The sequence below is a fragment of the Bradyrhizobium sp. JYMT SZCCT0180 genome, assembly GCF_018130165.1.
Lineage (GTDB): Bacteria > Pseudomonadota > Alphaproteobacteria > Rhizobiales > Xanthobacteraceae > Bradyrhizobium.
Genome location: NZ_JAFCLZ010000032.1, coordinates 1 through 57671 on the forward strand (window position 1 = coordinate 1; position 57671 = coordinate 57671).

The window sequence follows — 57671 nt, forward strand, 5'->3', positions numbered from 1 at the left end:
CAAGCCCAATGACCTGACACCATCGACCTTGAAAGCAGCCTCCGATCGCCAGCGCCCTACCGCGCCAAATACCGCGCCCGCAAATCATAGGGTCACAAGCTCTCAGGGTGACGGATCACGCTATGAGCCAACACATTCCATGGGGATTTCTCCAATGTATCACTTCACCGCGCTCGTCACCTGCCTTGCCATCCTGTTCTACTTCTTCACCTCGATCCAGGTCTCGAAAGCGCGCAGCGCGTTCGGCATCAAGGTGCCGGCGACGTCAGGCCATCCGGATTTCGAGCGCGTCTTCCGCGTCCAGATGAACACGCTGGAATGGATGCCGATCTTCCTGCCGTCGCTGTGGCTGTTTGCCATTTACATCAGCGACCCCTTTGCCGCAGGGCTCGGCCTGGTCTGGATCGCCGGCCGCCTCCTCTACATGTTCGGCTATTCGCAAGCCGCCGCCAAGCGCGGCCGCGGCTTCGGCATCCAGGCGTCGGCTGCGATCGTGCTCTGGGTGGGCGCAACAGGTGCAATCGTGTGGCGGATCGTGCAGGGGTGAGTTTCGCACAACTCCCTCCCCACGTCGTCCCGGCGAACGCCGGGACCCATACGCCGTGCAGAAGTTTTAAGGCAAGCTGGCAGACACCTTCTGCAAACAACAGCCGCCGGTGGTTATGGGTCCCGGCGTTCGCCGGGACGACAAATCACTTCGTCAGCGGGCAGCCCGAATCCTTGGCGCTCGGAAACGCCTTGTCGCCGGGGACCACGGCGAGCTGCTTGTAATAGTCCCACGGCTTCTTCGACTCCGACGGCTTCTTGACCTCGAACAGATAGAGGTCGTGCACCATGCGGCCGTTTTCGAGCACCTTGCCTTGCGCGAAGAGATCGTCGACCGGAAGCTCCTTCAGCTTCTTGGCGACGGCCTCGGTGTCCTTGGTGCCGGCCGCCTTGACCGCCTTGAGATATTGCAGCGTCGCGGAGTACGTGCCGGCCTGGATCATGTTTGGCATCCGGCCGGTGCGCTTGAAAAAGCGGTTGGCAAGGTCGCGGCTCCTGTCGTCGCGATCCCAGTAATAGCCTTCGGTCAGCACCAGGCCTTGCGCCGCTTCCAGCCCGAGGCCGTGGACTTCGGCGAGCGTCAGCAGCAGGCCGGCGAGCTTCTGGCCGCTCCTGACGATGCCGAATTCGGCGGCCTGCTTGATCGAGTTGGTGGTGTCGAGACCGGCATTGGCGAGCCCGATGATTTTCGCCTTCGAACTTTGCGCCTGCAGCAGGAACGACGAAAAATCCGACGAGTTCAGGGGAATGCGGACCGCGCCCAGCACCTTGCCGCCCTTTTCCTTGACGAGATCGCCGGTGTCTTTTTCCAGCGCATGGCCGAACGCGTAGTCCGCGGTCAGGAAGAACCAGCTGTCGCCGCCGGATTGCACCAGCGCCCCGCCGGTGCCGACCGCCAGCGCGTGGGTGTCGTAGGCCCAATGGAACCCGTAGGGCTGGCAGGCGTCGCCGGTGAGGCGAGACGTGGCCGCACCGACGACGATGTCGATCTTCTTCATCTGCCTCGACAGATCATGAATCGCGAGCGCGACCGAGGAAGTCGTCAGCTCCGTGATCATGTCGACGTTCTCGACCTCATACCAGCGCCGCGCGATCGCGGTGCCGAGATCGGGCTTGTTCTGGTGGTCGGCGGAGACGATCTCGATCTTGTGGCCGAGCACCTCGCCGCCGAAATCCTCGATCGCCATCTTGGCGGCCTCGAACGACCATTTGCCGCCGTAATCGGCATAGACCCCGGACTGATCGTTCAGAATGCCGATCTTGACGCCCTGCGCCGAGGCCGATCCGGCGAACAAAAGACCGCTCAATGCTGCGGCCGCCAACAAACCCGATTTCATATCTGTCTCCCGGCAGTGTCTGTTTGGAAATTTCAGGTCAATGATATTTTATAACCCTGCGGCGGCCCATCTATTCAAGTCAGCCCCGTCATTCCGGGGCATCGCGAAGCGATGAGCCCGGAATCCATAACCACCATCGTGAGTATGGATTCCGGGCTCGCGCTACGCGCGCCCCGGAATGACGACGGTGGCGATAGTTCTGCCCGCCATCACACCGCGGCGGCATCCTTCGGCTTCTTCGGGTCGGCCAGCCCACGAACGATCATGTAGAAAATCGGCGTGAAGATCAGGCCGAACAGCGTGACGCCGATCATGCCGAAGAACACCGCGACGCCGACCGCCTGGCGCATTTCCGATCCCGAGCCGGACGAGATCACCAGCGGCAGCACGCCGAGAATGAAGGCGAACGACGTCATCAGGATCGGCCGCAGCCGCAAGCGGCAGGCTTCGATCACCGCCTCCAGCCGCGGCTTGCCTTCAAGCTCGATGTCGCGCGCGAATTCGACGATCAGGATCGCATTTTTCGCCGCCAGCCCCACCAGCACCACGAAACCGATCTGGGTCAGGATGTTGACGTCCTGCCCCATGATCCGCACGCCGATGGTGGCGGCGAGCAGGCACATCGGCACGATCAGGATCACCGCGAACGGCAGGCTCCAGCTGCCATATTGCGCCGCCAGCACCAGGAACACGAACAGCACGCAGATCGGGAACACGTAGAGACCCGCATTGCCGCCGGTAACCTGCTGGTACGAAAGGTCGGTCCATTCGAAGGAGAACCCGCTCGGTAGCGTGTCCTCCGCGAGTTTCTTCATGGTGTTGATCGCCGTCGCCGAACTCGTGCCCGGCGTCCCTTCGCCCTGCAGTTCCGCCGCCGGATAGAGATTGTAACGCGCCACCCGGTCGGGGCCGGATACGTCGCGGAAATCCACCACGCTGCCGAGCATCACCATGTCGCCTGCGGCGTTGCGGGTGCGCAGCCGCGCCAGATCCGACGCTTCCTTGCGGAACGGCAGGTCGGCCTGGGCCGTCACGTGATAGGTGCGGCCGAACAGGTTGAAGTCGTTGACGTAGGTCGAGCCGAAATAGGTCTGGATCGTTTCGTTGACGCCGGAGATCGGCACGCCGAGCTTCTGCGCCTTGACCCGATCGATGTCGACGAAGAGCTGCGGCGTATTGGCGGTGAAAGGCGAAAACACCTGCGTCAACTCGGGCGCCTTGCGCGCCGCGGCGACAAGCTCGTCGTTGGCGGCTGCCAGGAGTTCAGGGCCGCGGCCCTGGCGATCCTGGACCCGCATGGTGAAACCTCCACCTGTTCCGATGCCCGGCACCGGCGGCGGCGGAATGACGATGATGAAGGCCCCCTGTATCGCGGCCAGGCGCTGTCGCAGATCCGCGGTGATCGCCTGCGCGGTCAGGCCTTTCTTCAGACGCACCTCCGGTTCTTCGAACACCGGGAAGAGGGCCGCGGCATTGCCCGACTGCGTCCGGGTCGCGCCCGAGAAGCCGGCGAATGCCGCGACGCGAATGATGCCCGGGGTGTCCAGCGCCGTTTTCTCGATCTGGCGGACGATATCGGTGGTGCGCGCCAGCGATGCGGCTCCCGGTAACTGCGCCGATATGATGACGTAGCCGCGGTCCTGGGCGGGGATGAAGCCTTGGGGGGTGATGGCAAGCAGCCATCCGGCACTGCCGATCAACGCCAGGTACAAGAGCAGCATGACCGTCGAATGCCGGATCACGAAATTGGCCGCATTGGCATAACCGTGGGACAGCCGGTCGAAAGTCCGGTTGAAGACGCCCGCAAATGCGTCCCAGCCGCGGGCGATGAAATTCCAGCTCGCCGGCGGCTTCTTTTCCGCGTGCGGCACTAGGATCAGCGAGGCCAGCGCCGGCGACAATGTCAGCGAGCAGAAGCAGGAGATCGCGGTCGCCACCGCGATCGTAACGGCGAATTGCTGGAAAAACTGTCCTGAAATGCCGCCGAGGAACGCGGTCGGCACGAACACCGCGCACAGCACCAGCGCGATCGACACCAGGGCTGCGCCCACCTCCTCCATGGTCTTAAGCGCCGCGTCGCGCCGGCTCATGCCGCGCTCGAGATGCCGTTCGACATTTTCCACAACCACGATCGCATCGTCGACCACGATGCCGACCGCGAGCACGAGCCCGAACAGCGTGAGATTGTTGATCGAGAATCCGAGCGCCGCCATCACGGCGAAGGTGCCGACCAGCGACACCGGAATTGCGATGATAGGAATGATCGCCGGACGCCAGCCCTGCAGGAACACCAGCACCACAATGACGACGAGGATCATCGCCTCGTAGATCGTCTTGATCAGTTCGTGGACGGACTGCGCGATGAATTCGGTGGGGTTGTAGCCGATATTGTAGTCGAGGCCCTTTGGAAAACGCGCCTTCAGCTTCTCCATGGTATCGGAGATTCTTTTCGCAGTCGCCAGCGCGTTCGAGCCAGGCCGCTGCGTTACCAGCAGCGCGACCGCCGATTTCCGCAGCAGGAAACTGTTGGTCGAATAGGACAACGCACCGAGCTCGACCCGCGCCACGTCGCGCAGCCGCACCGTGCGGCCGTCCGCGCCGGCCCTGACCACGATGTCCTCGAACTGCTTCTGATCTTTCAGCCGTCCGGTGAAGGTGAGATTGGGCTGGAATGCGCGGTCGGCGATCGGCGGCTCGCCGATCTGCCCGCCCGTGATCTGCAGGTTTTGCGCGCGGATCGCAGCTATCACCTCGGCCGAGGTCAGGCCGAGCGCCGCGATGCGGTCCGGGTCCAGCCACAGCCGCATCGAGTAGTCGCGGGCGCCGAACATCTGGATGTCCCCGATGCCATCGAGGCGAAGCAGCTCGTCGCGCACCTGCAGCAGCGCATAGTTGGAGATGTAGAGCTGGTCAAAACTGTCGTCCGGCGACAGCATGAACACGACCATCAGGATGTCGGGGCTGTTCTTGCGGGTGACGACGCCGTTGCGCTGCACCTCTTCCGGCAATCGCGGCTGCGCGATGGCGACGCGGTTCTGCACCAGCACTTGCGCCTTGTCGAGATCGGTTCCGAGCTTGAAGGTGACCGTGATGGTGAGATTGCCGTTCGAGGTCGCCTGGCTATAGAGATACAGCATATCCTCGACGCCGTTGATCTCCTGCTCGATCGGAGCTGCAACGGTGTCGGAGACGGTCTGCGCGGTAGCGCCGGGATACTGCGTGGTGACGACGACGGTCGGCGGCACCACTTGCGGATATTCCGAGACCGGCAGCGTGGTGTAGGCGATCGCGCCGACGATCAGCAGCACGATCGACAGCACCATCGCCAGGATGGGCTGGTTGATGGAGAGCCGGCCGAGGTTCATGACTTGCCACCGGCCGGCGCGGTCTGCGGCGTCACCTTCGCACCGACCCGGGCGCGCTGGATGCCATCGACGATGACGCGATCTTCCGCCTTCAACCCCTCGCGAACCACGCGCAGGCCTTCGTCGAGCGGTCCGAGCTTCACAGCCCTTGCTTCGACGGTGTTGTCATCCTTGACGACAAAGACGATCTTGCGCGACTGGTCGGTGGCGATGGCCGTGTCCGGCAGCAGCAATGCCTCGTAGGGCGAAGAGCCGATCAGCCGCACGCGGCCGAATTGCCCCGGCAGAATCGAGAAGTCCTTGTTGGGAATGATGGCGCGGCTGCGCAGCGTGCCGGTCGAGACATCGAGACGGTTGTCGAGAAAATCCATCTTGCCTTCTTTCGACGGCTTGTCCTCGCCGGTCAGAGCGACCTCCACCGGGTTCGGCGTGTCGCGCGAACTCGGCCGCTTTCCCTCGAACCACAGCCTGTTGTTCTTGAGATAGGTCGCCTCGTCGACGTCGAAATAGATGTAGATCGGATCGAGCGTGACGATCGAGGTGAGCAGCGTGGCATTGCCTTCGCTGCCCTGCACGAGATTGCCGGGACTGACGAGATGGCGGCCGACACGGCCGGTCATCGGGGCCAGGACGTGGGTGAATTCGATATTGAGTTTAGCCGCCTTCAGCGCGCCATCGGCCTGCATCTCCGCGGCATGCGCGGCCTGCAACGCCTGGCGGCGCTGGTCGACGGTTTGTTCGGAGACCGCACTGGTCTGGACCAGATTCAGCGCGCGATCGAGTTCGCGCTTGGCAAGCTCCACTTTGGCACGCGAATCCGCGAGCTGGCCCTCGGCCTGCGCGGCGACGGCCTCGAAGGGGCGGGAATCGATTGTGTAAAGCAGATCGCCGGCACGCACGATGGCGCCATCGCGGAATTCGACGGTGTTGACGAAGCCGCCGACCCGGGCGCGCACCTGCACCTCTTCCAGCGCCTCGAACCGCCCGGTGAATTCATCCCAATCCGTGACGGTGCGCTTCACCGGCTGCGCGACCGTAACCGGCGGCGCCGCGGCCGCGGCCGGCTGCGGCGGCTTGTCGTTACATCCGGACAGCGCCAGCGCGGAGACCAGGATCAGCGGCGAGAGACTGCGAAGCGAGGGGAAGTAGACTTGACGGCCTGCCGGTTGAACCGGACGATTCCGTTTTTCAGTCGCGCTCAATTCCATCTGCTCGATCTCCCCTGGCACTTCCCGACATCTCGATCGATGGAGGCGGCTCCGCTCCCCGGCGGAGGTCACAGATGTGACTGGTTCCCAGTCTGTTCAAGAAGCCGATCGGATCAAGCACAATCGTTATGCATGGAGGGCGATCACGCCTTGCGCCGGTTGCGGGTAATGGCTCGCACGTATGGGTCAGAAGCGCTGGCCTGAAGGAAAATCGCCGATGGCGCGATGATTACCCCAACGCTCGAGGCCGTGCTCGAGATGACGAAAACGTGACATCACACAATTGTCGTCGGTCGAGTCGCCCAAAGTTCCACTTGGGGGAAGAGGACGACCGGCAGCACCTCCGCATCAACGTTACTGCCCACGCCCTCATGGTTAATAATCCGAGGACATTGACTCAAGGTTGTACGCTCGGCTACGATCATGGTTGCTAAAGCGTAAATTTTTATACAGCCGCATTTCTTGAACATTTGATTACCCCTTTTTCGTTGCGGCGTGAGTGAGAGGCGTTTCGGAGTGACGAGCGAAATTTCTGTCGCTGGTAACAGGTCTCCCCGAAGAGCGTTTGCAGTCCTCCGTTCATCGGGCGGACCGGGCTGCTGCAACACCGCGCGCACCATCCATCAAAACATTCGACGTGTTCACGCATCGCGCTAGCCGCGCGACTGGCTGTGTGACGCGGACAAGAAACTTGCGTTGGGAGTACGAATAATGGCGAACGAATTGCCCCCCGGTTCGATGCCGCCGCCCGCGACCGGCGGCACACCTCCCGGCGTGAATCCGCCGCCGCCGGGCCCCGGCACGCCTCCCGGTGGCCCTGGCACGGTCATCGTTGGGCCCGGACCACCGCCGCCGACAGCCAACACGCCGCCAGCGACCGCGACAGACGTCAACGCCGCGGCCAACAATGTCGTCGAAGGCGCCGCCGTCAACACGCTGGTCGGCGTCACCGTCCGCTCGACGGACGCCGAAGGCCAGACCATTACCTACACGCTGGCGTCGGACAGTTCCGGCGGCGGCTTCAAGATCGACGCGGCCACCGGCGTGGTGACGGTCGCCGATCCCGCCAAGATCAACTTCGAGACCGCGGCGGGCCACGCCTACACCATCACGGTGAATTCGTTCGACGGCTTCTCCACCTCGTCGCAGAGCTTCTCCATCAACGTGTCAGACATTGCGCCCTCGACCCCGGTCGACGGCAATGCCGGCGCCAACACCGTGGCGGAAGGCGCCGCCGCCAACACGCTGGTCGGCATCACCGCCTCCTCCACCGACATCAACGGACCGGGCGTCACCTACAGCCTGAGCAACAGCGCCAACGGCGCCTTCAAAATCGATGCGGCCACAGGCGTGGTGTCGGTCGCCGACCCCACCAAGATCGATTTCGAAAGCACCGCGACTCTCAACATCACGGCGGTCGCCAGCGACGGCACGTTGTCGAGCTCGCAGAACTTCACCATCAACGTCACCGACGTTGCGCTGGCGACGCCGGTCGACGGCAACGCCGCCGCCAACAGCGTCGCCGAAGGCGCCGCCAACGGTTCGACCGTCGGCCTCACCGCGTTCGCTGTTGACCCGAACGGCCCGGCGACGACCTATTCGCTGATCGGCGACACCTCCGGCGGCGGCTTCACCATCGACGCCACGACCGGAATCGTCACCGTCGCCGACGGCGCCAAGATCGATTTCGAGACTGCGGCCGGTCACGCCTATTTCGTCGTCGTGCAGGCGTCTAACGGCGCACTGAATATGGCGCAAACCTTCATGATCGGCGTGACGGATGTCGCGCCCGCGTCCCCGACCGACAGCGATGCCGCGGCCAACTCGGTGCTGGAGGGTGTCGCGAACGGCACCGTCGTCGGCATCACCGCCGCCTCGAGCGACATCAATGGCGGAGCCGTGACCTATTCGCTGACCGGCGATACGTCCGGCGGCGGCTTCACCATCGACGCCGCGACCGGCATCGTCACCGTCGCCGATTCGAGCAGGATCGACTTCGAGACCGCGCCCGGTAACGTCTATACCGTCACCGCGCAAGCCAGCGACGGCACCCTCGCCAGTTCGCAAACCTTCACCATCGGCGTGACCAATATCGCACCATCGATCCCGGTCGACACCAATGCCGGCGCCAACTCGGTGATCGAAGGCGCTGCCAATGGTTCAACCGTCGGCATCACCGCCTCCTCGACAGATATCAATGGACCCGGCGTAGTTTATAGCCTCGCCGACAGCGCCAGCGGCCGCTTCACCATCGATGCCGCCACCGGCGTCGTTACCGTCGCCAACTCCAGCGCCATCGACTTTGAGAGCGCGCCGGGCAACAGCTATACGATCGTGGCGCGGGCCACCGACAGCGGCGGATTATTCAGCCAGCAGTCCTACACCATCGCCGTCACCGACGCGGCGCCTTCGACGCCCGTCGACGGCAACGCAGCCGCCAACACCGTCGCGGAAGGCGCCGCCAACGGCTCGACAGTCGGCGTCACCGCGTCCTCGACCGACATCAACGGCCCGGGCGTGACTTACTCGCTGGTCGGCGACACCTCGGGCGGCGGCTTCGCCGTCAACGCCGCTACTGGCGTCGTCACCGTCGCCGACGCCACCAGGATCGATTTCGAAACCTCGGGCGCCAGCTATACCGTCGTTGTGCAGGCCAGCGACGGCACGCTGGCCTCTTCGCAGGCCTTCGTCATCTCCGTATCGGATATCGCGCCGTCGACGCCTGTCGACAGCAATGCCGCAGCCAACCAGGTCGCCGTCGGCGCTGCGGCCGGCGCCACGGTCGGCGTCACCGCGTCTTCCACCGACGTCAACGGTCCGGCCGTCACCTATTCGCTGGTCAACGACACCTCAAACGGCGGCTTCACGGTCAATGCCGCGACCGGAATCGTCACTGTCGCCGATCCGAGCAAGATCCTCCTCGCCGATCCCAGCTATGACATCACCGTCGATTCCAGCGACGGCACGCTGCACAGCCAGCAGACATTCACGGTCAATGTCGTCGTGGATATCGCGCCGACCGTCGCCGCCGGCGATACGCTCAATTACACCGAGAACGCGACCAGCGTCGTCGACCCGACCATCACCATCACCGATCCCGACAACGCCACCATGACGGGCGCCAGGGTCGCGATATCTGGCGGCTTCGACAACACCCAGGACGTGCTGAACTTTACGCCCGTCGGCGCCATCACCGGCACCTATGACCCCGTCACCGGCGTGCTGACATTGACGGGCACCGATACGCAAGCCAATTACGAACTGGCGCTGGAATCGGTCACCTACCAAAACACCAGCGACAATCCCACCACCGTGCAGCGCACGTTGAGCTACATCGTCAATGACGGCACGCTCGACAGCGCCGCGGCGACCGCGACCATCAACGTCGCCTCGGTCAACGACGCGCCGGTGGTCACGCCGACCGGCGGCTCCACCGCCTATACCGAGAACGCGGCCGCCGCCGTCATCGACGGGGCGCTCACCGTCACCGACCCCGACAGTTCGATCGCATCCGCCCAGGTCCGCGTCTCGGTCGGCTTCCAGAGCGGCGACCAGCTCAACTTCACCGACCAGAACGGCATTACCGGCATCTACAATTCCGGTACCGGCGTGCTTGCGCTGAGCGGTACCGCCACGGTCGCCGAATATCAGGCGGCGCTGCGCTCCATCACCTTCAACAGCACCAGCGACGATCCCGGTGTCAGCAAGACCATCGAATTCAAGGTCAATGACGCCCTGGTCGACAGCAACCTCGCCACCAAGACGCTGGCGATCACCTCGGTCAACGACGAGCCGACCCTGACCGCGACCGCGAACGGCGGCGGCGCCGTGACCTTCACCGAAACGTCGTTGCCGAATTTCCCGGGCAGCGGCCCGGTCGATCTGTTCTCCGCGCCGAGCACCTCGACCGTCGAGGCCGGCCAGACCCTCACGCAAGTGGTGCTGACCGTCAGCAACGTCGCCGACACCACCGAATATCTCACGATCGGCGGCACGCTCGTCGATCTCGTGAACGGCAATTCGGAAGCCGTCACCGTCGGCGGCGCCGCCGGCACCGCGACCGTGTCGGTCGCAGGCGGCCTTGCTACCATCACCGTGACGCCGACCGCGACCTTCACCGCGGCCAACGTCAATGCGATGGTCGACAGCCTCGCCTACAGCAACGACGACAACACGCCGACCGCGACCACGCATACCATCAGCGTGAGCTCGATCACCGACAGCGGCTCGAACGTCAACCCCAACGACAACACCTCTTCGCCCGCCGTTACCACCGTCGTCACCGTCGTCGCCACCAATGACGGCCCGGTGGCCGTCAACGATACCTTCACGGGCGTGAACGCGGCGATCACCAACACCGCCCTGGTGGTGGACGGCCCGAGCGCCGGCACCGCCGATCCCTTTGGCGTGCAGAAGGTCATCACCGGCAACATCCTTGCCAACGACAGCGACGCCGATGGCGGCCCGCTGACCGTGGTGGCGGGAACGATCACCACCGCCCAGGGCGGCACCGTCACCCTCGATGCCGACGGCGGCTTCGTCTACGTGCCGCTGCCGAACACCGACGGCACGGTCGACGCATCGGACAGCTTCACCTACACGGTGACCGACGGCAATGCGGCCGGCCAGAACGGCACTGCCACCGCCACCGTCACCATCAATTTCGTCCCCAACTCCACCATCTGGTATGTCGACGCGTCGTATGCCGGCGCCAACGGCCCCAGCGACGGCAGCTCGCTGCGGCCGTTCACCGACTTCAGCCAGCTCAACGGCGCCGGCGGCGCCGGCGACGTCGATTCCGCGGGCGACACCATCTTCGTCTATGACGGCACCTACACCGGCAACCTCGAGCTCGAGGCCAGCCAGAAGCTCTATGGCGAGCGTCACGGACTGGACGCGCCGGACGGCGGCGGCGGCGCCGGCACCACCACGCTGCTCGCGTCCAATGCGGGCGCCGGTCTCACCCAGATCAACGGCACCATCACCGCCAGCAGCGACAACAGCATCCAGGCCATCAGCTGGGGCAGCAGCGCGGGCGTTTCACTGACCGGCACCAATGTCGGAAACCTGCACGTCAACGACGCCAACGCCGCCTCGGCCGGTTCGATCAACAACACCACCGCCAGCGCCGTGAACATCAACGGCAGCACCGCCGGGATGAACATGCAGTTCACCAGCGTTTCGTCGGGCGCCGGCGCCATCGGCATCACGCTGGCCAATGCCAACGGCACGTTCAACGCGGCGGGCGGCACGCTGTCCGGCCACAGCGCCTCCGAAATCAGCATCAGCGGCGGTGCCGCCAATATCAGGTACGGCGGCACCATCGGCGACGGCACCGGCCTCTCGGCCTCGATCGTCGGCAAGACCGGTGGCACCGTCACGGTTTCGGGCAACATCACCGACGGCGCCGACACCGGCGGCGGCATCGGCATTTCCGGCAACGCCAACACCACAGTCAATTTCACCGGCGCCACCAAGACGCTGAACACCGGCGCCGGCGACGGCGTCTCGATGACCGGCAATACCGGCACGTCGAACGTCAACTTTACCGGTGGCGGGCTTGATATCGACACCACCAACGGCTCCGCCTTCCAGGCCACCGTCGCGGGCACCTACAGCGTCACCGGGGCAGGCAATACCATCAACACCACAGGCAACGGCGCGGCGCTCAACCTGTCGAACGTGACGGTCGGTGCCGGCGGCATCACCTTCGACTCCACCAGTTCGACCAACAGCGTAGGTACCGCCGTCGCCATCGCCGGCGTGACCGGCGGCGCGATCGCGCTCGGCACCGGCAGCATTTCGGGCTCCGACGGCGATGCGTTCCGGGTCGGCGACGGCGTCGGAACCGCCAACGCCGGCGGCACGTCCGCGATCACTTATGCGGGCTCGATCTCCAAGACCGACGGCACCGGCCAGGCCGTTGACATCCAGGACCGCGCCGCGGGCGCCGGCAACATCACGCTGTCCGGCAACATCACCCACAATCTCGCCGCCAATACCGGCATCCTGCTCGACGACAACGCTGCGGGCACGATCACGTTCTCGGGCTCAAGCAAGGCGATCACCAGCACAACAGCGACGGCCGTCAACCTGACGGACAACGCGGGTGCGACGATCGCGTTCACGAACGGCGGGCTGGTCATCAATACGACCGCCGGCAACGGCTTCAACGCGACCGGCCCCGGCGCCGCTGCCACCTCAGGCGGGACGGTCACGGTCGAGGGCAGCGGCAACACGATTACGTCGACGACCGGCATCGCGCTGAATGTCGTCCACACCACGATCGGCGCGAACGACCTGACGTTCCAGAGCGTCGCCGCCAACGGCGCGGCCAGCGGCATCGTGCTCAACAACACCGGCACCAGCGGCAATCTGAACGTCACCGGCACCGGCACGACGGACGGCACCGGCGGCACCATCCAGAACACTACCGGCCACGCCATCAGCCTGACCAATACGCAGGACGTCACCCTGCGCAACATGAACATCACCGGCGCCGACGGCAACGGCATCAACGGCAACACAATCAACGGCCTGGTGTTGAGCAACCTCAACATTTCAGGCAGCGGCGACTCCACCGCGGGCAATGGCGAGGGCAATATCTATCTGTTCGAACTGACCGGTAACGCCAGCCACGCCACCACCTTCGACGACCTCAACGTCACCAATTCCTATGTCCACAACGTCTTCATCGAGAACACCGGCGGCACGCTGACCGAACTGGTGGTGACCGACAGCACGTTCTCCAACAACGGCGCCTCGACGGTGGCCGGCAGCGAGTTCGTGATCAACCTCGCCACCGGCGGTGTCGCGGGAACGCCGACCGCGACGGTGCATGCCACCCACAATACGTTCAGCGGCAATCTCTCCTCGCCGGCGACCTTCACCGCGACGGGCTTCCAGGGCTCGTCCAACGACGGCACGCTCAACGTCCACCTCGGCGACGGCACCGCCGGCGGCCTGAACACCTTCGACACCAACAATTCCGGCATCACCCTCAGCAGCGCGCTCGCCGGCAATCTCAATTTCGACGTCAACAACAACCTCGTCACGCACAATCGCGCGGTCGGCATTGCCGTCAACCATTTCGGTACCGGCACCGTCACCGGCTTCCTGCGCAACAACACGGTCGGCACCCAGGGCGAAGCGGGTTCCGGCGCGCAGATCGGCAACGGCCTCGACCTCCACGATGAGGCCGCCAGCGGCACCATGACGCTGAGCGTCACCAACAACATCATTCAGAGCGTCGGCGGCGGCGGCCTGGGGTTCGAGGGCATCACTGCCCAGGTCGGCGTCGGTGCCCAGAACTCGGCGAGCACCTTCAATCTCACCCTGACCGGCAACACCATCCGCGACATCATCGATGATCGTGGACTCTTCGTGAATAATTTCAACACCGCCGGCCTCAGCGTGATCAACGCGAATATCAGCGGCAACACGTTCTCCAACGCCAACGCCAGCGGCGCCAACACCACCGCGCGCGTCGGCGGCGCGCCCGGAGGGTCCGATCACGTCAACGTCACCCAGGCCAACGCTGCGGCGCTGGCTGCGGCCAACGGCCTGACCGCAAGCGGCGCACCCGGCAACACGATGCGGGTCGACACCAACGTGTTCTTCAGCCAGCCCGCCCCGCCGTCGCCGCCGCCGACACCGCAAATGGCGTTGAACGGCCAGGGCCCCGGCAGTTCGGACGTCCTCACGATGGACGCGCTGGCGCCGCTGCTCGCGGTTGCGATTGCGCATTGGGCCGCTGCCGGCGCGTCAGCCGCGCAGATCGAGCAAATGCAGAATGCCCAGATCCGCATCGCGGACCTGCCCAATTCCGGCTTCCTAGCCAACAGCGACGAGCATGGAATCACGATCGACAGCAACGGCGCAGGCTGGGGCTGGTTCGTCGATCCGACGCCGGCCAATAACAGCGAATTCGATACCGCGACTGCGCCGAACCAGCTGACGGCAACCAGCGGGAGCGCCGCCGGTCGCATCGATCTGCTGACGGTGATCGAGCACGAACTCGGTCACGTGATCGGCCTGGAGCATTCGGACATCGCCGGCCTCATGAATGTCGTTCTCGATACCGGCGAACGCAGGTTGCCCGACACGATCGACGTCGCGCTGGCCCCGACCACGACCTTGACGCCGACGATCTCGCTCGGACCGGTGACACCCACCGCGTCAACGGGAGCTGTCGCAAATCCCGGCAACGACACCATCGACGCCGGCACGGGCGGCGGCTTCCTGTTCGGCGGCGCCGGCGCGGACAATTTCGTATTCGCACATGTCGACGTCCATGCGGCGACGGCGCCGCCGGTCACGCATGTCGGGGATTACAGCTACGCCGAGGGCGACCGGTTCGACTTCTCCGCGCTGACCTCGCAATTCCACGCGACCGGTTTCAGCGACGGGATGATCGTGCGTGCGGTCGAGGATGGCAGCGGCCAGTTCGCAACGCTGCAGGTGAACGCGACGGACCCCTTCGGCCCGCCGGCCGCGCCGCACTGGGTGAGCGTCGCGCAAATCGATGGCGCGCATTCCGGCGATGCCCTGAACGTGTTGATCGACAGTCATTCGGGCGTTCACCTCGCTCAAATCCACGTCAGTTTGCTGGTCTAGAACCAACAAACTGCGTTTGCCCGTTGACGCCGCAATGGCTTGCTCCGGATCGCGCTGATGCGGCGCCATCCATTACAGATGAATGGGCGCGCCCCTCCTGCGCGCGTCGCCGCAGATTCATCTCGACGGCGAAGATATGATAGGTTAATACCTTAGGTAGATTGACTGGAAGCAAGGGGAGAGAGCGTGGGTCAACCTTACCTGGGTGAAATCAAGCTTATTTCCTGGAATTTTGCGCCGAAGAACTGGGCGTTCTGTAACGGGCAGCTTCTGCCGATCAATCAGAATCAGGCGCTGTTTTCGATACTCCAGACATTCTATGGCGGCGACGGACGGACCACCTTCGCGCTCCCCGATCTGCGCGGGCGAACCGGGCTTCATCAGGCCCCGGGCTTCGCCATGGGCCAGAAAGGCGGCGAGGAGTTTCACACGCTGATTACCGGTGAAATGGCCGCACATAATCATGGACTGGTCGCATCCGACACGCAGGGCAACGTGAACACGGTGCAGGGCAACATCCTCGCACGCGAGGTTGGCATCCCCTATGGGGCTCTCACCTCTCCAACGACATTGCATCCCGAGACCGTATCGAACGTCGGCGGTGGCCAGGCTCACGAGAACCGGCAGCCATTTCTCGTGGTCAATTTCATCATTTCCCTGACGGGCATCTACCCGTCGCGAAACTAGAGATTTTCCATGAGCAATCCCTATATCGGCGAAATTCGAATGTTCGGCGGCAACTTTGCACCAGCCGGCTGGGCGTTCTGCGACGGATCCCTGATTGCGATCTCGGAGAACGACGCGCTCTTCACCCTGATCGGCACCACCTATGGCGGAGACGGCCAGTCTACTTTCGCCCTGCCCGATTTGCGGGGCCGCCTCCCGATCCATCAGGGACAGGGACCCGGTATCGTGCAATCCTACGCCATCGGCGAAACTGGCGGCGTCGAAACGGTGACGCTGACTACCCAGCAGATTCCGATCCACAATCATGCGTTCATGGCCTCGACCGCGATCGCGACGAACCCGAGCCCAAGCGGCAATGTGCTGGCGACCTCGCCAACCATCAGCCCCTTCGTGATCGATGTGGCGGGCCCTCAATTGGTCTCCACCGCCGTCCAAGGCATCGGCTCCAACCATCCGCACGACAACATGATGCCTTTCCTGACCGTCAGCTACATCATTTCGCTGTACGGCATTTTCCCGACGCAAAGTTAGAGGCCATCCATGTCAGACCCGTTCGTTGCGGAGATCAGGATATTCGGCGGCGACTTTGCGCCGACAGGATGGGCGTTGTGCAACGGCCAGCTCATGCCGATCTCGCAGAACACGGCCTTGTTTTCGATACTCGGGACCTATTACGGCGGCGACGGCAAATCGACCTTTGCGCTCCCCAACCTGATGGGCTCAGGCGCCATCAGCCAGGGGCAAGGGACGGGACTGAGCGACCGCTATCTCGGCGAACCCGGCGGCGGCCAGACGGTGACCCTGTTGCAGGGGAACTTGCCGCTCCACAACCATTTTATCCAAGGCTCGACCGAGAACGCCACGCTCAAGGAGCCCACACCTACCGAATTCCTCTCGCGATCCAAGGCGGGCACCATCTATCAGTCCAACATCGCCAATCTCGTCCAGATGAATGCGCAGACACTGGCTCTCACCGGCAGCTCGCATCCTCATAACAACATGCAGCCGTATCTGACGCTGACCTACATCATCGCCTTGCAGGGCGTTTTCCCGCCGCGCGGATGAACCTGCGGCCCGCCGACATCTCGCCAGTTTCGTTCGGCTGGTTGCGCGCAGCCGGCGCAGGTCTCGGCTTTCGCCGCATCGCCGACACCGACCTGGCGTTCCTCGCCCGGCTGTATGCCTCGACCCGCACCAGCGAGCTCGCCGCCTTTCCGTGGAGCGAGGCCGAGAAGGCGGCGTTCCTCGACATGCAGTTCCGCGCGCAGCACACGCATTACCAAAATCAACATCCCGCAGCCGACCGGCTGGTGGTGATACGAGCCGGAGCAGACATCGGCCGGCTCTACATCGAACGCTGGCCGAGCCAGCATTGCATCATCGACATTGCGTTCCTCCCCGAACATCGCGGCAAAGGGCTTGGCGAAGCCCTGCTGCGCGACCTGCTGGACGAGGCCGCCGCCGCCGGCAAGGACGTCTCGATCCATGTCGAGAAGTTCAATCCGGCGATGCGGCTTTACCGGCGTCTCGGTTTTGTGGCCGAGGAGGACAAGGGCGTCTACGATTTGATGCGGTGGAGGGCGGGGACGGCGTGACGATGCGTAGGGTGGGCAAAGGCGCACTTGCGCCGTGCCCACCATCTATCCGGATCGGCAATGGTGGGCACGCTGACGCTTTGCCCACCCTACGATCCCTCGCCTCACGAAAATATCGCCTGATAGCCGCGGCCGTCGGCGAGCGGTCCGATCGGCACCAGAAATATTTCCATCACCCCAAGCACAGGATGCGTCACCGGATAGATCGCTTGCGGCAGCGATGTGCCGGCGGGTGCTGCGAACAGCAGCGAGAACGCCGCGCCCTCCCTTCCGCCCGCGCCAGCCGGCTCGGCCTTCACCAGCTTCAGCGGCAACCCGCCGCCGGTCGTCTGCATCTCGAAGTCAGCTTCGAGATGGGATGCGAAATCGTCGAGCTTGAGCGTCGCAAGGTCCGGCGATGAAGCCATCGAATATCCCCCTTGGTTGTGGCAAGCGTCTAACATATCGCGGAATGACACGCCCTGATTTTCTGTGCGGTCCAAAATAATGCCCCCTCCGTCATTCCGACTGCGACAAAACAACACGACGGGCAAATCACTTCCGATTTACGGAAACCGTGTCAAGCTCAAAATTTCCGGAAATCAAAAATATTTTGCTTTTACAGAAAGCAAATCAGTGACACAACTATCGCCATCCCGTCCCACTCAGAGGGCGTTGGCCATCGTCACGACGAGGGATGGGGATGCGGTGGACGTTGATGTTGCGATTGACGGTCGCGGCTGAGGCGTACGGTGAAAGCGTGTGGTCCTGGCGCCCGTAACGGCGTCAAGCTCTGAAGAAGCTAACGCTTCCGAGGGGTGACGGTGGCAATAGAGGCCGTCTCACCGGGGAGAGCGCGCTATAAGCCGTAAAGCCACTGCGCAGGGAATGTCGGATGTTCTCCGCTGCCCTGTATGCTCGTGTGCAGCTTTCTTGCGCTATTCGCACACGAGACCGCGGGTGCAGCGCGCATCCGGCATTCCCTGCGCCCTCTGGATTCGGGGGGGCGAAGATTACCTGCAAACCTCGGGCGCAATGCGTCGCGAGATCGCGGACGCACATTCAGCTGTCATCGCCCGGCATAGCCGTTCGAAGAACGGCGTCGCTTCCGCTCCGCCTATGACCGGGCGACCCAGTATCCCAGAGACGCCGGTGATAGAGAACCGAGAAGCCGCGGCGTACTGGATCACCCGCCTTCGCGGGTGACGACAGCGGGGGGTGGAGCGACACCATCGCAAACGCGCCGCACAAACTGCGACGCATGGCCGCCACCCGGCCATCCGCCCACCCTCCGCATCATCTTCGGGCATGACGTCCGGAATTTCCTCCGCTAACCTCCCTGCCAACAAGACCAAAATGTCCGGGGAGGACAAGCGTGCATAGAGGGCGTGTGGTATTCGGCGCCATGGATGAGGTCGTGTTCGGGCGGCCGGCATCCGAGGTGATCGTCGAGCAGATGGACCGGCTCGGCGCGGTCAGAGCGTTCCTGATGGTCAGCGGTACGCTCAACCGCGAGACCGACGTGATCAGGAACATTCGCGAGATGCTGGGGCCGCGCTGCGTCGCGACCTTCGACGCGATGCCCGCCCATACGCCGCGCGCGGCCGTGATCGCGGCCACCGAACAGGCCCGCGTCGCCAAGGCGGACCTCATCGTCACCATCGGCGGCGGTTCGATCACCGACGGCGCCAAGGCGGTGCAGCTCTGCCTCGCCAATGACATCACGACCGTCGAAGGCATCGACAAAATAAGGGCCGTTGCCGGCGCGCCGCCACCGATGAACCCGCCGACGGTGCGCCAGATCAGCGTGCCGACGACGATCGCCGGCGGCGAATTCACCGCCAACGCCGGCGTTACCAATGAGCGGACCAAGGTCAAGGAAGCGCTGCGCCACCGGCTGGTGATGCCGCGCGCCGTGATCCTCGATCCCGCGATCGGCCTGCACACGCCGGAATGGCTATGGCTCTCGACCGGGATCCGCGCCGTCGACCATTGCGTCGAGGGCATCTGCGCGCGCGAGGCGCATCCCTATGCCGACGCCCAGGCGCTGAAGGGACTGTCACTGCTGGCGCAGGCGTTGCCGCGGGTGAAGGCCGATGGCCGCGATCTCGACGCGCGGATGGATTGCCAGATCGGGACCTGGCTCTCGACCGGCCCCTTGGCCGCGGGCGTGCCGATGGGCGCCAGCCACGGCATCGGCTATGTGCTCGGCGCCGAGTTCGGCGTGCCGCACGGCCATACGTCGTGCGTGATGCTCCCCTCCGTGATGCGCTGGAACATATCCGTCAATGCCGAGCGCCAGGCGCTGGTATCAGCCGCGATGGGGCATCCGGGCAAGGACGCCAGCGAAGTGCTCGATAAATTCATTGGCGGCCTCGGCATGCCGCGCAGCCTGCGCGAAGTCAAAGTCGGGCCTGAGCATTTCGACCGCATCGCGCAGCAGGCGATGGCGACACCGTGGGTGCCGCGCAATCCGCGCAAGATTGAAGGGCCGGCACAGGTCCGCGAAATTCTCGAACTGGCTGCCTAGGGAGAACAGAGCAACAAATGTACACCGGCAAGCATGCAAAACTTCGCCCGCTGCAGCCCGCCTTCATCATGGCCGGCACCGGCGAGACCGTCACCTATCGCGAACTCGACGCGCGCTCCAACCGGCTGGCGCATCTGTTCCGTCAACGCGGCCTGAAGCGGCTCGACCACTATTCGATCTTCATGGAGAACAACAGCCGCTATCTCGAAGCCTGCGGCGCCGGCGAACGCTCGGGCCTCTATTACACCTGCGTGAACTCGTACCTCACCGCGAGCGAGCTCGCCTACATCCTGACCAACAGCCAGTCGCGCATCCTGATCACATCAAGGGAAAAACTCGATGTCGCGCGCGAGGCGTTGCAGGAATGTCCGCAGGTCGAGCTTTGCATCGTCGCCGATGGTGAGGGCGAAAGCGACCGCATCGTCGGCCTGCTGGACGTAACGGCGGGATTGCCGCACACGCCGATATCGGATGAATGCGTCGGCACCGCGATGCTCTATTCGTCAGGCACGACCGGCCGGCCGAAGGGGATTCTGCGCCCGCTGCCGGAACTGCCGGCCGATCAGAATTTGCCGCTGTTCGATTTCCTGGTGAAGATCTGGCAATACCGCGAGGGCATGATCTACCTGTCGCCCGCGCCGCTCTACCACTCGGCGCCGCAGGCCGCCGTCAACCTGACGATCAAGATGGGCGGCACCGCCATCATCATGGAAAAGTTCGATCCCGAACATTACCTTTCGCTGGTCCCCAAATGGGGCATCACGCACACCCAGCTGGTGCCGACGATGTTCTCGCGGATGCTGAAGCTGCCGGAGGAGGTGCGCACGCGATACGATCTCTCCTCGCTCGATATCGCGATCCATGCCGCCGCCCCCTGCCCCGCGGCGGTCAAGGACGACATCATCAAATGGTGGGGACCGATCATCCACGAATATTACGGCGCCACCGAAGGGCTCGGCTTCACCTCCTGCAACAGCCAGGAATGGCTGGCCCATCGCGGCACCGTCGGCAGGGTGCTGCTCGGCGATCTGCATATTCTCGACGAGAACATGCAGGCCGTTCCCGTCGGCACGCCGGGCACGGTGTGGTTCAAGACCGCGACCCCGTTCGAGTATTTCGGCGATCCGGCCAAGACCAAGGAGGCGCGCTCGGCGGACGGCAGCATGAGCACGGTGGGCGATGTCGGCTATGTCGACAATGACGGCTTCCTCTATCTCACCGACCGCGCGACGTTCATGATCATCTCCGGCGGCGTCAACATCTACCCGCAGGAATGCGAGAATCTGCTGATCACCCATCCCAAGATCGCCGACGCCGCGGTGTTCGGCGTCCCCAATCCGGATCTCGGCGAGGAAGTGAAGGCGGTGGTGCAGCCGATGCCCGGCGTTGCGCCGGGACCGGACCTCGCGGAGGAACTGATCGCGTTCTGCAGCCAGTCGCTGTCGCGCCAGAAAGTGCCGCGCTCGATCGACTTCGAGAAGGAATTGCCACGGCTGCCCACCGGCAAGCTCTACAAGCGCCTGCTGCGCGACCGCTATTGGGGCAACAAGACCTCGCGGATCGTGTGAGCACGGATTGCGTGAACGCTCGGGTGAGGCAATATGGCGCGATCATCTTGTGTGCGTCGCAACGACGCCGGCAATTGCTCAGCCATTTCCGCGCAAATCGCCGCAAAAGTCGGGCCAGTTCCGCCATGCGGAGTTTCAGTAGTTCGAATTGCCAACCTCCACACGGCCTTGGCCGGTTGCCCGGCAGGATGGTCATGCTATCGTCGGCGGCAATCGGCCATTGAGACCGAACATTCTCGGGAGGGGACACCATGCGGAGCGTGCGAACGCTTGCCGTCGCGGCGTTGTTATTGCTGCCGGCCTACCATGTTGCATCGGCGGGCGAGCCCAAGCAGGGCGGCATCCTCAAGGTCTACCACCGCGACAGCCCGGCCAGCGCCTCGATCCACGAGGAGGCGACCTATTCGGTCAACATTCCCTTCATGCCGGTTTTCAACAACCTCGTGATCTACAAGCAGGACGTCCCGCAGAACTCCATGGAGTCGATCGTCCCTGACCTCGCGGAGAGCTGGGCCTGGAGCGGCGACAAGAAGAAACTCACCTTCAAGCTGCGGCAGGGCGTCAAATGGCACGACGGCAAGCCGTTCACCTCCGCCGACGTCAAATGCACCTTCGACATGCTGATGGGCAAGTCGCAGCAGAAGTTCCGCAAGAACCCGCGCAAATCCTGGTACGACGAGGTCGTCGACGTCACCACGTCAGGCGATTTCGAGGCGTCGTTCAACCTGAAACGGCCGCAGCCGGCGCTGCTGGCGCTGCTCGCCTCCGGCTATACACCGGTCTATCCCTGCCACGTCTCGCCCGGCGACATGCGCACCAAGCCGACCGGCACCGGCCCGTTCAAATTCGTCGAGTTCAAGGCCAATGAATCGATCAAGCTGACGCGCAACCCGGATTACTGGAAGAAGGGCCTGCCGCATCTCGACGGCATGGAATTCACCATCATCACCAACCGGTCGACCGCCATCCTCGGCTTTATCTCCGGCCAGTTCGACATGACCTTCCCCACCGAAGTGTCGATACCGCTGCTCAAGGACGTCAAGAAGCAGTCTCCGAACGCCGTGTGCGTCGTCGAACCGATCAACGTCTCGACCAACATCATCGTCAATTCGTCCTCACCGCCGTTTGACAGCCTGGATATCCGCCGCGCGATGGCGCTGGCGATCGACCGCAAGGCGTTCATCTCGATCCTGTTCGAGGGACAGGCGGATATCGGCGGCACCATGCTTCCCGCCCCGGGCGGGCTGTGGGCGATGCCGAAAGAGATGCTGGAGACGATCCCGGGCTACGGCCCCGACATCAACGCCAACCGGGAAGAAGCCCGCAAGCTGATGCAGAAGGCGGGCTTCGGGCCGGACAAGCGGCTCGCGGTCAAAGTCGCCACGCGCAACATTCCGATCTATCGCGACCCCGCCATCATCCTGATCGATCAGCTCAAGAGCATCTATATCGACGGCGAGCTTGACGTGGTCGAGACGGCGAACTGGTTCTCGAAAGTCGCGCGCAAGGATTACGCGCTCGGCCTCAATTTGACCGGCAATGCCGTCGACGATCCCGACCAGTCGTTCTACGAGAACTATTCCTGCGGCTCGGAGCGCAACTACACCAACTACTGCAACAAGGACATCGAAAAGCTGTTCGGCGAGCAGTCCCAGGAAACCGACGTCGCCAAGCGCAAGAAAATCGTCTGGGAGATCGACAAGAAGCTGCAGGAGGATGTCGCCCGCCCGATCATCTACCACGGCCGCTCGGGTTCCTGCTGGCAGCCCTACGTCAAGGGCATCACCATCATGGTGAACAGCTCCTATAACGGCTATCGTTACGAAGACGTATGGCTGGACAAGTAACGTCCGCCATTACGTCGGCCGGCCAGGGAGAATAGCCAGGTGTTTGCTTATATCGTGCGACGCCTCGCGTTGATGTTCGTGACCCTGATCGGGATCTCGATCATCATCTTCGTGCTGTTGCGCGTCGTTCCCGGCAATATCGTCGACATCCTGTTCGACGCGGCCGGGTTCGTCGATCCCGCCGACAAGGCCAATCTGGAAAAGGAACTCGGCCTCAGCGACCCGATCGTGGTGCAGTATTTCCGTTGGATCGGCGGGTTGCTGCACGGCGATCTCGGCTATTCCTATGTGTCGGAAAAACCGGCGCTGCAGGAGATCCTGCCGCGGATTCCGATCACGGCGCGGCTGGCGGGGCTGGCGCTATTGTTCTCCGCAGCGATCGGCATTCCCCTCGGGGTCATCAGCGCCGTTCATCAGGGCACAAGGCTCGATTACGCCTTGCGCATCGTCAGCCTGAGCGGGCTGTCGCTGCCCTCGTTCTGGCTCGGACTATTGATCCTGATGGCGTCGGTTTCGATGTTCGGAACCATGCCGATCTTCAACCCCAATCCGAAAACCTGGACCGAAGCGATCGCCATCTACGCCGTGCCGGCGATGGCGGTCGGCTTTCGCAGCGCCGCGCTGACGATGCGCATCACGCGCTCCTCGATGCTGGAAATCCTGCGCCAGGATTTCATTCGCACCGCACGCGCCAAGGGCGCCTCGGAAAATTCGGTCAACTACCGCCATGCGCTGAAAAACGCCATCCTGCCCGTCATCACCGTGATCGGCATCGAGGCCGCCTTCCTGATCGGCGGGCTGATCGTCACCGAAACCGTATTCAACATCCCGGGCATCGCCCGCTTCCTGGTCGAGGCGCTGCGCTGGCGCGACTATCCGATCGTGCAGAACCTCGTGATGCTGATCGCGGTGGTGGTCGTGTTCGCAAACTTCACCGTCGACCTGCTGTATGCCGCGATCGATCCGCGCATCCGGTACGGGGATTAGGAGATTCAGGTTTGGCTGTAGTCAATTACGATAGCGAACTGAAACGCGCCGGCGCCCATTCGACGCATGGCTGGCGCCGGCTGACGTTTCTCGCGCAACGCTACATGCTCGGCACCATCGGCCTCTTCATCATGGTGATGTTCGTCTGGGTGGCGATATCGGCCGATCTGATCTGCCGCTTCAGCCCGCTCAGCGTCGATTCCACCCACCGGCTGGCGGCGCCCGATGCCGTGCATTGGCTGGGCACCGATTCATTCGGCCGCGATGTCTGGAGCCGGATCGTCCATGGCGCCCGGATTTCGCTGGCCGTCGGCATCGGCGCCACGCTGCTGGGCTCGACGCTCGGCGTCATCGTCGGCCTCGTCTCCGGCTATCTCTCGGGCTGGGTCGATTTGCTGTTCCAGCGCGTGACCGACATTCTGCAGGCCCTCCCGCTGCTGGTGCTGGCGCTGGTGATGACGGCGGCCCTGGGGCCGTCGCTGCCGAACGTCATCATCGCAATCGCGATCCCGCTGATACCGACGGTGGCCCGGGTGATCCGCGCCAACACGCTGGCTTTGCGCGAACTGCCGTTCGTCGAGGCCGCCAAGTCGATCGGCATGAGCGAGACGCGCATTGCCATCCGCCACGTGCTGCCGAACACACTGGCGCCGCTGATCGTGCTGGCGACCGCGCAGCTCGGCTCCACCATCCTCACCGAAGCCTCGCTGTCGTTCCTTGGCCTCGGCATTCCCGAACCCTACCCGTCATGGGGCCGCATGCTGTCGGAATCGGCGGCGGAATATGTCCGCACCGCGCCGTGGCTGGTGATCTTCCCCGGCGTCGCGATCAGCCTTGCGGTGTTCGGCACCAATCTGTTCGGCGACGCGCTGCGCGACATCCTCGACCCGAGGCAGCGCGGCTGATGACGCTGGCACGGGCGGATGAGATGGTTCTCGATGTGAAGAACCTGCAGACAGTGTTCTTCACCAATTCGGGCCTGTTCCGGGCAGTCGACGACGTGTCGTTCCACGTCCGCCGCGGCGAGACGCTGGCGATCGTCGGCGAATCCGGCTGCGGCAAGAGCGTCAGCGCACTCTCGATCATGCGGCTGGTGCCGGATCCGCCGGGCCGGATCGTCGGCGGCTCGGTGACGCTCGAGGGCACTGATTTACTCGGCATCGATGAAGCCGACATGCGCAAGATTCGCGGCAACCGGATGTCGATGATCTTTCAGGAGCCGATGACCTCGCTCAATCCGGTGATGCGGATCGGCGACCAGATCACCGAGGTGGTGCGCCTGCACCAGGACATGACGGCGAAGGAAGCGTGGGCGAAAGCGGTCGAAATGCTGCGCCTCGTCCGGATTCCCGAACCAGAGCGCCGTGCGCATGAATATCCGCACCAGCTTTCCGGCGGCATGCGCCAGCGCGCCATGATCGCGATGGCGCTGGCGTGCCGGCCGGCGCTGTTGATCGCGGACGAGCCGACCACCGCGCTTGACGTCACGATCCAGGCGCAAATCCTGGCGCTGATCGTCGACCTGCAAAAGACGCTCGGCACCGGACTGATCCTGATCACCCACGACCTCGGCGTGGTCGCCCAGACCGCGCAGCGCGTCATCGTGATGTATGCCGGCAAGAAGGTCGAGGAAGCGACCGTCGAGGCGCTGTTCGAGAATCCGCGGCATCCCTACACCCGCGGCCTGATGGCCTCGATGCCGGCGGTGATTTCGCTCGGCGCCAAAGAGGATGTCAGGTTGAACGAAATTCCCGGCATGGTGCCGTCGCTGACCAATCTGCCGCCGGGCTGCGCCTTTGCGCCGCGTTGTCCGTTCGCGATCGACCGCTGCCGCGCCGAGTATCCGCCGCTGATGGATTTCGGCGACAATCATTTTGCGGCGTGCTGGCGCGCGGCGGAAATGGTGGCCGCGATATGACCGACGGAGCGCCCCTCCTGGAGGTTACCGACCTCGTCAAGCATTACCCGGTGCGCGGCGGCATCCTGCGCCGACGCATCGGCACCGTGCACTCGGTCGACGGCGTCAGCTTCTCGGTGGGTAAAGGCGAGACGCTCGGACTGGTCGGCGAATCCGGCTGCGGCAAGTCGACCGTGGCGCGCAGCGTGTTGCGGCTGGTGGAACCGACCAGCGGCGCCATCAAGCTCAACGGCACTGACATCACCAACCTCAGCAAGACGGATCTGCGACCGCATCGACGCTCGATGCAGATCGTATTCCAGGATCCGTTCGCTTCGCTCAATCCGCGCATGACCGCCGGCGAGATCGTCGGCGAACCGCTCGGCGTGCATGGCCTCGCCACCGGACGCGCGCAGCAGGAGCGGGTCGCCGAACTGTTCGCCCAGGTCGGCCTGCGCGCGGACCAGATGAAGAACTATCCGCATCAGTTCTCCGGCGGCCAGCGGCAGCGCATCTGCATCGCCCGCGCACTGTCGCTCGGGCCGAGCCTGATCGTGTGCGACGAGCCGGTATCCGCGCTCGACGTCTCGATCCAGGCGCAGGTGATCAATCTCTTGATCGACCTGCAGCGCAAGAACAATTTTTCATATTTGTTCATCGCCCATGACCTCGCCGTGGTCGCCCATATCAGCCACCGCGTCGCCGTGATGTATCTCGGGCGCATCGTCGAGATCGCGGACAAGACCGAGCTGTTCGCCAACCCGCGCCATCCCTATACGCAGGCGCTGCTGGCCTCGGTGCCGGTCGCCAACCCGAAGGCGAAGAAGCTCGCCCCCATGATCGACGGCGACGTGCCGAGCCCGATCAACCCGCCGTCGGGCTGCGCCTTCCACACCCGCTGCCGTTACGTGATGGATCGCTGCAAGGTGGAACGGCCAACGCTGCTTGATGCCGGCGCGCGGCATGAGGTGGCGTGCTGGCTCAATGAGGGGACGGGGCGGGCGGAGTAAAATCTATCGTCGTCCCGGCGAACGCCGGGACGACGATGCTAAGCCGCCTCAATCTCCACCACGATCTTCCCCGTCGTCACCTGCTCGCCCTCGGCGACATCGATCGCCGCGACCTTGCCCGCAACACCCGCCGTATGCACGTGCTCCATCTTCATCGCTTCCAGCGTCATCACAGGCTGGCCGGCCGTGACCTGTTCGCCCGGCTTGACCAGCACAGCGACGACGCGGCCGTTCATCGCCGCCCTCACCTTGCCGTCACCGCCGCTGGCCGCGGCTGACACCGGCGCCGCCAGCGTCAAATCGCGGACCGCAATCGTGGCGCCGCGGTGCAGGAAATAGAGCCGATCCCGGTCGCGCAGGAATTTGACGGACTCTGCAAGACCGTCGCGGCTGAAGCGGATGGTATCGCCGTCGACGGCGTGAACTTCGATTCGATAGAGCGCGTCGTTAAGCCCGCGATAGCTGCCGTCACGCTCGCGCACGATCTCGATCTCATGGACCGCGCCGCCGATCTCGACACGGACGGGAACCGGGAACGCCGCCGCCAGCGAGCGTCCGGGCTTCCATTTCGGCGCAGAGGGATCGGTGACATACAGCAGCAACGCCGCAAGCTCGGCTTCCGAAGCCGCATCCTCGCGCGGCGCCAGCAATTCATCGCGATGGCTGCCGATGAACGCCGTGGTCGCCTCACCCGCGGAAAAGCCGGGATGGCGCAGGCATGAAATCAGAAAGCCCTGATTGGTGGTGACGCCGAATGCAGTCACCTGCTCCAGACCAACGATCAGCTTGCCCCGCGCCTCATCGCGGGTCGCGCCATGGCTGATGATCTTGGCGATCATCGAATCATAGAACGGCGGAATCGCGGAGCCGGATTGCAGCGCATGTTCGACACGGATGCCGTCCGGCATCTGCCACAACGCCATCGTGCCGGATTGCGGCATAAAATCGTGGCCGGCATCCTCTGAACACAGCCGCACCTCGATGGCATGGCCGGAGAATTTGATGTCTTCCTGAACCAGCCCGAGCGGCTCACCGCTGGCGACGCGCAGTTGCAACTCGACCAAATCGAGGCCTGTGATCGCCTCGGTGACGGGATGTTCGACCTGCAGCCGCGTGTTCATTTCCATGAAGTAGAACTCGCCGCTGGTATCGAGCAGGAATTCCAGCGTGCCGGCGCCCTCATATCCGATCGCTTTGACGGCTGACACCGCAACTGCGCCCATCCGCGCCCGCAGCTTCGGTGACACCGCCGGCGACGGCGCCTCCTCGATCAGCTTCTGGTGGCGCCGCTGCACCGAGCAATCGCGCTCGCCGAGATGGACCGCGTTACGGTAACGATCGCCGAACACCTGGATTTCGATATGGCGGGGGTTGACGATGGCGCGCTCCAGAATGACCGTGGGATCACCGAACGCGCCCTGAGCTTCCGATCGCGCACTGCGCAGCGCATCCGGAAACGCCGCGGCGTCCGCGACCAGCCGCATGCCGCGGCCGCCGCCACCGGCAACCGCCTTGATCATCACGGGAAAGCCGACCTTCCTGGCTTCCGCCAGCATGACAGCGTCGCTCTGGTCTGCGCCCTGATAACCGGGCACGCAGGGCACGCCGGCCTTTTCCATGATGTCCTTGGCGCCGGCCTTGTTGCCCATCGCCCGGATCGCTTCCGGCGACGGTCCGATGAAGACGAGGCCCGCTTCACGGCAGGCCTGAGCAAAATCCTCGTTCTCGGCGAGGAAGCCGTAGCCGGGATGAACCGCCGTGGCGCCGCTGGCCTTGGCCGCCGCAATGATCGCCTCGATCCGCAAATAGGATTGCGCCGGCAGCGCCTCGCCAATCCGCACGGCCTGATCGGCTTCGCGGACATGAAGCGCGTCGCGGTCGGCATCGGAATAGACCGCGACCACGCCATAGCCGAGACGGCGCGCGGTGCGCATGATGCGCAGCGCGATCTCGCCGCGGTTGGCGATCAGGATCTTGAAGAACGGCGTCGGCTTCATGACAGTCATGGCCGCGCGACCGAGAATTGCATGGGCTGCGGCGTGCGGGCATCTGCCTCGCGGCAGATCGCCAGCACCTCGGACAAGATGCTGCGGGTATCGCGCGGATCGATCACGCCGTCATCGAGCACGCGTGCCGAGGTCGAGAACACGTCCATCTGGCCGTCGAACACGCCTGTTATCTGCGCCTTCATGGCGTCGAGTTTTTCCTTCTCGATCGGTTTGCCACGCCGCGCAGCCGCCGCTTCGGTGACGATCGCCATCGTCTCCGCCGCCTGCTCGCCGCCCATCACGGCGGTCTTGGCATTGGGCCAGGAGAAGCAGAAGCGCGGATGGAAGCCGCGCCCGCACATGCCGTAATTGCCGGCGCCGAACGAGGCGCCGCAATAGATGGTGATCTGCGGCACGGTGGCCGAGGTCACCGCCTGGATCATCTTGGAGCCGTGCTTGATCATGCCGGCTTCCTCATAGGCCTTGCCGACCATGTAGCCGGTCGTGTTGTTCATATACAAAATCGGCGTGCGCGACTGGCAGCAGGCCTGGATAAAATGCGTCGCCTTGTTGGCGCCGGGCACGTCGAGCGGACCGTTATTGGTGATGATGCCGATCGCCTGCCCCTCGATGCGGGCGTGGCCGCAGACGGTGGCGGGCCCGTAATTGCTGCCGAATTCGGTAAAATCGGAATCGTCGATAAAGCGTGCAATGGCCTGCCGCATGTCGACCGGACGCTTGTGGTCCATCGGCATGATGCCAAGCAGTTCCTCCGAATCATAGCGCGGCGGCCGATACGAGATTTCAGCCGGCTTCGGCCGGTCCCACTGCATGTTGGTCATGATGTCGCGCGCGATCCGCAGCGCGTCGCGGTCGTCTTCGGCGAGATAATCGCCGAGGCCGGAAATCGAGGTGTGCATCTCGGCACCGCCAAGCTCTTCCTCGGTTGCGATCTCGCCCGTCGCGGCCTTGAGCAGCGGCGGCCCGGCGAGGAAGGCGCGGGTGCGGCCGCGCACCATCACGATGTAGTCGGAGAGCCCGGTCTGGTAAGCGCCGCCCGCGGTCGACGAACCGTGCGTCACGGTCACGACCGGCAAGCCCGCCGCCGACAGCCGAGCCAGGTTGCGAAAGATATTGCCGCCGCGAATGAAATCCTCGACGCGGTAGCGCAGCAGGTTGGCGCCGGCGCTTTCGACCAGTTGCACGTAGGGCAGCTTGTTCTCAAGCGCCAGTTCCTGCACGCGCAAGGTCTTGTCGAGGCCATAAGGCTGCAACGCGCCGGCGTCGATGCCGGAATCATTGGCGCTGACCATGCAGCGGACGCCGGAGACGAACCCGATGCCGGCGATCGCCCCGCCGCCGGGGATGCTCTTGTCGGCATCCGGCACGTCGAACATGTAGCCCGCCAGGGTCATCAATTCGATGAAGGGCGAGCCGGAATCGAGCACCAGTGCGACGCGCTCGCGCGGCAATAACTGGCCACGCTTGTGAAAGCGGTCCTTGGCGGCAGCGGAGGCGGCGCGCGTCCGCTCCTCAAGCCCGCGCATGCGCGCGATCAGCGCCAGCATGCCGTCGCGGTTGGCCTTGTAGCCGGCGCTGCCTGGGGCGATGGTCGATTCAATGATGGCCATGTGTGATCCGAGCTTTGTCCCTCGTCATTCCGGGATGCGCCTCTTGGCGCAGGCCCGGAATCCATACTCACGATCGTGGTTATGGATTCCGGGCTCGCGACTACGTCGCGCCCCGGAATGACGGTTAGTGTTTGGTCCCAAATATCTGCCGCGCCTCGGCCGGGCTGGCGATCTCACGCCCAGCTCTACGCGCACAAGCCGCGATGGCTTCGATCAACTGGCCATTGGAAGTCACCTTGGCGCCGTCGGCGAGATAGAAGGTGTCCTCAAGCCCGGTGCGCAGGTGTCCGCCGAGATCGGCACAGCGCTGGTGCAGCGGCCAGATTTCGGCGCGGCCAATGGCCGTGACCTGCCAGTGTGCTTCGGGCAATTTGAGCTTGAGCAGGATCGGCAGCAGGTCCGGATCGGCCGGCATGCCGGACGCGACGCCCATCACGAAATTGTACTCCAGCGGCCCTGAATACATGCCGGTCTGCCGGTACATGCCGACGCAGCGCACGATGCCGACATCGAAGCATTCGAACTCCGGAATCGTGCCCGCGACCTTCATCACGTCGAGATAATCCTGCACCTTCTCGACCGCGTTATCGAACATCATCGGCGGCCAGGCCCAGGTGTTGTCGGATTTCACCTTGAGGTAATTCAGTGAGCCGGCGTTACAGGCGGCGATTTCCGGCTTCGTCTCGCGCACGCAATCGAGCGCGCCGCCATAATTCGGGCCCGAGGTGCCGGTGGTGTGGTTGATGATGACACCGGGGCAGGCCTCGCGCACCGCCTGCTGAATCTCCTTGCTGACGCTGACGTCCCACGACGGCAGATGGCCCTTGTTCGGCTCCTGCTGACGCAGATGGATGTGCATGATGCTGGCGCCGGCGTTGAATGCGGCCCTGGCCTCGCGCGCCATCTGTTCGGGCGTCACAGGCACGTTGTGCTGTTTCGGGTCGGTCAGCACGCCGTTCAGCGCACAGGTAATGACGGCCTTGTCGCTCATGAATCAGCCTTTGGATCAGCCTTCGGAAATGGGCGGAAATCGCCCTTGTTTTACGCATGATCCGTTCGGAAAACTGCTACACACTTCTCCGGATCATGCGCTGCCGATCATGGAGCCCGCATCAGCCCGCTTCTTGCGTCAACCCGCTATTGCCGAAGCCTGTGCGATTGCTGCGGTAGATCGCCAGATCGCGCGAGCCGGAAAAGATCGCGCGCGGCTTCAAGCCGTAGAAGCGGCGGATCGAGTGGCTGAAATGCGTCGAATCAGGATAGCCGATGTCCTGCGCGAGATGCGCGAGGTTGATGTCCTGGTTGGCGAAATGCAGCAGATGCCGCGCCCGCTTCCAGGCGCGGAACGAGCGGAACGAGATTCCGGTCTCTTCCTTGAACAAATGCAGGAAGCGCGACGGCGACAGCCCTGCCTCCGCCGCGCAGCTCGCGGCCGTCACCGGTTCGCCGCAGAATTTGCCGATCTGCAGTATCGCGCGCGCCACACGTGGATCGAGCACGCGTTGCGGAAGGGCTTCGCCAAGGCACAGGAAATCGAACTCGGCGCTGGAGAAATCCTCGCCCGCATGGTGCTCGCGCAAGGTAAGATAGGCGGCGCGAATGCGGTCGGCAAAGGCTTTGCCTTCAGCCCCCGACAGCCGCGCGGCGAGGTCTTCGAGCACGCCGGGACAAACGCTTTCCGGCTCGATCACGACGCTCAGCACCGAACGATAATCGCTGGCGATGGTATGCCCTGTGTTCGGCAGCACTGCGAACATTTCGGCGTGGCTGTTCCGGCCATCGGCTGTAAGCTGCAACCCGCCTTCGATCGCGACATAGATGTTGAACGCACCCGAGCAGCGTTCCCGCGGCCGACCGAGCAGGCCCGCGTAGAACACGCGCTCCGGAGTGATCAGCATCAGATGGCCCGATTTGCGGCCGATGTCGTCCAAGGCGTCGTCCATGGTGCATCCTCCTCGCGCGGCTCTTGGGCCGCTGCGATGGGGGCAACCATAGCGCAAAATGGGGGGCTGTCACCGACAGAACCGCTGTCATTCCGGGTTCGCTTCGCGCCCCGGAATGACGGGGAGCGTCAGCCCCGAACCCGCGGCGCCACACTCTGCTCGACGCCGGCCTTTTGTTCCGCGGCCACCGCCCGCTTATAACCGTCACGGGCCTGCAACCGCGCCCAATAGGCTGCGACATTGGGCCCGAAATCCTTGGCCAGCCCGATATTTCCGGCCAGCCGCAACGCATAGCCGTTGGCGATATCGGCGGCGGTAAAGCGGTCCGCGCAGAGCGTTTCCGCTTTGCCGGTGGCGGCTTCCACGGCCCGCAGCCGCCCGAGGAACCATTTTGCATAATCCCCGGCCACCTGCGGATTGCGACGCTCTTCGGGCTCGAGCTGGCTGTATCTCAGCACCAGCGTTTGCGGAAAGGTCAGCGTGGCGTCGGAAAAATACATCCAGTTCAGGAACGCGCCATAGGCCGGCTCGTCGGGCCCGACGATCAGCGGCGTCGGGCCATATCTGGTGCCGATGTAGTGGCAGATGCCTGAGGACTCGGTCATTTTGGTCTCGCCATCGACCATGAAGGGAATGGTGCCGAGCGGATTGATCGCGAGGTATTCCTTGGCGAACACGCGCGGCGGAAACGGCAGCATCTTGAGCTCATAGGGCAGCCCGAGCTCTTCCAGCATCCAGAGCGGGCGGAACGAGCGCGCTCCGTCGCAGTGATAAAGCGTGATCATCAGGCGTTTTCCTTCAATCTCGATTCAGGCCAGTTTGGAGCGCCGAAGCGGCGCCCGCAATATCATCTTGGCGGCCAGCATCAGGCATTGCTGTGCTTGCGCAGTTCGAGGCGGGCAATCTGGTTGCGATGAACCTCGTCCGGACCGTCGGCGAGGCGCAGCAGGCGCGCGGTAGCATAGGCCGCAGCCAGACCGAAATCGTTGCTGGTGCCGCCGCCGCCATGGGCCTGAATGGCCCAATCGATCACCTGGCACGCCATGTTGGGCACCGCGACCTTGATCATCGCGATCTCTGCCTTGGCCGCCCGGTTGCCGACGGTGTCCATCATATGCGCCGCGTTGAGCGTAAGTAGCCGCGACTGCTCGATCATGATGCGCGATTCCGCAATTCTTTCCTGCGTGACGGTCTGTTCCGAAACCGGCTTGCCAAACGCAACGCGGCTTCTCGTCCGCCCGCACATCTTCTCCAGCGTCCGTTCGGCGAGCCCGATCAACCGCATGCAGTGGTGGATACGGCCGGGACCGAGACGCCCCTGCGCGATTTCGAAGCCGCGGCCCTCTCCAAGCAACATGTTGGTGGCGGGCACGCGGACATTCTCGAATACCACTTCCGAGGCCCTGTCAGGCACGCCATAAAACCCGAACACCGGGATAGACCGCAGCACCTTGACGCCTGGCGTGTCCATCGGAACAAGGATCATCGACTGCTGGCGATGGCGATCCGGATTATCGGGATCCGTCTTGCCCATGAAGATGCAGATCTTGCAGCGCGGGTCGGTCGCGTTGGTGGTGTACCATTTGCGGCCGTTGATGACGTAATCATCGCCGTCGCGCCGGATGGAGCTCTCGATATTGGTGGCGTCGCTGGAGGCGACCGCAGGTTCGGTCATGGCAAAGCAGGAGCGGATTTCGCCAGCCAGCAGCGGCTTGAGCCAACGCTCCTGATGCTCGCGCGTGCCGTAGCGCGCCAGCACTTCCATGTTGCCGGTGTCGGGCGCCGAACAGTTGAAGACTTCAGGCGCAAGATGCGAGCGCCCCATCACCTCGCACAGCGGTGCGTATTCGAGGTTGGTCAGGCCGGCGCCATGCTCGCTCTCCGGCAGGAACAGGTTCCACAGACCCGCCTCCCGCGCCTTCGGCTTCAACTCCTCGACAACCGGGAAAACCTTCCAGGCCCCCAGCTCCTCGGCCTCTTTATAGAAGCGCTCCTCATTCGGATAGACGTGGCGATCCATGAAGGACTGAAGGCGGTGCTTCAGCTCGGTGACCTTCTGGCTCTCCTGATAGAGCATATCGATATCCGTTCATGGCTCGTTAAGTTGAATTTTACTTCGCACCCGGCAGCGTGCCCATCATCTTGCACAATACCGTCAGCATCACCTCGTCGGCGCCGCCGCCGATCGAGGTCAGGCGGCTGTCGCGATAGGCGCGGCTGACGTGTGTCTCGTTCATAAAGCCCATGCCGCCCCAGAATTGCAAACAGGCATCGGTGAGTTCGCGTCCCAGCCGTCCGGCCTTGAGCTTCGCCATGGTCGCCAGCCGCGTGACGTCCTCGCCCGCGATCAGCGCCTCGGCGGCGCGGTAGATCAGCGCGCGCAGCAGTTCGACCTCGGTCTGCATTTCCGCAAGCTTGAAATGAACCACCTGGTTGTCGAGGATGGTCTTGCCGAACGCCTTTCGGTTGCGCGTGTACTCGGTGGTCTCGGCGATAATGTATTCATGCGCCTTCAGGCATGCCGCGGCACCCCACAGCCTCTCCTCCTGGAACTGCACCATCTGGTAGGTAAAGCCCTTGCCTTCTTCGCCGATGCGGTTGCGCTTCGGCACCCTGACATTATCGAAGAAAATCTGCGCGGTGTCGGAGGAGCGCATGCCCATCTTGTCGAGTTTTCGTGCGACCTCGACGCCCTTGGTTTTCATGGGCACGCAGATCAGCGACTTGTTGCGATGCACCTGCCCGTCGCTGGTATTGGCGAGCAGGCAGATCCAGTCCGCCTTTACGCCATTGGTGATCCACATCTTGCCGCCATTGATTACGTAATCGTCACCATCCGAACGAGCATTGGTCTTGATCGAAGCGACATCGGAGCCGGCGCCCGGCTCCGACACGCCGATGCAGGCCACCGCATCGCCCGCGATCGCGGGCGCCAGAAACTCGCGGCGCACGTCATCGGAGCCGAACCGCGCCAGCGCTGGCGTCGCCATGTCAGTCTGCACCCCGATCGCCATCGGCACGCCGCCGCAATGGATGGCGCCGAGCTCTTCGGCCATCATCAGCGCGTAGCTGTAATCGAGCCCCTGCCCGCCGAATTCAACGGGCTTGTTGAGGCCGAGAAAGCCGAGATCACCGAGCTTCTTGAACAGCGCATGCGAGGGAAACTGTCCGGCCTCCTCCCATTCATCGACGAACGGATTGATCTCGGCGGCGATGAATTTTTGTAGAATACGGCGCGGTTCGTCGTGGTCGGCGGTGAAGAGCATTTTGTCAGTCTATCCCTCGTCGTCATTCTCCGATGCGAAATAGCGCACCGACATTCTGCTCCCCTCCCCCCGCGCAGCGGCGGGGAGGGGTCGGGGGTGGGGGGTCTATCCACGCACAACACTCTCAGCGAGTCTGCGGAGACACCCCCCACCCCCGACCCCTCCCCGCCACGCGCGATGCGCGTGGAGGGAGGGGAGTTAACATCACAGCCCCATCTGCCTCGACGCCAGATCCTTCATGATCTCCTCCGTGCCGCCGCCGATCGCGTTGACCTTCACCTCGCGGTAGATGCGCTCGACCTTGATGCCGCGCATGAAGCCGGCGCCGCCGAAGATCTGCACGGCTTCAGAGGCGCAGAACGCCATGGTCTGGGTCGCCTGGTTCTTCATCATGCAGATCTCGGCAACCGGGCTTTCGCCCTGGCCGAGCCGCCATGCCAGCATTTCCAGCATCGCCTGCGACGCCGCGACCTTCTGCGCCATGTCGACCAGCTTGTGGCGGATCACCTGGTGCTGTGCGATCGGTTTGCCGAATGTCTGGCGCTCCTTGGCGTAGGCGATCGCCTCCTCGACGCAGACGCGCGCGTAAGCCGTGCAGCTCGCCGCCATGCCCATCCGCTCGCTGTTGAAATTGTGCATGATCAGCTTGAAGCCCTGGCCTTCCTCGCCGAGCAGGTTTTGGACCGGCACGCGGCATTCGTCGAAATGCAGCGTCGCGGTGTCCGAGGCCCACCAGCCCATCTTCTTGAGTTTGGTGCGCGAAAGCCCCGGCGTATCGCCCTCGATCAAGAGCAGGCTGACGCCGCCGGCGCCCTCACCGCCGGTGCGCACGGCGACCGTCAGATAATCGGCGCGCATGCCTGACGTAATAAACGTCTTCTCGCCGCTGACGACATAATGGTCGCCGTCGCGGCGCGCCCTGGTGCGGAGATTGGCGACGTCGGAGCCGCCGCTCGGCTCGGTGATCGCCAGCGCCGATATCTTCTTGCCCGACAGCACTTCGGGCAGCACCCGCGCCTTGATCTCGGGGCGGGCGGCGCGCGCGATTGGCGGCGAGCCGATGGTGTGGCTCATCAGACTGGAGGAGACACCGCCGGCGCCGGCACGCGCGAGTTCCTGCGAGGCCACGATTTTCATGAACTGGTCGGCAGCGACGCCGCCATATTCCTCGGGGAAACCCAGCCCCAGCAGGCCGATCTCGGCGGCCTTGGCATATAGTGCGCGCGGAAACTCGCCGGCCTCGTCCCATTCATGGGCATAGGGCTCGATCTCACGCGTCACAAAGCGCCGCATCACGTCGCGAAACGCTTCGTGATCCGCGTTGTAAAACGGGCTGTTCGCCTTTGTCCGCTCCAGCATGCTGTCCTCCCGACGGAATCACGATGCCCTGAATCGGCCGGCCTAAACTTGCGTTGAGCGGCTGACCGGCGCCCGCGCCAGCAACTCAACGCAAGACCGGTTCCCCGGCCATGCCCTAGCCTTCTGCAAAAAAGCAATAACACAAAATCGGCAAAACGCCGGGGAGATGAAGCATGATCCGATGGAGCCAATCTGTCCCGGCCATTTTCCTCGCGCTGTCGCTCGCCGCATCGTCGGCTGCCTTCGCGCAACAGCCCGGCATCACCGCGACCGAAATCAAGTTCGGCAACATCATGCCGTATAGCGGCCCGGCCTCGGCGCTCAGCGTCGTCGGCAAGGCCTTTGCCGGCTATTTCGACATGGTCAACGAGAAGGGCGGCGTCAACGGGCGCAAGCTCAACATGGTCTCGCTTGACGACGGCTTCTCGCCGCCGAAGACGGTCGAGGCGACGCGACGGCTGGTCGAAAGCGAGAACGTCGCCTTCATGTTCGGCACCATGGGCACCGCGCCGAGTTCGGCGACCGCGAAATACCTCAACAACGCCAAGGTGCCGCACCTGTTCCTGATCTCATCCGCGTCGAAATGGAACGATCCGGTCAACCAGCCCTGGCTGATGGCGCTGCCCTGGGCACCGAATTATGTCGAGGAAGCCGGCATCGACGTGCGCTATGCGCGCGCCAAAAATCCCAATGCACGCTTTGCGATCCTTTACCAGAACGACGACGCCGGGAAGGATTACCTGCGCGGCGTGAAAGAGGCGCTTGGGGCCGACGCCGACAAGGCGATCGCGCTGGCATCGAGCTTCGAAGTCGCCGATCCCAGCGTAGATTCGCAGATCCTCACCCTTGCCAACACCAAGGCCGACGTTTTCCTGATCTACAGCGTGACGCCACGCGCCTGCGCGCAGGCGATCCGCAAAGCGTATGAGACCGGTTGGCGGCCGATGCGCTTCATCTCCTCGGGCTGCGCCAACAAGGAAACGGTGATGGTGCCGGCGGGCCTGGAAGCCGCGAGCGGCATCATGTCGGTCGGCTCGCTAAAACCGTACACGGCCGATTCCAAGGATCCTGACCTGGTCGCCTACCGCGATTTCATGAAGGCGCGGGTGCCGAACGTCGATCCGGCGAATTTCGCCGCCGGCTATGGCTACATGGTCGCTCAGGCGCTGGTGGTGGTGCTGGAGCAGTGCAAGAACGATCTGAGCCGCGAGAACATCATGGCGCAGGCCGCCAACCTCAAAGACGTGCAACTGCCGCTGCTGATGCCGGGCGTCAAGCTCAACACCTCACCGAAGGACTATCGACCCATCAAGGACGGCTACATGGTCGAGTTTCGCGACAGCCAGTTCAACGTGATCAGCGAGTTGCTGCGGGGTTCGTGAACCGGGTGACTTGCCGTGGTTGTCAGCTCAATGCCGTGAGTGCCGCGCGTTCAAACGGCATCAAATCGTCGCTCCTGCCGTCACGCACTTTGAGCAGCCATTCCGGATCCTGTAGCAGCGCCCGGCCGACCGCGACGAGATCGAACTCGTCGCGATCGAGGCGGCGGATCAGTTCGTCAAGCGAGGCGGGCTGTGAACTCTCTCCGCCAAAAGCTGCGACGAACTCGCCGGTCAGACCGACCGAGCCGACCGTGATCTTCGGCACCGCCGTCACTTTCTTGGCCCATCCGGCGAAATTCAGGTCGGAGCCTTCGAACTCCGGCTCCCAGAAGCGACGTTGCGAACAATGCAGGATGTCGACGCCCGCATCGACCAGAGGCTTGAGCCAGGCTTCCAATGCGCGAGGGCTGTCCGCCAGCTTCACCGCAAAGTCCTGCTGCTTCCAGTGGCTGAGGCGTAGCAGGATCGGGAACTCGGCGCCGACGGATTTGCGCACGGCGCGGACGATATCGGCCGCAAACCGCGCCCGGCCGGGCAGGTCCTTGCCGCCATAGGCATCCTCGCGCCGGTTGGTACCGTCCCAAAAGAACTGATCGATGAGGTAACCATGGGCGCCGTGCAATTCCACGGCATCGAAGCCGAGGCGCTTCGCCGCAAGCGCCGCATCGGCAAAGGCAGCAATGGTATCGGCGACATCCTCTTCGCTCATGGGGTCGCCGAACTTCTTGTCCGGCCGCGACAGGCCGGACGGACTGTCATACGCGCCGGGAGGCGACCAGTCCTTGGCCTTCGTGCGGACGGCTCCGACATGCCAAAGTTGCGGAGCCATCAGGCCACCGGCGGCATGCACCTCGTCGACCACCCGCCGCCAGGCCGCAAGCTCCTTTTCGCCGTGAAAGCGGGGAACGTTCGGATCGTTCAGCGACGCCGGGCGACTTACCCCCGTCCCTTCCGAGATGATGAGCCCGACCATGCCTTCGGCGCGGCGGCGGTAGTATTGCGCGACGTCCTCGGTGGCTATTCCACCCGGAGAGAACGAGCGCGTCATCGGCGCCATGATGACGCGGTTCGGCAAGTGCAACCCTTTGAACTTGAAGGGCCGGAAAAGGACGTCGATAGACATTCGCACTCCCTGATTCATCGCTTCAGAACTGCGCGTTCTGTCTTGCGGATGGACAGACCGGGCCGCGCATGCGGCCCGTCGCCATCACCCTCATTTTTGCTCGCCGCTGAGCACTTCACCGAACTGTTCCCACGAGCTGCCGGTCCAGCGCTGCAGTTGAAGCTGCGTATAGGCCATGCTGTTGTCCGGCCCCGTGTTGGCCGTGATACCCGGAATGAGGGTCGGAAGCGATAGCCCCCGTATGCTGCGCGCCTGCTTGAGGATGTTCTCACGCGACAGATCGTTGCCACACTGTTTGAGCACCTGCTCCAGGATTTGTCCCTGCTGGGTACCGAACAGATAATTGGCGTCGCCGATGTCGGCGCCCGGCAGGTACTTCGCAAAGTGCTCGCGGTACCACTTCATGCCGGGATCGTCGGCCCATTTCTTGTCGCCGGGATCCTTGAGCATCGTCGCGGCGATGATGCCGACCGCCTTCTCGGGCCCCGCGGGGACGATGGTTGAAGAGACCGAGGTCGACACCAGATTAATCAGGAACAGCGGCTTCCAGCCAATCTCGTCGGTCTTCTTGATGGCCTGCGCCGCGAATTTAGGTGTGCCGGCGAACAGAAACACCTCGGCGCCCGACGATTTCAGCGAGACCACATGGGAATCGATCGTCGGCTCGCTCACCTCATAGGAGGACGCGATGACCTTTTTGTCGAAATCGTCCTTCAGATGACCCTTGAAAGCGTTGATGAAGTCCTTACCGAGATCGTCGTTCTGATACAGGATCGCAACCTTTGCGTTCGGCTGGGTCTGAGCAATGTACCTCGCGTAGATCCGCCCCTCGGTCGTGTAGCTGGGCAGTCCCGTGGTGGTCATGGGGAATTCGGCGAAGTTCGCGAATTTGGTCACGCCACTCACCACGAATAGGTGCGGGACCTTCTTCGCATTGACGTATTTGATGGTGGCGCTGATTCCGGGCGTGCCGAGCGGGCCAAACAGAAATGCGACCTCGTCGCTTTCGATGAGCTTCCTGGTCTGCTCGACCGTCTTCGGCGGACTATACGCATCGTCGTAGGTAATCAGGTTTATCTTCCGGCCATTAATGCCGCCGCGATCGTTGACCGAGTTGACATAGGCGATCAGCCCCTTGCCGGTGTTGCTTAGCGGGGAGGCCGGACCGCTGAACGGAAACGTGGCGCCGATCTTGACTTCCGATTCGGTAATACCTGCCGTTTCGCCATGCGCCGTGCCGACCACGAGCGCCAGGATCGTGGCTGCAGCCGCAGCTGTTCTTCCCAACATTGTCTCCCCTCCCTGTTTGATTGAACTGCCCGTACCGTCGTGTTCACCACTTTTCCTTGAACGGGCGTATTTCCAGCTCGAACGTCCAGGCGCTGCGCGGCTGCTGATAGAGCTGCCAATACGCCTCGGCCACCGATGCCGGCGGCATCAACGCGTCCGGATCGCTCAGCGCGTCGGGCCCGAGCGCCTCGAGGCGGCGCTGCTGCACCCACGCGGTGTTGACGCCGGAATCGATGATGAGATGCCCGACATGGATGTTCCTCGGGCCCAATTCGCGCGCCATCGCCTGGGCCACCGCGCGCAGGCCGAACTTGGCGCTGGCGAACGCGGCATAGCCGGAGCCGCCACGAAGGCTTGCAGTCGCGCCGGTGAAGAAGATGTTGCCCTGCCCGCGCGGCAGCATCAGGCGCGCCGCCTCACGCCCTGCGAGGAATCCGGAGTAGCAGGCCATTTCCCACACCTTGCGAAACACCCGTTCGGTCGTATCGAGGATCGGGAAATTGACGTTGGCGCCGATGTTGAAGATGCAGACCTCGAGCGGAGCCTGCCGGTCGGCGTCGTTCAGGAAGGCGATGATCTCATCTTCCTTACGCGCATCGAGCGAGCGCGCGGAAATGGTGCCGCCGCTCGCCTCGATATCCCTCACCAGCGGCGCCAGCTTGTCGCCGTTGCGCCGGCCGGCGAAGATCGAAAATCCCTCCGCCGCGAACTTCTTGGCGATCTCGGCGCCGATATAGTCGCCTGCGCCGATGATCGCCGCGGTCGCGTTTCGCTTGTTCATGTTGCTCTCCTTGGCGGCATCGGACAGCGGCAGCCGCCAGTACCGGTCAGACCGCGGATGCGGCGCGTGTCGTTGTGGCAGTACCGCGCGCGATGGCGGCTTCCTTGAGTTTGTTCTTGAGGATCTTGCCGGTGGATGCCGCGGGCAGCGCGTCGAGGATCACGATCTCGCTCGGCCGTTTGTAGGACGTGAGCTGCTCCGCGACATAGGCCTGCAGATCGGCGACCGTCACCTCGGCACCGGCCAGGAGCTGCACGAAGGCAACGACCTCCTCATTGCCGTCGACCGGGCGGCCGACCACCGCGCATTGCACCACGTCCCGATGCGCGTTCATCACCCCTTCGATCTCGGCCGGATAGACGTTGAAGCCGGAGCGGATGATCATCTCCTTGGTGCGTCCGACGATGTAGAACTGACCCTGCTGGTTGACGCGGCCGAGATCACCGGTATTGAACCAGCCGTCGCGATCGATCGCGGCTGCCGTCAGATCAGGAGCGCGATAATAGCCGAGCATCACGTTCGCGCCGCGCACATGCAACTCGCCAATCTCACCAAGGCCAACTTCCTTGCCGTCGAGGCTAACGATTCTGTGTTCGATTCCCGGAAGGAATGGACCGACCGTATCGTCCGCTGCCGGATCCCCATCGCGAACGCCGGCGAGGCCCGGTGAGCACTCGGTGATGCCATAGCCGTTGAGCAGCGGGATGCCGAATTCGTCTTCGACGCGGGCCTTGAGGTCGAGGTCGAGCGGCGCGCCGGCAACCCCCATCAGCCGCAGATTGCCGCGCGCCAGTTTTGGAATGCCGTTGACCGTCTTGTATTCCAGCAGGCGCTGATAGGTTGCCGGTACGCCGTAGAGCGTGGTGATGCCTTCATTGGCGATGGAATGGGCAAGGGCCGCGGGATCGGCCTTTGCCACGACGTGCAGCGCGGCGCCGTGCATCAGGGTCGAGATCAGAAGGATCGAGTAGCCGACGATGTGCGACATCGGGAGCACGCCATAGATGCGATCGCCGGGCACGGTCCCGCGCAGGATGCCCGAGACTCTCGCGGCGACCAGCAGGTTGCGATGGCTGAGCATGACGCCCTTCGGCGCGCCGGTCGTACCGGAGGTGTACATCAAGGCGGCCACCTGGCCGTCACTGTGGCCCACGACCGGTTCGGGTTGCGCCGTCTCATTCAACGGCCCGAGTCCGATACCGCCGAACGGGCCGATGGCGCGGAGCGTTGCTTCGGCCCGGTTCGCATGGTCGGCGGCTTCCTTCGACAGTGCGGCATTGAACAGCACGCGCCGGGCACCGCTATGCGAAGCGATCAGATCGAGCTCACGTGCCGACAGCCGCGGATTGACGGGAATAGCCCAGGCCTCGAGCTTGCCGGCCGCAAACAGCATGGCCCCGAGCGCGACGCTGTTTTCGCTCGCGACCATGACGCGGTCACCGGGCCGGATGCCGAGACCGACAAAGTCCTGCGCGACGCCATCAACGGCATCGGAAAACTGCCGATAGGTCCATACGCGCCCCGCCTCGATGAAGGCGGGCAGGTCAGGCGCGTTCTCGACAAAAGGCGAATAGACGTCGTGCACCCGCGCCGGCAGTTGCGCGATCAGTTCGGCCATATCAGTGTCGGTGACGTGAACAGGCATTGCCATCCTCCCTGGTAGACAGCGCCGGCCCTTGTCAGGCTCTGTGCGCTAGCAGTCGAAACAAACAGCCTAGGAAACGCTGGCAGGAACTACGCGGGAACGGGCCTTGGCCTGTTGGGCCAGGATTTCCTCTTCCACGTCCCTGAGCTGATCCTTGCCGAAGAACATCTCGCTACCGACGAAGAAGGTCGGCGAGCCGAACGCGCCGCTGTTGACCGCGTCCTGCGTCAGCTCCATCAGCCGGTTCTTCACCGCGGCGTCCTGCGATCTTGCGGCAATCAAATCGACATCGATCCCGGAGGAGGCCAATGCCGACCGCATCACGGCGGGGTCATCCATCTTCTTGGGCTCTTCCCACATGTGGCGGTAGACCGCACGGCAATACGGCTCGAACAGCCCCTCTGCCTGAGCCGCAACGGCGCCGCGCATCAGTTGCAGCGTATTGACCGGGAAGAACGGATTCGGGCGAAAGCTCGTGATGCCGTGCCGACGAAGGAAGCGTGCCGTCTCTGCTTCCATAAATTCGCGCTTGTTCCGGATCCCCTTCAGATAGTCCGCGGGCGACGAATTGCCCGTAAGCTTGAAGATGCCGCCGAGCAGCACCGGCACGTAATCGAATTTGACGCCGGTCCGCTTCTCGATGTCAGGAATCACAAGGCCGGAGAGATAGGCATTCGGGCTGCCGAAATCGAACAGGAACTGCGCCTGCACCGCTCGCGCGCTCGACATGCCGCGTCCTCCGTCATCTGCGTTTCAAGGAGCCCGAAATGGCTCCGTTTCGGATGAGAGGCATATAGTTCGAAAATCGAACTGTCAATAAATTTCAGGATATAAGGAAACAAAGGTCAACCTGGCAGCCATGATTTCCTTTAATTCGATTTTCGAATGTTATATGGATGGCAATCGAACGCGTTGGAAAATCAGCTGTTTCGAGGACAAATGGCGCGATGGGATTCGCTTGAGCAGGAACAGTGCTCGGTCGCCAGGACGGTCGCCGTCATCGGCGATCGCTGGAGCGTGTTGATCCTTCGCGACTGCTTCCTGCGTGTGCGGCGGTTCGAGGAGTTTCAGTCGCGGCTCGGCGCGCCACGGCACATTCTGGCCGATCGGCTGAAGAAACTCGTTCATTTCGGCGTGCTGCGCCGGGCTCCGTATCAGGACAAGCCTGCGCGCTACGAATATATCCTGACGCAGAAGGGACTGGATTTATATCCGGTCATGATGGCGATCGTGCATTGGGGCGACGTTCACATGGTGGATGAGCGCGGCCGCCCCCTGCTTCACGAGCACAAGAATTGCGGCAAGGTGTTCGATCCGGTGCTGGTCTGCTCCGAGTGCGGCCAGCCGATCCGCGCCAAGGAGGTCCATGTGCACGCCGGACCAGGCGCCGCGGAAGGCGCAGCAGAAGAGTTGGCCGCTCGCGCGAGCGCATCACCCGCGCGATCGAGGTAGGAGATCGAAAGCAAGTCTCGGGCATTTGAGCCGCGAGAGTGCGAAGCTGTGTTTGCGTGATTCTATCCCTGTCGTCCCGGCGAAGGCCGGGACCCATACGCCGCAGCCCATCGGCGAGAATGCTGGCGTTAGAGACCTTCTGCAACAACGAGTGCCGCGGGGTATGGGTCCCGGCCTTCGCCGGGACGACGCACGATCTATCTAAACCGGCTGGTGCGTCGGTGCTGCTGTCCAACCACCCCATCCCAGCCACTCCACGCAAGACAGCATCCCCAGATGACCTCTCAACTGCTAGAATGCCATCAAGCAAAACCGGCAGCACGAGACCGCCGGACGTGGAGGAAACCTTGTCCGTCCGCTATTACGACTGGATCGCCCATTTTGGCCGCCGCACGCCGGATAAAATCGCGGCGATCGACCTCGCCAGCCAGCGCCGGCTTTCCTATGCGGAGTTTGATGCGCGGATCTCGCTGCTCGCCACGCATCTGCGCGACAAACTCAGGATCGCGCGCGGCGACCGGGTCGCGGTGCTGGCACTGAACACGTCAGATACGCTGGAGGTGCAGTTCGCCTGCTTCCGGATCGGCGCCGTGTTCCTGCCGCTCAACACCCGCCTCACCGTTCCCGAGCTACAGTTCATTGTCGGCGATGCCTCGCCCAAAGTCATGATCCACGACACGGACCTTGCCGAGGTCGCGCTATCGGTCGCCAAACTCTGCAACGTTTCATCGGCACTGCTGCTCGGTCCCGGCGGCTCCTATGAGGCAGCGATCGCCGCGTCGAAACCCCTCGATCGCGCCGAGATGGTCACGCTCGATGACATCTCGACCATCATGTACACCTCGGGCACCACGGGCCAGCCGAAGGGCGCGATCATTACCCACGGCATGACGTTCTGGAATTGCGTCAATCTCGGCGGTCCCGCGTACATCTCGCCGTCGTCGGTGCAGCTCACGGTGCTGCCACTGTTCCACACCGGCGGGCTGAATTGCTACACCAATCCCGTGCTGCACGCCGGCGGCACCGTGCTGATCATGCGCGCGTTCGATCCAGCGCTCGCGCTGCAATTGATCAGCGATCCCTCCCAAGGCATCAACCAGTTCTTCGGCGTGCCCGCGATCTACCAGTTCATGTCGCAGCATCCGTCGTTTGCTGCAGCCGATTTCAGCCGGCTCGTGATCGGCGGTGTCGGCGGCGCGCCGATGCCGGTGCCGCTGTTGAAAATATGGGAAGCCCGCGGCGTCGCCCTGCAGCAGGGGTACGGCATGACCGAGACCAGCCCCGCGGTGCTGACGCTCGACAAGGAGGACGCCGCGCGCAAGGCCGGCTCCTCCGGCAAGCCGGTGCTGCATACGGAAGTGCGGATCGTTCGCCCTGATGGGTCAGACGCCGATGTCGGCGAGCTGGGTGAACTCTGGGTCAAGGGACCGAACGTCACGCCCGGCTACTGGAACAGGCCGGACGCCAATCAATCATCCTTCACCGATGGCTGGCTGCACACCGGCGACGCCACGCGCGTCGACGAAGAGGGTTTCTACTACATCGTCGATCGCTGGAAGGACATGTACATCTCCGGCGGCGAGAACGTCTATCCGGCCGAAGTCGAGAGTGTGCTGCATCAATTGACGGCTATCGCCGAAGCCGCCGTGATCGGCATCCCGAACGAGCAATGGGGCGAAGTCGGCATGGCGATCGTGGCCGTGAAGCCCGGCCATACGCTGTCAGCCGACGAAATCCACGCGCATTGCCAGGCCAATCTGGCGCGGTTCAAATGCCCGCGGCTGATCGAGTTCGTCGACGCCCTGCCGCGCAACGCGACAGGGAAGATTCACAAGCCGACGCTGCGAAAGAATTTCAGCGTTTCGAAGCCGACCGACAAGGCCATTGCCTCGTGATCGCGCCGACAAACGAAAAGCCCGCCGGTTCATCACCGGCGGGCCCTTGTCTCAGAGGCTGATTAGAGGATCCCAGTACATCCGTGGTAATCCGTAATCAGCGACAACCTTTAGTCGACGCGAAGGTTCTCAGCGCTGGTCTTGCCGCGCATCGGGTCCTTCTTCGCTTCGAACGAGATCTTCTGACCTTCGTTGAGCGAGCTCAGGCCTGCGCGTTCGACAGCCGAGATGTGAACGAACACGTCCGTTCCGCCATCGTCGGGCTGAATGAAGCCAAAACCCTTGGTCGCGTTAAACCACTTAACTGTTCCGGTAGCCATGTAACTATCTCCAAGATGCGCAAATGCGCTTTGCTCACACGACCTCCGCGTGAGCTTGATCCGATTTCAACGATGTCTTGGGGATGGGCCGGTGTCGGCGTAGTCAACAAGGCAAACGACAATTCGAATAGATGGGATATAGGCGACGATTGTGGCAAATACAAGGGCGCAACAGTTAACCGGGTAAAAACATGGCAAACGGCTCGTCGATCGTCCGCCGCAGACGTTCGCGATACAGCGCATAATTGGCATTATCGGACGAAATGCGCCCAAAACTCGGGTTTGCGACCATCTTGATCGGGACATACGCGATCGGAGCGGCAATCGGCGTCAGCATGGAGCCGCGCCCCGCCAGCAGCGTGGTGATGATGCCGTACATTTCGCCAGATATGGCCACGCGCGCCACCGTGATCAGGCGATGCTGACCGTTCCGGTTGGTGACGAGATAGATGTGGCCGGACTGGTTCGGCACCGCGACTTCGCCGAACTGGGTGTACAGGGCATCTTGCCGCTCGCCTTCGTGGAATACGAGCGATGAAGCCGCATCACTCCAGACAATCTCGGTGAGGTAGGCGAAGATCGCGTCCTTGTCGCCGAACGACGGCCGTATCGTGACATAGGCGCCTTCGATCCACGCCACCGCGCGGCGCGAATAAGCACCCAACCCATCCGGCGCGATGTCGCCATTGACCGGTGCGGCCGGCGCCGGCGCGTCAGGCGTCTTGCGCAGGGATACGCCGAGCGCCTGTTCGAGCCGGACCGTGGTCGCGAGCGTGAACGGACGGCGGCCGCCGAGCACCTTCTCCAGCGTCGAAAGACTGAGTTTTGCGAGCTCGGCCAGCGACTGGCGGGAGATGCGGCGGCGGGCGATCTCCTCCCGAATGGTATCGGCGATCTGCCGGCTTTGTTCGGCGGAAAGCTGCTTGTCCGGCGTCGGCATCGTCACCCCTGTTCGGCCTGTTTGGGCAGTCTACCAGACGCACAATCCATCACAAACCCGCACAAAGCCGCCCCTGCCGTGGCGCACGGCGCTGGCGTCGGGCTGAACAAGGCCGATCATTCCGCTCGCGCCAGTCAGCGCGTTACCGGAGATTCCTTCCCACGACGAACACGTCGCACGGAGTGAAGGAAATGATGATTTGCGGTGAAATCCAGCCCGACAGGCGATCGCGCCTGTCGCGCAAAATGCGCGTAATCCTGTTCTTCGCCTTTGAAGGCGCCGCCGCACTCCTGATCGGATTTGCGGCCTTATTTTTGAGTTTGCCGGCCTGGTCCGCCGAGCGCACGCAGACCGCCTTCCTCAAGCCCGGCGACGCCCGTTCCGGTTCGCTGCTGCTGAAAACCGAAGACGGCTATGCCGACGCCTCGCGGCTCGGCATCGATGTCGATATCACCGTGTCCGGCCCTACGGTCCGCGCCCGCGTCACGCAAGTGTTCCGCAACCCGACACAAGACTGGGTCGAGGCGGTTTACGTCTATCCGCTGCCGTCCGGCGGCGCCGTCGATACGCTGAAGATGGTGGTCGGCGACCGCGTCATCGTCGGCGACATCAAGGAGCGGCAACAGGCCCGCATCATCTATGAGCAGGCGGCACGCAACGGACAGAAGGCGGCGCTGACCGAACAGGAGCGACCGAACATCTTCACCAACTCGGTCGCCAATATCGGCCCCGGCGAAACCGTGCTGGTGCAGATCGAGTATCAGGAGCCGGTGCAACAGAGCGGCAATGAATTCTCGCTGCGGCTGCCGATGGTGATCGGACCGCGCTACAATCCCGCACCTGTCGTGCAGAGCGTCGACTTCCGGCCCGGTAACGGTGGCTGGGGCGCCAGCAAATCCGATCCAGTGCCGGACCGCGACCGCATCTCTCCGCACGTGCTCGACCCCGCGACCAACGCGCCGGTCAATCCGACCAGCATCACGGTGCGGCTGCAGGCCGGCTTCCCGCTCGGCGAGATCAAGAGCCATCATCACACCGTCAAGACCGAAAGCCCAGACGGCAGCACGTTCATCATCAAGCTCGCCGAAGGCGCGGTGCCGGCGGATCGCGATTTTGAGCTGACCTGGAAGCCTGCCGCGGAGAAGGCGCCGTCGGTCGGCCTGTTCCGTGAACATGTCGGCGGCAATGATTATCTGCTCGCCTTCGTGACACCGCCTTCGGTCGAACAGAACGACAAAAAGCCGCTGCCGCGCGAGGTGATCTTCGTGATCGACAATTCCGGCTCGATGGGCGGCGTCTCGATCATCCAGGCCAAGGCCAGCCTCACTTACGCGCTCGGCCGCCTGCAGCCCACCGATCGCTTCAACGTGATTCGCTTCGATCACACCATGGAGATGCTGTTCCCGGCCTCGGTGCCGGCTGACCGCGAGCGAGTCGGTCAGGCCACCTCGTTCGTCGGCGCGCTGCAGGCCAATGGCGGCACCGAAATGGTGCCGGCGATGCGCGCCGCGCTCAGCGACACCGCCCCCGGCGGCGATACCAACTATGTCCGTCAGGTCGTGTTCCTGACCGACGGCGCGATCGGCAATGAGCAGCAATTGTTCGAGACCATCAACGCGCTGCGTGGCCGCTCGCGCATCTTCATGGTCGGCATCGGCTCCGCGCCAAACACCCATCTGATGACGCGCGCCGCCGAACTGGGCCGCGGTGCCTTCACCCATATCGGCTCGGTGGAGCAGGTCGAGGAGCGCATGCGCGGGCTGTTTTCCAAGCTGGAGAATCCCGCGGTGACGAATCTCACCGCCAAATTCTCCGATGCAGCGGCTGACATCACGCCATCGGCGATCCCGGACCTCTACCGCGATGAGCCGCTGATCCTTGCCGCCAAGCTCGACAAGCTCGCCGGCTCGGTCGAGATCAAGGGCCGGATCGGCGACCGTCCGTGGGTGGTGACGCTTCCGCTGGCGAATGCGGCCGAGGGCAAGGGCCTGTCGAAACTGTGGGCGCGGCGCAAGATTGCCGACGCCGAAGTTGCGCGCACCACGCGGCAGGAGAGCCCGGAGGATGCCGACAAGACAATCCTCGCGCTGGCGCTCGATCATCAACTGGTGACGCGACTGACCAGCCTCGTTGCGGTCGACAAGACGCCGAGCCGTCCCGAAGGCGAGCCGCTGAAGGTCTCGGAACTGCCGATCAACCTGCCGGCCGGTTGGGATTTCGCCAAAGTGTTCGGTGAACGCCAACGCCTGCCGGTCGCGCCGACGGAACGTCGCGCCGAGGCCGGCGAGGCCAGGGTTCAGGTTGCGGCATTGAAACGCGCCGCCCCTGCGGTCACGGCAACGCCAAGCACGGTCCAGCTCCCGAAGACGGCGACCGACGCCGAGCTGAAAATGATCCTGGGTGTGATCTTCCTCATATTCAGTCTTGCCCTGTTCGCGTTCAATCGGCGCCAGGCGTTGATCCCCTGACGCCCCCTTGACGGAGGAGGCCCCCCAAGCTCCTCCCGAATGCGCGCGCGGCCCTCCGTCCCCCAGGGTCGCGCGCGCGACTTTTTCCTCACCGTCGTCATTGCGAGCGAAGCGACTTGTCCGCCGTAGCTCAACGAGCGAAGGCGGAAGCAATCCACCTCGCGGCAAAGAAAGTATGGATTGCTTCGCTACGCTCGCAATGACGGGAGGTTCCCAAATGCGCCGCATCCTCCCTCTCCTCCTCGCACTCTCCGGCCTCATCCTGTTCGGCCAGGGCGGCTACATCCACGCCAAGGCGCTGCTCGCGCAAATCCTGCTCGAGCGCGCCTTCACTGAATCCATCGCCACCGGTCGCGAGACAAAACCGTGGTCATGGGCGGATATCTGGCCGGTGGCCCGCATCGAAATAAAGCGGATCCATGCCAGCACCATCGTGCTGGCCGGCAGCAGCGGCCAGGCGCTCGCGTTCGGGCCGGGTCATGTCGAGAACACGCCCGATGCGGGCGAACGCGGCGTGGCGGTCTACTCCGCGCACCGCGATACGCACTTCCGCTTCCTGCAAAGTGTCGCCATCGGCGACGAGATCGACGTCACGCGCCGCGACGGCAAGAAATTCCGATATCGCGCCGATTCGACCTCGATCGTGCGTTTCGATGCTTCGGGCATCGATCCGTTGCGCGACGGATATCAGCTGGTGCTGTCGACCTGCTGGCCGTTCGAGGCGCTGACGCCAGGGCCGGATCGCTATCTCCTGCACGCCACCATGATCGGGCCTGTTCCCTGAGTTCATCCGCCCGTCAATCCCGGGACGCGACAAATACTCCGCCTGCCGGGATATCGTGCGCTACGCGAAGGGCGCTATCGGGCCAACGCGTGTTGCCACCCTCCTCAAGTCTCAATAGAAAGAATGAAAACGCATGGCCGAAGCGCTCGCACGAGATCGCCGTCTGCCAAAGGAAACAACAAGGTAAGGGCACGCTCCATGGAAGCTCGGGTAGTCAACGCGCAGCATTCGGCCGAAAACTGGTCGCCCTCGTCCGACGCCAGCGACATCGTCAAAAGCATCCATGCGATGCTGCACCCGCGCAACATCGTGCTGGTCGGCGCGACCGACAAGCCCGGGAACTACGCCGAGCGCATCTGGAACAATCTGGTCAAGTATCAATATAAGGGCAAACTGTTCCCCGTTAATTCCAAGCGCGAAACGATCTGGGGCGTACCTTGCTACAAGGATTTCGCCAGCCTGCCGGAAAAGCCCGACCACGTGCTGGTGCTGGTGCCGGCGCGTTTCGCGGTGCAGGTGATCCGCGACGCCGCGGCGGCCGGTGCGCGTTCCGCCACCATCGTCACCTCGGGCTTCAGCGAGTTGCAGGACGCCGAAAGCCAGCGGCTGGCGGTCGAACTGAAAGAGGCGGTGCGTGAAACCGGCTTGGCAGTCACCGGCCCGAATTGCCTCGGTAATCTGAGCGCGGGCGAAAACCTGTTCACCAATATCGACGACCGCATCGTGACGATGGAAGCCGGTCCCGTCGCGATCGCCGGTCAATCCGGCGCGATCGTGATGGCGATCCGGCAGGCGCTGGAGGATCGCGGCGTCGGTGTCGGCTACATGGTCACGACCGGCAACGAGACCGGGCTGGAGACGCCGGATCTGATGGCCTATTTCGCGGCCGATCCCTCGATCCGCGTCATCGTGGTCTATCTGGAAGGCGTGCGGAACACCAAAGTGTTCCGCGAGGCCTGCAAGGCGGCGCGTGCCGCCGGCAAGCCGGTGATCGCGCTCAAGCTCGGCGCCTCCGAGGGCGGCCGTGCGGCGGCGATGGCGCATACCGGCGCGCTGGCCGGCTCGATCCAAACCTTCGATGCGATCTCGACGCGCGAAGGCGTGATCCGCGTTCGCGGCCTCGATGAACTGATCGAGACCACCGAATGTTTCGTGCATGCCGAACCGCCGAAGAGCAATCGCCTCGCCGCGGTGTCGCTGTCGGGCGGCAAGCGCGGCCTCTTGATCGACGCGTTCGATTCAGCCGGGCTCGCCTTCGCGCCGCTGAGCGCGGACGCGACCGAGAAGCTCGCAAAGATGCTCGGACCGGGCAGCATCGTCGGCAATCCGCTCGACGCCGGATTTGCCGCCGTGGTCGATCCCTCCGTCTACATGCAGTCGATCAAGATCATGATCGACGATCCCGACACCGATATCGTGATCATCGACGCCGAACTGCCGAAGGCGCCGCATGAACTGCGCGAGCGCAATCTGCGTATCGTCAACGACATGGCGGGCGCCGCCAGCAAGCCCGTGGTCTATATCAGCGCGATGTCGATCGGCTTTACCGAGTTCACCAAGGGCCTGCGCAAGTCGCTGCCGAACATCGCGGTCATGCAAGGCCTTGACCGCGCGGTGGGCGCGATCAAGTCGCTGATCGAATATGCGAGCTTGCGCAAAGTCGTGCCGGAGATCGCGTCGAGTTCGAAGGCTTCCGCCCGTGCCGTGCTGGAGAAGACGCTAAAGAGCGCCAACGGCGCCGCGGCGCTCGACGAAGTCGCCTCGAAGAAACTGCTGAAGGCCTACGGCATTCCGGTCTCGAAGGAAGAGATCGCGCAGACCGCGGCGGACGCAGTGAAGATCGCCAAGAAGATCGGTTTCCCCGTGGTCGCCAAGGTGGTCAGCGCCGAGATCCTGCACAAGTCGGACATTGGCGGTGTGGTGCTGAACATCAACAATGCCGCCGAGGTGAAGAAGGCGTTCAACGACATCACCGCGCGGGTCAGGAAGCTGAAGAACAAGCCGAAGCTCGAAGGCATTCTGATCGCGCAGCAGGTCAAGTCCGATTTCGAACTCGTGGTCGGCGCCTCGCTCGACGCCGAAATGGGCCCCGTGGTGCTGTTCGGCACCGGCGGCGTCGATATCGAACTGATGAAGGACGTGGCGCTCGCCGGCGCGCCGCTCGATGCCGACGAGGCGAAACAACTGATCGGCAAGACCAAGGCAGGCGTCAAGATGAAAGGCTATCGCGGCAAGCCCGCGCTGCACGAGGCTTCCGCGGTGAAGGCGCTGGTTGGGCTATCCAATCTGATGGCGGACGCGGGAACCCGCATTGCGTCGATCGACGTCAATCCGTTCCTGATCAACAGCAAGGTCGGCGTCGCCGTCGACGGCCTGATCGTGCTCAACAACGCCGCGGCCAACAAGGCGGCGGGGCACTGACGGTGCCTCTCCTCCCTCGCCCCGCCCTTGCGGGGAGAGGGTTGGGGTGAGGGGCTCTATCCGCAGCGGCGGTGCTAACTGAAAGACCTGTACCCCCTCACCCGGATCGCAAGAGCGATCCGACCTCTCCCCGCAAGCGGGGCGAGGTTAAGTAAAGCTCACAACCCCGCGCCCCATTGCCGCGCGGTCTGCACCAGCCAGTCGCGGTAGAGCGTCAGCGGCGTGACGCCGGTGAGCCCGCCGCAACCGGCCGAGCTATTGGCTCCGGTCGACCAGCTGACGACGCCGACGATAACAGGACCTGATTGCTTGTCCTCGAACACCGGCCCACCAGAGTCTCCCGTGCAGGCGCCGAGCCCGTCGCGGGTGCCCTGGCTCACGGGATCGACCAGCCGAATCTGCAGCGTCCCTGGCTTGCCGGTTGCGACCAATCCGGCGGCGCGGATGGTGCCGCCGCTCTTGCCGTCGCCGCGCGTCGTGACGCCGATGCCGGCGATCGTAAAGCGGCTGCCGACGAGAATCGGAATGTTGGGCATGCCGAGCGTCGACGGCGTCTTGCCTTTGACAGGAGAACCCAGTTGCAGCAGCGCCACATCGGCCGTCGCCCGGTGCGCCAGCATCGCCTGCATCTTGAAGCCGGGATGAATGGCGACGCTCTTGACGTCCTGCAACGAAGGCTGCTTGTCCGCGCCATATTCGACGATCTTGTAATCGGCACCGGGCTGCACGCAGTGTGCCGCGGTCAGCACGATTTTGGGCGCGATCACCGCGCCGGTGCAGAAGTTGCCGCGGGAACCGACAATGGTGACGACCGATCGACCGACACCGTCGGCAGATGGCGCGCCACCGCCCACGATGGCGTAAGCGGGTGCGGCCGCCAGCAGCGCAAGACTGGCAATTATTCGAGCGAGGACTTTCATGGCCGCAGCAATACCCCGCGCAACCGACATCGCCAAGCCGCGGATCGGACTGGCTCAGAAGGGCATTCCGTGTTAGCCGCTCCTCCGTCGCGTATTGATATGGCGGGGAAATAATGGTCGAGGCGGTGATCTGGGATTTTGGCGGGGTGCTGACCACTTCGCCGTTCGAGGCGTTTACGCGGTTCGAGACCGAGCGCGGACTGCCCGCCGACATCATCCGGCGCACCAACGCCGCCAATCATCTGGAAAACGCCTGGGCGAAGTTCGAGCGCGCCGAAGTCGACATCGAAGCCTTCGATGCGCTGTTCGCAACGGAATCGAAGGCGCTGGGCGCCGAGGTTCGCGGCAGGGACGTGTTGCCGCTGCTCTCGGGCGACCTGCGCCCCGAAATGGTCGAGGCGCTCAAACGCGTGAAGGCCAAGTTCAAGACCGGCTGCATCACCAACAACCTTCCGGCCAACGCGATCGGCAGCCACAGCGGCCGCTCGCTCTATGTCGCCGAAGTCATGGTGCTATTCGATCATGTCATCGAGTCCGCCAAGATCGGCCTGCGCAAGCCCGACCCGCGCATCTACCAGATGATGGTCGAAACGCTGCAGGTCGATCCCAAAAACTGCGTCTATCTCGACGATCTCGGCGTCAATCTGAAGCCGGCGCGGCAGATGGGCATGACCACGATCAAGGTGCTCAATGCGGCGCAGGCGATCGCGGAGCTGGAGACGGCGACCGGGCTCACATTGCGCTAGGCGGAATTAGCCGAATTTGCCGCCTGCATATGACCAAACGAGGCTTGTTCTTTGCAGGGAACGGGGGCAGAACACTTTGAAATCCAGTGAATTTCGGAGTTGAAACCCGTGGCTGACAAAGGGCCGACCGCCTCGATCGAGGCAGTGGAAAGCGGCCTTGCCGCGCAGGGCTATATTGCGAGCCGGCAGATCGCGACCGCGGTCTATCTGTCGCAGCAGATCGACAAGCCCATTTTGGTCGAAGGTCCCGCCGGCGTCGGCAAGACCGAGCTTGCGAAGGCGATCGCGGCGTGGCGCGGGCTGAAGATGATCCGCCTGCAATGCTACGAGGGCCTCGACGAAGCCAAGGCGCTCTACGAGTGGAAATACGCCAAGCAGCTGCTGTACACGCAGATCCTGAAGGACAAGCTCGGCGAAGTGCTCGGCGGCGCCGAAACGCTGCACGACGCGCTGGCGCAATTGCATGATTTCGGCGACGTGTTCTTCTCCAAGGAATTCGTCGAACCGCGGCCGCTGCTGCAGGCGCTGGAACAACCTGCCGGCTGCGTGCTCCTGATCGACGAAATCGACAAGTCGGACGCTGAGTTCGAATCGCTGCTGCTGGAAATCCTCAGCGATTTCCAGGTCACGATTCCGGAACTCGGCACCGTTACCGCCATCGCCGCGCCGACCGTGATCCTGACCTCGAACAGCGAACGCGATCTCGGCGACGCGCTGAAGCGGCGGTGCCTCCATTTACACATCGGCTTCCCCGAGCAGAAGCTGGAGGAGCGTATCGTCGAAAGCCGCGTGCCCGGAATTTCGCAGACGCTGCGCAAGCAGATGGTCGGCTTCATCCATGAGGTTCGCTCGCTCGATCTGAAGAAGCTGCCGTCGGTGAGCGAGACGATCGATTGGGCGCGGGTTCTGGTTCTGCTGCAGGCGCCCGAACTCGGCAGCGAGATCGTCAAGGATACGCTCAACGTGCTGCTGAAGTACGAGGCGGATATCGAGGCCACACTGCCCCAGGTATCCACCTTCATCGCCAAGACATCGCGGCAGAGCGTCGTCTTCGGATAAAGCGGATGAGAGAAAACCTGCATCGCTTCTTTCGTGCGGCGCGGGGCGCAGGCGTCAGGCTCTCGCCGGCCGAAAGCATCGATGCCATGCGCGCGGTCTCCAAGGTCGGCTTCAGCGACCGCACCGTGCTGCGCGACACCTTCCTCCTCACGCTCGCTAAGACCCAGGACGAGAAGAAGGCGCTCGGCGCGTGCTTTGATCTGTTCTTCGATCAGCCCGAACCGTCGCAGCCGCCGCCCGAAGACAGCGAGACGGACAAGTCGGACACGCAAGACCCCGGTGCGGCATCCGACACGCAAGGCGACGCCGATGGCGGCGACCAGGCCCAGGATCTCGGCCAGCTCGCGCAGATGCTGCTGTCGCAGGACCGCAACGCGATGGCGGCTGCCATCGCCAACGCTTCGAATGCCGCATATCTGTCCGACATCCGCTACTTCACGCAGCGCGGCATCTTCTCGGGCCGCATCCTCGACCAGATGGGCATCCAGCGCCTGCGCGACGACCTCGACGCACTGACCGCGACTAATCCCGCCTTGGCGGAACGGCTGCAGACGGCGCTGGACGGCTTGCGTGACACCGTGCGCGAAACCGTCTCGCAGGCCTTGATGCTGTACGGCCGCGAGGAAGCCGAGAATCTGCGCAACGAGATATTGCGCAACGCGCCGCTGTCGCGGATCGAGCCGCGGCAGGTCGCGCAGATGCGGGTTCTGATCCGCCAGATCGCGCGCCGCCTGCGCGAGCGTTACAGCAAGCCGCGCAAGCGCCAGCGCCGCGGGCATCTTGACGTGCGCCGGACTATCCGGCGCAACGCCGCCTGGGGCGGCGTGCCGTTCCTCACCGCATGGAAACGACGCCACCGCGACAAGCCGAAGATCATTGCGCTGTGCGACGTCTCGGGTTCGGTGGCGCGGGTATCCGATTTCTTCCTGCTGCTGATCCACAGCCTGCACGAAGTGGTCTCCGATGTCCGCTCGTTCGCTTTTTCCGGACATTTGATCGAGGTCAGCGACATCCTGGAATCCAAATCGCCTGAAGAGGCGATGGCCGAGATCATGTCCAAAGTCGGCTTCGGCTCGTCGGATTACG

42 protein-coding genes (1 of these 42 running past the window's edge) are annotated in these 57671 nt (G+C 63.5%); 22 read left to right on the forward strand and 20 right to left on the reverse strand.

Annotated features, from left to right (window positions below):
- The first annotated feature begins 154 nt into the window (after positions 1-154).
- Complete coding sequence (locus tag JQ641_RS33975) at positions 155-547, forward strand: MAPEG family protein (protein ID WP_192735566.1); 393 nt, start codon at positions 155-157, stop codon at positions 545-547.
- Positions 548-692: 145 nt separating this feature from the next.
- Here the strand turns inward: JQ641_RS33975 and JQ641_RS33980 are convergent, their stop codons facing one another.
- The 3 genes from JQ641_RS33980 to JQ641_RS33990 form a co-directional block, all read right to left on the reverse strand.
- A complete protein-coding gene (locus JQ641_RS33980; protein ID WP_212000819.1) occupies positions 693-1883 on the reverse strand; it encodes an ABC transporter substrate-binding protein in 1191 nt (396 codons plus the stop codon).
- A gap of 209 nt (positions 1884-2092) precedes the next feature.
- The gene (locus JQ641_RS33985; RefSeq protein ID WP_212000824.1) at positions 2093-5248 is read right to left on the reverse strand and encodes an efflux RND transporter permease subunit; all 3156 of its coding nucleotides are present in this window, start codon (positions 5246-5248) and stop codon (positions 2093-2095) included.
- Complete coding sequence (locus tag JQ641_RS33990; RefSeq protein WP_212000826.1) at positions 5245-6456, reverse strand: efflux RND transporter periplasmic adaptor subunit; 1212 nt, start codon at positions 6454-6456, stop codon at positions 5245-5247. The genes JQ641_RS33985 and JQ641_RS33990 overlap by 4 nt, the downstream gene beginning before the upstream one ends.
- Positions 6457-7167: 711 nt before the next feature.
- Between JQ641_RS33990 and JQ641_RS33995 the strand changes: the two genes are divergently transcribed.
- The 5 genes from JQ641_RS33995 (at position 7168) to JQ641_RS34015 (ending at position 17354) form a co-directional block, all read left to right on the forward strand.
- Positions 7168-15072: a cadherin-like domain-containing protein gene (locus JQ641_RS33995; protein WP_212000828.1), complete on the forward strand. Its 7905-nt coding sequence runs from the start codon at positions 7168-7170 to the stop codon at positions 15070-15072.
- A gap of 186 nt (positions 15073-15258) precedes the next feature.
- Positions 15259-15759, forward strand: coding sequence for a phage tail protein (locus tag JQ641_RS34000; protein WP_212000830.1), 501 nt, complete (start codon positions 15259-15261; stop codon positions 15757-15759).
- A 9-nt stretch (positions 15760-15768) separates the two neighbouring features.
- Positions 15769-16290 (forward strand): phage tail protein, encoded by a 522-nt coding sequence (locus tag JQ641_RS34005; protein WP_212000832.1) that lies wholly within the window; start codon positions 15769-15771, stop codon positions 16288-16290.
- Positions 16291-16299: 9 nt separating this feature from the next.
- The gene (locus tag JQ641_RS34010) at positions 16300-16824 is read left to right on the forward strand and encodes a phage tail protein (RefSeq protein ID WP_212000834.1); all 525 of its coding nucleotides are present in this window, start codon (positions 16300-16302) and stop codon (positions 16822-16824) included.
- Entirely contained in the window at positions 16821-17354 is a 534-nt protein-coding gene (locus JQ641_RS34015; RefSeq protein ID WP_212000837.1) for a GNAT family N-acetyltransferase, read from the forward strand. The genes JQ641_RS34010 and JQ641_RS34015 overlap by 4 nt, the downstream gene beginning before the upstream one ends.
- A 104-nt stretch (positions 17355-17458) precedes the next feature.
- On the opposite strand, the gene JQ641_RS34020 is transcribed toward JQ641_RS34015, so the two are convergent.
- The gene (locus JQ641_RS34020; protein ID WP_212000839.1) at positions 17459-17761 is read right to left on the reverse strand and encodes a DUF6916 family protein; all 303 of its coding nucleotides are present in this window, start codon (positions 17759-17761) and stop codon (positions 17459-17461) included.
- 947 nt (positions 17762-18708) lie between these two features.
- Here JQ641_RS34020 and JQ641_RS34025 point away from each other — a divergent pair.
- The 7 genes from JQ641_RS34025 to JQ641_RS34055 all read left to right on the forward strand — a co-directional run bounded on the left by JQ641_RS34025 (position 18709) and on the right by JQ641_RS34055 (position 27172).
- Positions 18709-19863 (forward strand): iron-containing alcohol dehydrogenase, encoded by a 1155-nt coding sequence (locus tag JQ641_RS34025; RefSeq protein WP_212000841.1) that lies wholly within the window; start codon positions 18709-18711, stop codon positions 19861-19863.
- A gap of 17 nt (positions 19864-19880) precedes the next feature.
- Positions 19881-21431 carry an AMP-binding protein gene (locus tag JQ641_RS34030; RefSeq protein WP_212000843.1) on the forward strand — a complete coding sequence of 517 codons (1551 nt, stop codon included), beginning with the start codon at positions 19881-19883 and terminating at the stop codon, positions 21429-21431.
- Positions 21432-21682: 251 nt separating this feature from the next.
- Positions 21683-23278 (forward strand): ABC transporter substrate-binding protein, encoded by a 1596-nt coding sequence (locus tag JQ641_RS34035; protein WP_212000845.1) that lies wholly within the window; start codon positions 21683-21685, stop codon positions 23276-23278.
- Between the two features lie 39 nt (positions 23279-23317).
- Positions 23318-24265, forward strand: coding sequence for an ABC transporter permease (locus JQ641_RS38790; protein ID WP_212000847.1), 948 nt, complete (start codon positions 23318-23320; stop codon positions 24263-24265).
- An 11-nt stretch (positions 24266-24276) separates the two neighbouring features.
- A complete protein-coding gene (locus tag JQ641_RS34045; protein ID WP_192735580.1) occupies positions 24277-25170 on the forward strand; it encodes an ABC transporter permease in 894 nt (297 codons plus the stop codon).
- The gene (locus JQ641_RS34050; RefSeq protein ID WP_212000849.1) at positions 25170-26183 is read left to right on the forward strand and encodes an ABC transporter ATP-binding protein; all 1014 of its coding nucleotides are present in this window, start codon (positions 25170-25172) and stop codon (positions 26181-26183) included. The genes JQ641_RS34045 and JQ641_RS34050 overlap by 1 nt, the downstream gene beginning before the upstream one ends.
- The gene (locus tag JQ641_RS34055) at positions 26180-27172 is read left to right on the forward strand and encodes an ABC transporter ATP-binding protein (protein WP_212000851.1); all 993 of its coding nucleotides are present in this window, start codon (positions 26180-26182) and stop codon (positions 27170-27172) included. Before JQ641_RS34050 ends, JQ641_RS34055 begins: the two co-directional genes overlap by 4 nt.
- 38 nt (positions 27173-27210) lie before the next feature.
- Here the strand turns inward: JQ641_RS34055 and JQ641_RS34060 are convergent, their stop codons facing one another.
- The 8 genes from JQ641_RS34060 to JQ641_RS34095 all read right to left on the reverse strand — a co-directional run bounded on the left by JQ641_RS34060 (position 27211) and on the right by JQ641_RS34095 (position 37359).
- Positions 27211-29169 carry an acetyl/propionyl/methylcrotonyl-CoA carboxylase subunit alpha gene (locus tag JQ641_RS34060; RefSeq protein ID WP_212000934.1) on the reverse strand — a complete coding sequence of 653 codons (1959 nt, stop codon included), beginning with the start codon at positions 29167-29169 and terminating at the stop codon, positions 27211-27213.
- Positions 29170-29174: 5 nt separating this feature from the next.
- Complete coding sequence (locus JQ641_RS34065; RefSeq protein ID WP_212000853.1) at positions 29175-30791, reverse strand: acyl-CoA carboxylase subunit beta; 1617 nt, start codon at positions 30789-30791, stop codon at positions 29175-29177.
- Positions 30792-30915: 124 nt separating this feature from the next.
- On the reverse strand, positions 30916-31782 hold the full coding sequence (locus tag JQ641_RS34070) for a beta-keto acid cleavage family enzyme (RefSeq protein ID WP_212000855.1): 867 nt from the start codon (positions 31780-31782) through the stop codon (positions 30916-30918).
- A gap of 121 nt (positions 31783-31903) precedes the next feature.
- The gene (locus JQ641_RS34075) at positions 31904-32722 is read right to left on the reverse strand and encodes a helix-turn-helix domain-containing protein (RefSeq protein ID WP_212000936.1); all 819 of its coding nucleotides are present in this window, start codon (positions 32720-32722) and stop codon (positions 31904-31906) included.
- A gap of 140 nt (positions 32723-32862) precedes the next feature.
- Positions 32863-33519 carry a glutathione S-transferase family protein gene (locus JQ641_RS34080; RefSeq protein WP_212000857.1) on the reverse strand — a complete coding sequence of 219 codons (657 nt, stop codon included), beginning with the start codon at positions 33517-33519 and terminating at the stop codon, positions 32863-32865.
- An 80-nt stretch (positions 33520-33599) separates the two neighbouring features.
- Positions 33600-34811: an acyl-CoA dehydrogenase family protein gene (locus JQ641_RS34085; RefSeq protein WP_212000858.1), complete on the reverse strand. Its 1212-nt coding sequence runs from the start codon at positions 34809-34811 to the stop codon at positions 33600-33602.
- 34 nt (positions 34812-34845) lie between these two features.
- The gene (locus JQ641_RS34090) at positions 34846-36000 is read right to left on the reverse strand and encodes an acyl-CoA dehydrogenase family protein (RefSeq protein ID WP_212000859.1); all 1155 of its coding nucleotides are present in this window, start codon (positions 35998-36000) and stop codon (positions 34846-34848) included.
- Between the two features lie 204 nt (positions 36001-36204).
- Positions 36205-37359, reverse strand: a complete 1155-nt coding sequence (locus JQ641_RS34095) for an acyl-CoA dehydrogenase family protein (RefSeq protein ID WP_212000861.1) — start codon at positions 37357-37359, stop codon at positions 36205-36207.
- A 173-nt stretch (positions 37360-37532) separates the two neighbouring features.
- Between JQ641_RS34095 and JQ641_RS34100 the strand changes: the two genes are divergently transcribed.
- Positions 37533-38741: an ABC transporter substrate-binding protein gene (locus JQ641_RS34100; protein WP_212000863.1), complete on the forward strand. Its 1209-nt coding sequence runs from the start codon at positions 37533-37535 to the stop codon at positions 38739-38741.
- Positions 38742-38763: 22 nt separating this feature from the next.
- Here JQ641_RS34100 and JQ641_RS34105 read toward each other — a convergent pair whose 3' ends face one another.
- From JQ641_RS34105 to JQ641_RS34125, 5 genes are all read right to left on the reverse strand, one after another.
- A complete protein-coding gene (locus JQ641_RS34105) occupies positions 38764-39864 on the reverse strand; it encodes an NADH:flavin oxidoreductase (RefSeq protein WP_212000865.1) in 1101 nt (366 codons plus the stop codon).
- Positions 39865-39954: 90 nt separating this feature from the next.
- Positions 39955-41154, reverse strand: coding sequence for an ABC transporter substrate-binding protein (locus JQ641_RS34110; protein ID WP_212000867.1), 1200 nt, complete (start codon positions 41152-41154; stop codon positions 39955-39957).
- Positions 41155-41197: 43 nt separating this feature from the next.
- On the reverse strand, positions 41198-41935 hold the full coding sequence (locus JQ641_RS34115) for an SDR family oxidoreductase (RefSeq protein ID WP_212000869.1): 738 nt from the start codon (positions 41933-41935) through the stop codon (positions 41198-41200).
- 46 nt (positions 41936-41981) lie between these two features.
- Positions 41982-43580, reverse strand: coding sequence for a class I adenylate-forming enzyme family protein (locus JQ641_RS34120; RefSeq protein ID WP_212000870.1), 1599 nt, complete (start codon positions 43578-43580; stop codon positions 41982-41984).
- 69 nt (positions 43581-43649) lie between these two features.
- Entirely contained in the window at positions 43650-44309 is a 660-nt protein-coding gene (locus tag JQ641_RS34125) for a 2-hydroxychromene-2-carboxylate isomerase (protein ID WP_212000871.1), read from the reverse strand.
- Between the two features lie 210 nt (positions 44310-44519).
- Here JQ641_RS34125 and JQ641_RS34130 point away from each other — a divergent pair, with 210 nt between their 5' ends.
- On the forward strand, positions 44520-45032 hold the full coding sequence (locus tag JQ641_RS34130) for a winged helix-turn-helix transcriptional regulator (RefSeq protein ID WP_212000872.1): 513 nt from the start codon (positions 44520-44522) through the stop codon (positions 45030-45032).
- Positions 45033-45379: 347 nt separating this feature from the next.
- Positions 45380-46927 (forward strand): acyl-CoA synthetase, encoded by a 1548-nt coding sequence (locus tag JQ641_RS34135; RefSeq protein ID WP_212000875.1) that lies wholly within the window; start codon positions 45380-45382, stop codon positions 46925-46927.
- 110 nt (positions 46928-47037) lie between these two features.
- Here the strand turns inward: JQ641_RS34135 and JQ641_RS34140 are convergent, their stop codons facing one another.
- Positions 47038-47247, reverse strand: a complete 210-nt coding sequence (locus tag JQ641_RS34140; protein ID WP_192735591.1) for a cold-shock protein — start codon at positions 47245-47247, stop codon at positions 47038-47040.
- Between the two features lie 175 nt (positions 47248-47422).
- Entirely contained in the window at positions 47423-48187 is a 765-nt protein-coding gene (locus JQ641_RS34145; protein ID WP_192735592.1) for a helix-turn-helix domain-containing protein, read from the reverse strand.
- 245 nt (positions 48188-48432) lie between these two features.
- Between JQ641_RS34145 and JQ641_RS34150 the strand changes: the two genes are divergently transcribed.
- The 3 genes from JQ641_RS34150 (at position 48433) to JQ641_RS34160 (ending at position 53860) form a co-directional block, all read left to right on the forward strand.
- Positions 48433-50655: a marine proteobacterial sortase target protein gene (locus tag JQ641_RS34150; RefSeq protein ID WP_249151082.1), complete on the forward strand. Its 2223-nt coding sequence runs from the start codon at positions 48433-48435 to the stop codon at positions 50653-50655.
- Between the two features lie 217 nt (positions 50656-50872).
- Positions 50873-51439, forward strand: a complete 567-nt coding sequence (locus JQ641_RS34155; RefSeq protein WP_212000883.1) for a class GN sortase — start codon at positions 50873-50875, stop codon at positions 51437-51439.
- A 198-nt stretch (positions 51440-51637) separates the two neighbouring features.
- Positions 51638-53860 (forward strand): acetate--CoA ligase family protein, encoded by a 2223-nt coding sequence (locus JQ641_RS34160; protein ID WP_212000885.1) that lies wholly within the window; start codon positions 51638-51640, stop codon positions 53858-53860.
- A gap of 158 nt (positions 53861-54018) precedes the next feature.
- On the opposite strand, the gene JQ641_RS34165 is transcribed toward JQ641_RS34160, so the two are convergent.
- The gene (locus JQ641_RS34165; protein ID WP_212000887.1) at positions 54019-54780 is read right to left on the reverse strand and encodes a S1 family peptidase; all 762 of its coding nucleotides are present in this window, start codon (positions 54778-54780) and stop codon (positions 54019-54021) included.
- Between the two features lie 113 nt (positions 54781-54893).
- On the opposite strand from JQ641_RS34165, the gene JQ641_RS34170 reads away from it, so the two are divergent.
- The 3 genes from JQ641_RS34170 to JQ641_RS34180 all read left to right on the forward strand — a co-directional run.
- Positions 54894-55526 (forward strand): HAD-IA family hydrolase, encoded by a 633-nt coding sequence (locus tag JQ641_RS34170; RefSeq protein WP_212000892.1) that lies wholly within the window; start codon positions 54894-54896, stop codon positions 55524-55526.
- Between the two features lie 108 nt (positions 55527-55634).
- Positions 55635-56585: an AAA family ATPase gene (locus JQ641_RS34175; RefSeq protein ID WP_212000894.1), complete on the forward strand. Its 951-nt coding sequence runs from the start codon at positions 55635-55637 to the stop codon at positions 56583-56585.
- Positions 56586-56590: 5 nt separating this feature from the next.
- On the forward strand, positions 56591-57671 hold the 5' portion of the coding sequence (locus JQ641_RS34180) for a vWA domain-containing protein (protein ID WP_212000896.1). Its footprint extends 296 nt past the window's final position; the window shows 1081 of its 1377 coding nt (coding positions 1-1081); its start codon is at positions 56591-56593; the stop codon falls past the right edge of the window.

Bases quoted from the DNA above. Each gene is read 5' to 3' on its own strand.
- JQ641_RS34020 (WP_212000839.1), bottom strand. From the start codon at position 17,761: ATGGCTTCATCGCCGGACCTTGCGACGCTCAAGCTCGACGATTTCGCA.
- JQ641_RS34160 (WP_212000885.1), top strand. From the start codon at position 51,638: ATGGAAGCTCGGGTAGTCAACGCGCAGCATTCGGCCGAAAACTGGTCG.
- JQ641_RS34070 (WP_212000855.1), bottom strand. From the start codon at position 31,782: ATGAGCGACAAGGCCGTCATTACCTGTGCGCTGAACGGCGTGCTGACC.
- JQ641_RS33985 (WP_212000824.1), bottom strand. From the start codon at position 5,248: ATGAACCTCGGCCGGCTCTCCATCAACCAGCCCATCCTGGCGATGGTG.
- JQ641_RS34145 (WP_192735592.1), bottom strand. From the start codon at position 48,187: ATGCCGACGCCGGACAAGCAGCTTTCCGCCGAACAAAGCCGGCAGATC.
- JQ641_RS34015 (WP_212000837.1), top strand. From the start codon at position 16,821: ATGAACCTGCGGCCCGCCGACATCTCGCCAGTTTCGTTCGGCTGGTTG.
- JQ641_RS34085 (WP_212000858.1), bottom strand. From the start codon at position 34,811: ATGCTCTATCAGGAGAGCCAGAAGGTCACCGAGCTGAAGCACCGCCTT.
- JQ641_RS34110 (WP_212000867.1), bottom strand. From the start codon at position 41,154: ATGTTGGGAAGAACAGCTGCGGCTGCAGCCACGATCCTGGCGCTCGTG.
- JQ641_RS33975 (WP_192735566.1), top strand. From the start codon at position 155: ATGTATCACTTCACCGCGCTCGTCACCTGCCTTGCCATCCTGTTCTAC.
- JQ641_RS34120 (WP_212000870.1), bottom strand. From the start codon at position 43,580: ATGCCTGTTCACGTCACCGACACTGATATGGCCGAACTGATCGCGCAA.
- JQ641_RS34005 (WP_212000832.1), top strand. From the start codon at position 15,769: ATGAGCAATCCCTATATCGGCGAAATTCGAATGTTCGGCGGCAACTTT.
- JQ641_RS34095 (WP_212000861.1), bottom strand. From the start codon at position 37,359: ATGCTGGAGCGGACAAAGGCGAACAGCCCGTTTTACAACGCGGATCAC.
- JQ641_RS34030 (WP_212000843.1), top strand. From the start codon at position 19,881: ATGTACACCGGCAAGCATGCAAAACTTCGCCCGCTGCAGCCCGCCTTC.
- JQ641_RS34130 (WP_212000872.1), top strand. From the start codon at position 44,520: ATGGCGCGATGGGATTCGCTTGAGCAGGAACAGTGCTCGGTCGCCAGG.
- JQ641_RS34065 (WP_212000853.1), bottom strand. From the start codon at position 30,791: ATGGCCATCATTGAATCGACCATCGCCCCAGGCAGCGCCGGCTACAAG.
- JQ641_RS33990 (WP_212000826.1), bottom strand. From the start codon at position 6,456: ATGGAATTGAGCGCGACTGAAAAACGGAATCGTCCGGTTCAACCGGCA.
- JQ641_RS34140 (WP_192735591.1), bottom strand. From the start codon at position 47,247: ATGGCTACCGGAACAGTTAAGTGGTTTAACGCGACCAAGGGTTTTGGC.
- JQ641_RS34125 (WP_212000871.1), bottom strand. From the start codon at position 44,309: ATGTCGAGCGCGCGAGCGGTGCAGGCGCAGTTCCTGTTCGATTTCGGC.
- JQ641_RS34080 (WP_212000857.1), bottom strand. From the start codon at position 33,519: ATGATCACGCTTTATCACTGCGACGGAGCGCGCTCGTTCCGCCCGCTC.
- JQ641_RS34105 (WP_212000865.1), bottom strand. From the start codon at position 39,864: ATGTCTATCGACGTCCTTTTCCGGCCCTTCAAGTTCAAAGGGTTGCAC.
- JQ641_RS34115 (WP_212000869.1), bottom strand. From the start codon at position 41,935: ATGAACAAGCGAAACGCGACCGCGGCGATCATCGGCGCAGGCGACTAT.
- JQ641_RS34060 (WP_212000934.1), bottom strand. From the start codon at position 29,169: ATGAAGCCGACGCCGTTCTTCAAGATCCTGATCGCCAACCGCGGCGAG.
- JQ641_RS34035 (WP_212000845.1), top strand. From the start codon at position 21,683: ATGCGGAGCGTGCGAACGCTTGCCGTCGCGGCGTTGTTATTGCTGCCG.
- JQ641_RS34055 (WP_212000851.1), top strand. From the start codon at position 26,180: ATGACCGACGGAGCGCCCCTCCTGGAGGTTACCGACCTCGTCAAGCAT.
- JQ641_RS34170 (WP_212000892.1), top strand. From the start codon at position 54,894: ATGGTCGAGGCGGTGATCTGGGATTTTGGCGGGGTGCTGACCACTTCG.
- JQ641_RS34165 (WP_212000887.1), bottom strand. From the start codon at position 54,780: ATGAAAGTCCTCGCTCGAATAATTGCCAGTCTTGCGCTGCTGGCGGCC.
- JQ641_RS34155 (WP_212000883.1), top strand. From the start codon at position 50,873: ATGCGCCGCATCCTCCCTCTCCTCCTCGCACTCTCCGGCCTCATCCTG.
- JQ641_RS34010 (WP_212000834.1), top strand. From the start codon at position 16,300: ATGTCAGACCCGTTCGTTGCGGAGATCAGGATATTCGGCGGCGACTTT.
- JQ641_RS34150 (WP_249151082.1), top strand. From the start codon at position 48,433: ATGCGCGTAATCCTGTTCTTCGCCTTTGAAGGCGCCGCCGCACTCCTG.
- JQ641_RS34090 (WP_212000859.1), bottom strand. From the start codon at position 36,000: ATGCTCTTCACCGCCGACCACGACGAACCGCGCCGTATTCTACAAAAA.
- JQ641_RS33995 (WP_212000828.1), top strand. From the start codon at position 7,168: ATGGCGAACGAATTGCCCCCCGGTTCGATGCCGCCGCCCGCGACCGGC.
- JQ641_RS34050 (WP_212000849.1), top strand. From the start codon at position 25,170: ATGACGCTGGCACGGGCGGATGAGATGGTTCTCGATGTGAAGAACCTG.
- JQ641_RS33980 (WP_212000819.1), bottom strand. From the start codon at position 1,883: ATGAAATCGGGTTTGTTGGCGGCCGCAGCATTGAGCGGTCTTTTGTTC.
- JQ641_RS34100 (WP_212000863.1), top strand. From the start codon at position 37,533: ATGATCCGATGGAGCCAATCTGTCCCGGCCATTTTCCTCGCGCTGTCG.